This window comes from Allobosea sp. MMO-172, assembly GCF_037147855.1.
Classification (GTDB): domain Bacteria; phylum Pseudomonadota; class Alphaproteobacteria; order Rhizobiales; family Beijerinckiaceae; genus Allobosea.
In genome coordinates this window covers 1-52,871 of record NZ_JBBCUM010000014.1, presented here as the reverse complement: position 1 = coordinate 52,871, position 52,871 = coordinate 1, and the positions used below count along the sequence as shown (strand labels likewise).

Annotated in this window: 62 protein-coding genes (1 of these 62 running past the window's edge); 25 read left to right on the top strand and 37 right to left on the bottom strand. The window is 66.8% G+C overall.

The genetic code is table 11. From position 1 onward, the window contains the following. Positions 1-1,056, top strand: partial view of a methyl-accepting chemotaxis protein gene (locus tag WFK61_RS19580; RefSeq protein ID WP_336813761.1) — the 3' portion only. Its footprint begins 912 nt before the window's first position; only the last 1,056 of its 1,968 coding nucleotides appear in the window; its start codon lies off the left edge, out of view; its stop codon occupies positions 1,054-1,056. Then, entirely contained in the window at positions 1,053-1,412 is a 360-nt protein-coding gene (locus tag WFK61_RS19575) for a tRNA-binding protein (protein WP_336813760.1), read from the top strand. The genes WFK61_RS19580 and WFK61_RS19575 overlap by 4 nt, the downstream gene beginning before the upstream one ends. Here WFK61_RS19575 and WFK61_RS19570 read toward each other — a convergent pair. Next, complete coding sequence (locus WFK61_RS19570) at positions 1,409-2,335, bottom strand: pyridoxamine 5'-phosphate oxidase family protein (protein ID WP_336813759.1); 927 nt, start codon at positions 2,333-2,335, stop codon at positions 1,409-1,411. The genes WFK61_RS19575 and WFK61_RS19570 overlap by 4 nt on opposite strands. After that, positions 2,325-2,963: a glutathione S-transferase gene (locus tag WFK61_RS19565; protein ID WP_336813758.1), complete on the bottom strand. Its 639-nt coding sequence runs from the start codon at positions 2,961-2,963 to the stop codon at positions 2,325-2,327. Before WFK61_RS19565 ends, WFK61_RS19570 begins: the two co-directional genes overlap by 11 nt. A gap of 99 nt (positions 2,964-3,062) precedes the next feature. Here WFK61_RS19565 and WFK61_RS19560 point away from each other — a divergent pair, with 99 nt between their 5' ends. Next, the gene (locus WFK61_RS19560) at positions 3,063-3,989 is read left to right on the top strand and encodes a LysR family transcriptional regulator (RefSeq protein ID WP_336813757.1); all 927 of its coding nucleotides are present in this window, start codon (positions 3,063-3,065) and stop codon (positions 3,987-3,989) included. Here WFK61_RS19560 and WFK61_RS19555 read toward each other — a convergent pair. From WFK61_RS19555 to WFK61_RS19540, 4 genes are all read right to left on the bottom strand, one after another. Further along, positions 3,961-4,659 carry an alpha/beta hydrolase gene (locus WFK61_RS19555; protein WP_336813756.1) on the bottom strand — a complete coding sequence of 233 codons (699 nt, stop codon included), beginning with the start codon at positions 4,657-4,659 and terminating at the stop codon, positions 3,961-3,963. The two genes, WFK61_RS19560 and WFK61_RS19555, sit on opposite strands and share 29 nt — an antisense overlap. Before the next feature lie 72 nt (positions 4,660-4,731). Further along, positions 4,732-6,021 (bottom strand): ATP-binding protein, encoded by a 1,290-nt coding sequence (locus WFK61_RS19550; RefSeq protein WP_442896341.1) that lies wholly within the window; start codon positions 6,019-6,021, stop codon positions 4,732-4,734. Positions 6,022-6,185: 164 nt separating this feature from the next. Then, a complete protein-coding gene (locus tag WFK61_RS19545; RefSeq protein WP_336813755.1) occupies positions 6,186-6,929 on the bottom strand; it encodes a response regulator transcription factor in 744 nt (247 codons plus the stop codon). 94 nt (positions 6,930-7,023) lie between these two features. Next, entirely contained in the window at positions 7,024-7,527 is a 504-nt protein-coding gene (locus tag WFK61_RS19540; protein ID WP_442896334.1) for a MarR family winged helix-turn-helix transcriptional regulator, read from the bottom strand. Between the two features lie 182 nt (positions 7,528-7,709). Between WFK61_RS19540 and WFK61_RS19535 the strand changes: the two genes are divergently transcribed. After that, positions 7,710-8,597 carry a branched-chain amino acid aminotransferase gene (locus WFK61_RS19535; RefSeq protein WP_336813754.1) on the top strand — a complete coding sequence of 296 codons (888 nt, stop codon included), beginning with the start codon at positions 7,710-7,712 and terminating at the stop codon, positions 8,595-8,597. A gap of 154 nt (positions 8,598-8,751) precedes the next feature. On the opposite strand, the gene WFK61_RS19530 is transcribed toward WFK61_RS19535, so the two are convergent. The 5 genes from WFK61_RS19530 to uvrC all read right to left on the bottom strand — a co-directional run bounded on the left by WFK61_RS19530 (position 8,752) and on the right by uvrC (position 13,630). Then, entirely contained in the window at positions 8,752-9,834 is a 1,083-nt protein-coding gene (locus WFK61_RS19530; RefSeq protein WP_336813753.1) for a DUF1176 domain-containing protein, read from the bottom strand. Further along, positions 9,803-10,267, bottom strand: a complete 465-nt coding sequence (locus WFK61_RS19525) for a molybdenum cofactor biosynthesis protein MoaE (RefSeq protein ID WP_336813752.1) — start codon at positions 10,265-10,267, stop codon at positions 9,803-9,805. Before WFK61_RS19525 ends, WFK61_RS19530 begins: the two co-directional genes overlap by 32 nt. Before the next feature lie 163 nt (positions 10,268-10,430). Next, positions 10,431-10,724: a molybdopterin converting factor subunit 1 gene (gene moaD / locus WFK61_RS19520; protein ID WP_336813751.1), complete on the bottom strand. Its 294-nt coding sequence runs from the start codon at positions 10,722-10,724 to the stop codon at positions 10,431-10,433. Continuing rightward, entirely contained in the window at positions 10,721-11,332 is a 612-nt protein-coding gene (gene pgsA / locus WFK61_RS19515; protein ID WP_336813750.1) for a CDP-diacylglycerol--glycerol-3-phosphate 3-phosphatidyltransferase, read from the bottom strand. Before pgsA ends, moaD begins: the two co-directional genes overlap by 4 nt. A 180-nt stretch (positions 11,333-11,512) precedes the next feature. Next, the gene (uvrC, locus tag WFK61_RS19510; RefSeq protein ID WP_336813749.1) at positions 11,513-13,630 is read right to left on the bottom strand and encodes an excinuclease ABC subunit UvrC; all 2,118 of its coding nucleotides are present in this window, start codon (positions 13,628-13,630) and stop codon (positions 11,513-11,515) included. Positions 13,631-14,048: 418 nt separating this feature from the next. On the opposite strand from uvrC, the gene WFK61_RS19505 reads away from it, so the two are divergent. From WFK61_RS19505 to WFK61_RS19460, 10 genes are all read left to right on the top strand, one after another. Then, positions 14,049-14,258: a cold-shock protein gene (locus tag WFK61_RS19505; RefSeq protein ID WP_336813748.1), complete on the top strand. Its 210-nt coding sequence runs from the start codon at positions 14,049-14,051 to the stop codon at positions 14,256-14,258. 138 nt (positions 14,259-14,396) lie between these two features. Beyond that, positions 14,397-14,672 (top strand): 30S ribosomal protein S21, encoded by a 276-nt coding sequence (gene rpsU, locus WFK61_RS19500; RefSeq protein WP_257731338.1) that lies wholly within the window; start codon positions 14,397-14,399, stop codon positions 14,670-14,672. A 41-nt stretch (positions 14,673-14,713) separates the two neighbouring features. Then, positions 14,714-14,974 (top strand): hypothetical protein, encoded by a 261-nt coding sequence (locus WFK61_RS19495; RefSeq protein WP_336813747.1) that lies wholly within the window; start codon positions 14,714-14,716, stop codon positions 14,972-14,974. A gap of 102 nt (positions 14,975-15,076) precedes the next feature. Continuing rightward, a complete protein-coding gene (locus WFK61_RS19490; protein ID WP_336813746.1) occupies positions 15,077-15,655 on the top strand; it encodes a chloramphenicol phosphotransferase CPT family protein in 579 nt (192 codons plus the stop codon). Between the two features lie 135 nt (positions 15,656-15,790). Next, positions 15,791-16,810 (top strand): NADP-dependent oxidoreductase, encoded by a 1,020-nt coding sequence (locus WFK61_RS19485; RefSeq protein WP_336813745.1) that lies wholly within the window; start codon positions 15,791-15,793, stop codon positions 16,808-16,810. A gap of 84 nt (positions 16,811-16,894) precedes the next feature. Further along, on the top strand, positions 16,895-17,749 hold the full coding sequence (lgt, locus tag WFK61_RS19480) for a prolipoprotein diacylglyceryl transferase (protein ID WP_336813744.1): 855 nt from the start codon (positions 16,895-16,897) through the stop codon (positions 17,747-17,749). Beyond that, positions 17,746-18,837 (top strand): class I SAM-dependent methyltransferase, encoded by a 1,092-nt coding sequence (locus WFK61_RS19475; RefSeq protein ID WP_336813743.1) that lies wholly within the window; start codon positions 17,746-17,748, stop codon positions 18,835-18,837. The genes lgt and WFK61_RS19475 overlap by 4 nt, the downstream gene beginning before the upstream one ends. A gap of 44 nt (positions 18,838-18,881) precedes the next feature. Further along, a complete protein-coding gene (pgeF, locus tag WFK61_RS19470) occupies positions 18,882-19,646 on the top strand; it encodes a peptidoglycan editing factor PgeF (RefSeq protein WP_336813742.1) in 765 nt (254 codons plus the stop codon). A 138-nt stretch (positions 19,647-19,784) separates the two neighbouring features. Next, on the top strand, positions 19,785-20,069 hold the full coding sequence (locus WFK61_RS19465; protein ID WP_336813741.1) for a hypothetical protein: 285 nt from the start codon (positions 19,785-19,787) through the stop codon (positions 20,067-20,069). 134 nt (positions 20,070-20,203) lie between these two features. Beyond that, positions 20,204-20,833 (top strand): 2-hydroxychromene-2-carboxylate isomerase, encoded by a 630-nt coding sequence (locus WFK61_RS19460; protein WP_336813740.1) that lies wholly within the window; start codon positions 20,204-20,206, stop codon positions 20,831-20,833. Positions 20,834-20,835: 2 nt separating this feature from the next. On the opposite strand, the gene WFK61_RS19455 is transcribed toward WFK61_RS19460, so the two are convergent. After that, a complete protein-coding gene (locus tag WFK61_RS19455) occupies positions 20,836-21,582 on the bottom strand; it encodes an SDR family oxidoreductase (RefSeq protein WP_336813739.1) in 747 nt (248 codons plus the stop codon). After that, the gene (locus tag WFK61_RS19450) at positions 21,575-22,369 is read right to left on the bottom strand and encodes a glycosyltransferase family 2 protein (protein ID WP_336813738.1); all 795 of its coding nucleotides are present in this window, start codon (positions 22,367-22,369) and stop codon (positions 21,575-21,577) included. Before WFK61_RS19450 ends, WFK61_RS19455 begins: the two co-directional genes overlap by 8 nt. 373 nt (positions 22,370-22,742) lie before the next feature. Between WFK61_RS19450 and WFK61_RS19445 the strand changes: the two genes are divergently transcribed. Further along, on the top strand, positions 22,743-23,420 hold the full coding sequence (locus WFK61_RS19445) for an outer membrane protein (protein WP_336813737.1): 678 nt from the start codon (positions 22,743-22,745) through the stop codon (positions 23,418-23,420). A 159-nt stretch (positions 23,421-23,579) separates the two neighbouring features. Here the strand turns inward: WFK61_RS19445 and WFK61_RS19440 are convergent, their stop codons facing one another. From WFK61_RS19440 to WFK61_RS19425, 4 genes are all read right to left on the bottom strand, one after another. Then, positions 23,580-24,182, bottom strand: coding sequence for a glutathione S-transferase (locus WFK61_RS19440; protein ID WP_336813736.1), 603 nt, complete (start codon positions 24,180-24,182; stop codon positions 23,580-23,582). Between the two features lie 38 nt (positions 24,183-24,220). Beyond that, positions 24,221-25,072: a 23S rRNA (adenine(2030)-N(6))-methyltransferase RlmJ gene (locus tag WFK61_RS19435; protein WP_336813735.1), complete on the bottom strand. Its 852-nt coding sequence runs from the start codon at positions 25,070-25,072 to the stop codon at positions 24,221-24,223. 63 nt (positions 25,073-25,135) lie between these two features. Next, the gene (locus WFK61_RS19430) at positions 25,136-25,798 is read right to left on the bottom strand and encodes a ribonuclease T2 family protein (RefSeq protein ID WP_442896340.1); all 663 of its coding nucleotides are present in this window, start codon (positions 25,796-25,798) and stop codon (positions 25,136-25,138) included. 17 nt (positions 25,799-25,815) lie between these two features. Next, positions 25,816-26,274, bottom strand: coding sequence for a hypothetical protein (locus WFK61_RS19425; RefSeq protein WP_336813733.1), 459 nt, complete (start codon positions 26,272-26,274; stop codon positions 25,816-25,818). Positions 26,275-26,459: 185 nt separating this feature from the next. Between WFK61_RS19425 and WFK61_RS19420 the strand changes: the two genes are divergently transcribed. Next, positions 26,460-27,092: a pyridoxamine 5'-phosphate oxidase family protein gene (locus WFK61_RS19420; protein ID WP_336813732.1), complete on the top strand. Its 633-nt coding sequence runs from the start codon at positions 26,460-26,462 to the stop codon at positions 27,090-27,092. A 24-nt stretch (positions 27,093-27,116) separates the two neighbouring features. On the opposite strand, the gene WFK61_RS19415 is transcribed toward WFK61_RS19420, so the two are convergent. Further along, positions 27,117-28,019 carry a DMT family transporter gene (locus WFK61_RS19415; RefSeq protein ID WP_336813731.1) on the bottom strand — a complete coding sequence of 301 codons (903 nt, stop codon included), beginning with the start codon at positions 28,017-28,019 and terminating at the stop codon, positions 27,117-27,119. Positions 28,020-28,155: 136 nt separating this feature from the next. Here WFK61_RS19415 and WFK61_RS19410 point away from each other — a divergent pair, with 136 nt between their 5' ends. Together WFK61_RS19410 and WFK61_RS19405 are read left to right on the top strand one after the other, a co-directional pair. Further along, positions 28,156-28,479 carry a metalloregulator ArsR/SmtB family transcription factor gene (locus tag WFK61_RS19410; protein ID WP_336813730.1) on the top strand — a complete coding sequence of 108 codons (324 nt, stop codon included), beginning with the start codon at positions 28,156-28,158 and terminating at the stop codon, positions 28,477-28,479. Then, complete coding sequence (locus WFK61_RS19405; protein WP_336813729.1) at positions 28,476-29,030, top strand: SRPBCC family protein; 555 nt, start codon at positions 28,476-28,478, stop codon at positions 29,028-29,030. The genes WFK61_RS19410 and WFK61_RS19405 overlap by 4 nt, the downstream gene beginning before the upstream one ends. On the opposite strand, the gene WFK61_RS19400 is transcribed toward WFK61_RS19405, so the two are convergent. The 4 genes from WFK61_RS19400 to WFK61_RS19385 all read right to left on the bottom strand — a co-directional run bounded on the left by WFK61_RS19400 (position 29,031) and on the right by WFK61_RS19385 (position 32,615). Further along, the gene (locus WFK61_RS19400) at positions 29,031-29,555 is read right to left on the bottom strand and encodes a winged helix DNA-binding protein (RefSeq protein ID WP_336813728.1); all 525 of its coding nucleotides are present in this window, start codon (positions 29,553-29,555) and stop codon (positions 29,031-29,033) included. It abuts the gene before it with no gap. A gap of 165 nt (positions 29,556-29,720) precedes the next feature. Further along, a complete protein-coding gene (locus tag WFK61_RS19395; RefSeq protein WP_336813727.1) occupies positions 29,721-30,716 on the bottom strand; it encodes a TRAP transporter substrate-binding protein in 996 nt (331 codons plus the stop codon). Between the two features lie 35 nt (positions 30,717-30,751). Further along, a complete protein-coding gene (locus WFK61_RS19390; RefSeq protein WP_336813726.1) occupies positions 30,752-32,062 on the bottom strand; it encodes a TRAP transporter large permease in 1,311 nt (436 codons plus the stop codon). Positions 32,063-32,066: 4 nt separating this feature from the next. Further along, on the bottom strand, positions 32,067-32,615 hold the full coding sequence (locus WFK61_RS19385; protein WP_336813725.1) for a TRAP transporter small permease: 549 nt from the start codon (positions 32,613-32,615) through the stop codon (positions 32,067-32,069). A gap of 223 nt (positions 32,616-32,838) precedes the next feature. On the opposite strand from WFK61_RS19385, the gene WFK61_RS19380 reads away from it, so the two are divergent. Beyond that, positions 32,839-36,438 carry a hydantoinase B/oxoprolinase family protein gene (locus WFK61_RS19380; RefSeq protein ID WP_336813724.1) on the top strand — a complete coding sequence of 1,200 codons (3,600 nt, stop codon included), beginning with the start codon at positions 32,839-32,841 and terminating at the stop codon, positions 36,436-36,438. Between the two features lie 33 nt (positions 36,439-36,471). Here the strand turns inward: WFK61_RS19380 and WFK61_RS19375 are convergent, their stop codons facing one another. Together WFK61_RS19375 and WFK61_RS19370 are read right to left on the bottom strand one after the other, a co-directional pair. Next, on the bottom strand, positions 36,472-36,897 hold the full coding sequence (locus WFK61_RS19375) for a type II toxin-antitoxin system VapC family toxin (RefSeq protein WP_336813723.1): 426 nt from the start codon (positions 36,895-36,897) through the stop codon (positions 36,472-36,474). Then, on the bottom strand, positions 36,894-37,139 hold the full coding sequence (locus tag WFK61_RS19370; RefSeq protein ID WP_336813722.1) for a type II toxin-antitoxin system VapB family antitoxin: 246 nt from the start codon (positions 37,137-37,139) through the stop codon (positions 36,894-36,896). The genes WFK61_RS19375 and WFK61_RS19370 overlap by 4 nt, the downstream gene beginning before the upstream one ends. A 189-nt stretch (positions 37,140-37,328) precedes the next feature. On the opposite strand from WFK61_RS19370, the gene WFK61_RS19365 reads away from it, so the two are divergent. Further along, positions 37,329-38,024 (top strand): SDR family oxidoreductase, encoded by a 696-nt coding sequence (locus WFK61_RS19365; protein ID WP_336813721.1) that lies wholly within the window; start codon positions 37,329-37,331, stop codon positions 38,022-38,024. Between the two features lie 12 nt (positions 38,025-38,036). Here the strand turns inward: WFK61_RS19365 and WFK61_RS19360 are convergent, their stop codons facing one another. Then, the gene (locus WFK61_RS19360) at positions 38,037-38,654 is read right to left on the bottom strand and encodes a LysE family translocator (protein WP_336813720.1); all 618 of its coding nucleotides are present in this window, start codon (positions 38,652-38,654) and stop codon (positions 38,037-38,039) included. Between the two features lie 90 nt (positions 38,655-38,744). Between WFK61_RS19360 and WFK61_RS19355 the strand changes: the two genes are divergently transcribed. Further along, positions 38,745-39,329: a GNAT family N-acetyltransferase gene (locus WFK61_RS19355; protein WP_336813719.1), complete on the top strand. Its 585-nt coding sequence runs from the start codon at positions 38,745-38,747 to the stop codon at positions 39,327-39,329. 15 nt (positions 39,330-39,344) lie between these two features. Here the strand turns inward: WFK61_RS19355 and WFK61_RS19350 are convergent, their stop codons facing one another. After that, on the bottom strand, positions 39,345-40,334 hold the full coding sequence (locus WFK61_RS19350; protein WP_336813718.1) for an alpha/beta hydrolase: 990 nt from the start codon (positions 40,332-40,334) through the stop codon (positions 39,345-39,347). Positions 40,335-40,547: 213 nt separating this feature from the next. Here WFK61_RS19350 and WFK61_RS19345 point away from each other — a divergent pair, with 213 nt between their 5' ends. From WFK61_RS19345 to WFK61_RS19335, 3 genes are all read left to right on the top strand, one after another. Then, positions 40,548-42,194, top strand: a complete 1,647-nt coding sequence (locus WFK61_RS19345) for a methyl-accepting chemotaxis protein (RefSeq protein WP_336813717.1) — start codon at positions 40,548-40,550, stop codon at positions 42,192-42,194. An 81-nt stretch (positions 42,195-42,275) separates the two neighbouring features. Further along, positions 42,276-43,367: an ATP-dependent DNA helicase gene (locus WFK61_RS19340; RefSeq protein WP_336813716.1), complete on the top strand. Its 1,092-nt coding sequence runs from the start codon at positions 42,276-42,278 to the stop codon at positions 43,365-43,367. Positions 43,368-43,580: 213 nt separating this feature from the next. Continuing rightward, positions 43,581-43,997: a DUF1801 domain-containing protein gene (locus WFK61_RS19335; RefSeq protein WP_336813715.1), complete on the top strand. Its 417-nt coding sequence runs from the start codon at positions 43,581-43,583 to the stop codon at positions 43,995-43,997. A gap of 90 nt (positions 43,998-44,087) precedes the next feature. Here the strand turns inward: WFK61_RS19335 and leuD are convergent, their stop codons facing one another. From leuD to rplS, 10 genes are all read right to left on the bottom strand, one after another. Beyond that, entirely contained in the window at positions 44,088-44,690 is a 603-nt protein-coding gene (gene leuD / locus WFK61_RS19330) for a 3-isopropylmalate dehydratase small subunit (protein WP_336813714.1), read from the bottom strand. A gap of 30 nt (positions 44,691-44,720) precedes the next feature. Further along, a complete protein-coding gene (locus WFK61_RS19325; RefSeq protein ID WP_336813713.1) occupies positions 44,721-45,491 on the bottom strand; it encodes an RDD family protein in 771 nt (256 codons plus the stop codon). 2 nt (positions 45,492-45,493) lie between these two features. Further along, entirely contained in the window at positions 45,494-45,940 is a 447-nt protein-coding gene (locus tag WFK61_RS19320; RefSeq protein ID WP_336813712.1) for a metallopeptidase family protein, read from the bottom strand. Continuing rightward, positions 45,940-46,185 carry a hypothetical protein gene (locus tag WFK61_RS19315; protein ID WP_336813711.1) on the bottom strand — a complete coding sequence of 82 codons (246 nt, stop codon included), beginning with the start codon at positions 46,183-46,185 and terminating at the stop codon, positions 45,940-45,942. The genes WFK61_RS19320 and WFK61_RS19315 overlap by 1 nt, the downstream gene beginning before the upstream one ends. 23 nt (positions 46,186-46,208) lie before the next feature. Further along, a complete protein-coding gene (gene leuC / locus WFK61_RS19310) occupies positions 46,209-47,627 on the bottom strand; it encodes a 3-isopropylmalate dehydratase large subunit (protein WP_336813710.1) in 1,419 nt (472 codons plus the stop codon). A 109-nt stretch (positions 47,628-47,736) separates the two neighbouring features. Further along, positions 47,737-47,889 carry a hypothetical protein gene (locus tag WFK61_RS19305; protein WP_156134498.1) on the bottom strand — a complete coding sequence of 51 codons (153 nt, stop codon included), beginning with the start codon at positions 47,887-47,889 and terminating at the stop codon, positions 47,737-47,739. A 79-nt stretch (positions 47,890-47,968) separates the two neighbouring features. Then, positions 47,969-49,012, bottom strand: a complete 1,044-nt coding sequence (locus WFK61_RS19300) for an HlyD family secretion protein (RefSeq protein WP_336813709.1) — start codon at positions 49,010-49,012, stop codon at positions 47,969-47,971. A gap of 5 nt (positions 49,013-49,017) precedes the next feature. Further along, on the bottom strand, positions 49,018-50,586 hold the full coding sequence (locus tag WFK61_RS19295; protein ID WP_442896339.1) for an MFS transporter: 1,569 nt from the start codon (positions 50,584-50,586) through the stop codon (positions 49,018-49,020). Between the two features lie 56 nt (positions 50,587-50,642). Beyond that, positions 50,643-51,092: a MarR family winged helix-turn-helix transcriptional regulator gene (locus WFK61_RS19290; protein WP_336813707.1), complete on the bottom strand. Its 450-nt coding sequence runs from the start codon at positions 51,090-51,092 to the stop codon at positions 50,643-50,645. Positions 51,093-51,268: 176 nt separating this feature from the next. After that, positions 51,269-51,664, bottom strand: coding sequence for a 50S ribosomal protein L19 (rplS, locus tag WFK61_RS19285; protein ID WP_047575147.1), 396 nt, complete (start codon positions 51,662-51,664; stop codon positions 51,269-51,271). A gap of 176 nt (positions 51,665-51,840) precedes the next feature. On the opposite strand from rplS, the gene WFK61_RS19280 reads away from it, so the two are divergent. Further along, positions 51,841-52,629 (top strand): SDR family NAD(P)-dependent oxidoreductase, encoded by a 789-nt coding sequence (locus WFK61_RS19280; RefSeq protein ID WP_336813706.1) that lies wholly within the window; start codon positions 51,841-51,843, stop codon positions 52,627-52,629. Positions 52,630-52,650: 21 nt separating this feature from the next. Here the strand turns inward: WFK61_RS19280 and WFK61_RS19275 are convergent. Continuing rightward, positions 52,651-52,871: hypothetical protein (locus WFK61_RS19275; RefSeq protein ID WP_336813705.1), on the bottom strand; the 221-nt coding region annotated here is incomplete at its 5' end.

Below are 52,871 nucleotides of genomic sequence, written 5' to 3'. Positions count from 1 at the left end.
CAGGCCGATGTGGTCCATGCGCTCGGCCAGGGCCTGGAGCGTCTCTCGGACGGCGACCTGACCTATCGGATCGAGGACCATTTCACCGCCGAGTACGTCAAGCTCAAGGACGACTTCAACGGCGCCATCGCCAAGCTGCAGGACGCGATGCGCCAGATCGCGACCAATACCGAGAGCATGAAGGCGGGCTCGACCGAGATCAGCCAGGCGGCCGACGACCTCGCCAGCCGCACCGAGCAGCAGGCCTCCTCCGTCGAGGAGACGGCCACCGCGCTGGACGAGCTCACCGCCACGGTTCGCCAGACCGCCGAGAGCGCGCGCCTCGCCAATCAGGCGACGGAGCAGGTCAAGACCGAGGCCGAACAGTCGACCAGCATCGTCCGCGATGCGGTGACGGCGATGGGCGGCATCGAGAAGTCCGCTCAGGAAATCTCGCAGATCGTCGGCGTCATCGACGAGATCGCCTTCCAGACCAATCTGCTCGCGCTCAACGCCTCGGTCGAGGCGGCGCGGGCCGGCGATGCCGGCAAGGGCTTTGCGGTCGTGGCCTCCGAGGTGCGGGCGCTGGCGCAGCGCTCCGCCTCCGCCGCGAAGGAGATCAAGACCCTGATCGACGCCTCGACCATCGAGGTGGAGAAGGGCGTCACGCTGGTCGGCCAGACCGGCGGCGCGCTGCAGCGCATGGCTTCCGAGATCACCCGCGTCACCACGTTGGTGGCCGAGATCGCCGGCGCCGCGCAGGAGCAGGCTTCGGGCCTCCAGGAGGTCAATTCCGCCGTCGGCGAGATGGACCAGGCGACGCAGCAGAACGCCGCGATGGCCGAGCAGTCGACCGCCGCCGCGCATTCGCTGTCGCAGGAAGCCGACCGGCTCTCCTCGCTGGTCGCGCGCTTCCAGCTCGGCGGCGACGTCGCCCGGCTCAAGGCGATCTCGCAGACGATGCGGGCGGCCGTCGCTACGGCGCCGCGCCCTGCGGTTCCGCGCGCCAAGGCCGTCAACGGCGCTGCTGCGACGCCCAAGGCCGATGCCCGCGACGACGGCTGGGCCGAGTTTTGAGCGAGCCTTCCGCTCCGGTCGCACAGATCGGCTTTGACGATTTCCTGAAGGTCGACATCCGTGTCGGCACGATCGTCGAGGCCGAGCCCTATCCGGAGGCGCGCAAGCCCTCGATCAAGCTCGTGATCGATTTCGGCGGCACGGTCGGCCGCAAGAAATCCTCGGCGCAGATCACCAAGCACTATCGGCCGGAAGAGCTTCCCGGCCGGCAGGTCCTCGCGGTGGTGAATTTCCCGCCGCGCCAGATCGGCAAGTTCATGTCGGAGGTGCTGACCCTCGGCATCCCCGATGCCGACGGTGAAGTCGTCCTGATCGGGCCGGGCCAGTCCGTGCCCGACGGCGGCAGGCTCTTCTAGGCCGCCACCGACCACAGGCCGGTCTGCAAGGTGGTCGGCGCGAATTCCGGCGCCGACCAGCGTAGCGATAGCGTGTTGCCCCGGCGCCAGCCGCGCTTCACATGGAAGCGCCAGAGGCGCTCAGTGCCGTCCAGCCGCGCCAGCTCCGGTCCCTGCCAGACGATCTCCGCTTCGCCCTGCAAGTGCAGCAGGCTGCCCGTCGCGAAATCGACGAAGAGCAGGGCGGCACGCGGCTCCCGCAGCAGATTCCCGAACGTGTTGAAATAGTTGTTGCCGGCGAAGTCCGGCACGGTGAGCGTGTCGCCATCGACCCGGACGAAGCCGGGCCGGCCGCCGCGATGCGAGATGTCGATGCCGCCGGTCTCGGCCTCAAGCGCGGCGGCGCTGGCGATGAACAGCGTGTCGGCTTCGGCGATCAGCGCGCGTGCCGGCGCATCCAGGCCTGAGAATGTGACCGGCGTCGCGGCTGGTTCGTCGCCATCCTGAAGCCGATTGCGCACCTGAATGTACTTCGCGCAATTGCCGAAGCTCTGCGCGATCTCGACCGTGAACGCATTCGCGGCGACGGAGCCGATCCGGCCATTGGCACGGTTGCGGCGGCGGGTCTCCAGTTCGAGGCCGAGCAGGCCGATGGGACTGTCCGGCCGGAACGCGTCGAAGGCCGGATCATCCTCGGAAGGCAGGGCCGCGATCGACAGCATGGTCGGCGTCGGGCTTGTCACGAAGCCGGGTTCGGCGGCCAACGCCGTCGCCAAGGGCCAGCCCTCCCGGTCCAGCACGCCGGCGAAGAGCCAGGGCAGCTGGCCGAAGAAGATGCGGTGCTGATCCGGCATGAACGGGCGGATACCGGCGCCGCGCGAGGCGACGCCGGCCAGCGCCTGCGCTGCTAGCTCGCCGGCATGGAAGGGGCCGTCAGGCAGCATCGTCGTCGAGCTCCGGCGGCAGGGGCGAAGGCGGGATCGGCTTGAAGAAGGGCAGGGCCTCGATGCGGGCAAGCCAGCTGCGCACGGCCGGATAGGGCTTCAGCGAGATGCCGCCTTCAGGGGCGTGAGCCACGTAGGAATAGCAGGCGAGATCGGCGATCGTCGGATGGGCCGCGGCGAGATAGTCGCGCGTCGTCAGATGCTCCTCCATGAATGTCAGCAGCCGGGCGGCGATCCGCTGCGCGCGGGCCTTGTCGTCCTTCAGGCCGAATTGGGTGACGAGGCGGGCGATCGAGGGGCCGTGCATGACCTCGCCTGCGGCGATCGAGAGCCAGCGCTGGACATGGGCGGCGCCGACGGGGTCGAGCGGCAACCAGTCGCTGTCGGGGGCATAGCGCCGGACCAGATAGACCATGATCGCGTTGCTGTCGGCGAGGGCCAGATCGCCATCCTGGAGCACTGGAATCTGGCCGAGTGGGTTGAGCTTGCGGAAGGGCGCGCTCCGGCGGATATCGGCCGGGGCCTCCTCGCTGCGATAGGGCAGGCCGAGGGCCAGTAGCAGCAGTTCGACGCGGTGGGCGTGGCCCGAAAGGGGCGTTCCGTGGAGGATGATCTCTGGTGACGGCATGGCGCTGCTCCTGATTATGCGCAGCATCATGATCGTTTCGCAGAAGCAGCGAAATCTGCTATCGAGTGAACTCAGAATTTCAGTTTTCGGAACGATGAGATGGATCGGATCGAGGAGCTGGCGATCTTCGTCGCGATCGTCGATGCCGGCAGTCTCGCCGGCGCGGCGCGGCGTTTGCGCAAGTCGCGCCCGGCCGTGACGCGGGCGCTGGCCGGGCTGGAGGAGCGGGTCGGGACGCAACTGATCGCGCGGACGACCCGGCGCCTGACCCCGAACGATGCCGGCCGAGAACTCGCCGCGACGGCCCGGCGCCTGCTCGCCGATTACGAGGCGGCGCTCGGCGTCGCCGCGGCCGAGCCGGTCAGTGGTTTGCTGCGGATCACGGCGCCGCTCTCCTTCGGCCGGCGGCATGTCACGCCCCTGGTCAGCGAGTTCCTCGACCGCTATCCGCAGGTTCAGGTCGAGCTCGTCCTCGCCGACCGCAATCTCGACCTGATCGAGGAAGACTTGCAGCTCGCGGTCCGGATCGGCCCTCTGCCGAATTCAGGCCTGCTGATGCGCAAGGTCGGGGAGGTCCGGCGCATCCTGGTCGCGGCTCCTTCCTATCTTACCAGTTGCCCGCCCTTGCGGCGCCCAGTCGATATCGCCGCGCATGAGACGATCGCGAGCGTCGCCGCCAACCAGACGCTGACCTGGCGCTTCGGCGGGCCGCGCTCCGGCAGCGCGGTCGTGCTGACGCCGCGGCTGATCGTCAACGAGGTCGAGTCGGTGCTGATTGCGGCGCGGGCGGGGCGTGGGCTGGCGCGCGTGCTGTCCTATCAGGCGGCGGACGATCTTGCTGCGGGAACGCTGGTGCGGTTGCTGCCGGAATTCGAGCCGCCGCCCTTGCCGGTCCAGCTCGTGATGCCGGGTGGGCGACAGCCGGCGCCGCGCGTGCGCGCCTTCATCGACCATGCGGTGGCGCGCCTGCCGGAGCTTGCGCCGATCGGCGCGCCGGCTAGCGCAGCGCGCCCGCAAAGCCCGTGATGGCGGAGACGACCTGACCCTCGCGGCCGATGAAGCCGTGATAGGCCCGGGCCTGGCAGGGGTCGCCTGTCGAGCTTCCGCCATCGATCCAGATCAGGCGTGCCTTGCCGCCGGTCCACTGCTGGAAGGTGACGGCCGAGTCCGGCAGCGTCAGCCGGCAGCTGTCCTGCCGATGGTGGATGATCAGCGTCGGCGGCAGCCGCCCGGGATCGCCGATCATGCCGCGTGCGCCGTCGAGAATGGAGGAGGCGAAGACGATTCCGTCCGGCCGCGCCGAGAGCGTATCGGCGACCTTGAGGGCGCCCCGGCTCATTGCCACGACGATGACGCGCGGCGCGATGCCACGCATGTATTCCACCGCCTTGGCCGGGTCGGCGCCGGCATCGAGCGTGATGCTGGCGATGCCGCTGCGGGCATAGGCGCCCCGCGTGCGGACGATCCAGTTGCCGCCGCGCGCGACGCTGCCATCGGAGCCGATGCCGATATTGCCGTCACCGCCTGTGAGAAGCACGAGTCCGGCGCGGGCCTTGCCGGCCGGCTTGTTGAGCAGGGCGCGGCCGCCGCCGAAGAAGCCACCGCCGAGATCGACGACCTCTTCGGCCTGCGCTGCCGATGCCGTCAGCAGCAGGGCCGCTGCGAGGAAAGCCAGAGATCGTCTCAGGAACCGCATGCCGGGCCTCCCCTTGCGTCAGCGGGAGACTAGCGCTCGATTTTCTCTGCTGTCGAGCGAAACCGCGCGGTTCTAAACCGGCAACCGGACGGTGGCGCGCAGACCGCCGAGCGGCGAGTCGGCGAGCATGATGTCGCCGCCATGGGCGCGGGCGATGTCGCGGGCGATGGCGAGGCCGAGGCCCGTGCCGCCGCCATCGACATTGCGGGCCTCGTCGAGCCGGAAGAAGGGGCGGAAGACGTCCTCGCGCTGGTCGGGCGGGATGCCGGGGCCATCGTCGTCGACCATGACGATCAGGTAGCGCGCGTCATGGGTCGCGCGGATCGCGATGCGGTCGCCATAGCGGGCGGCGTTGGAGACGAGATTGGTCAGCAGGCGGCGGAAGGCGTCCGGGCGGATCACGACGAGCGGATCGCCGACCACCGTCAGTTCGGTCTGGTGGCCCTGCCGCTCGGCATCGGATTTCAGCTCCTCGAGCAGGGAGCGGATATCGGTCTCGATCGCGGTCTCGCCGGCATCGCCGCGGGCGAAGGCGAGATAGTCCTCGAGCATCCGGCTCATCTCGTCGACGTCCTTTTCCAGCGCCTCGATTTCCGAGGAACGCTCCATCAGGGCGAGCGAGAGCTTGAACCGGGTCAGGATCGTGCGCAGGTCGTGGCTGACGCCGTTCAGCATCGTCGTGCGCTCGCCGATCGAGCGCTCGACGCGGCGCTTCATCTCGATGAAGGCGTTGCCGGCACGGCGGACCTCGCGGGCGCCACGTGGGCGGAAATCGGCGTCGCGGCCCTTGCCGAAGGCCTCCGCCGCATCGGCGAGCTTCAGGATCGGGCGGATCTGGTTGCGCAGGAACAGCACCGCGATGGTGAGCAGGATCAGCGACGTGCCGATCATCCAGAGCAGGAAGATATGGCTGTTCGAGGCATAGGCCGAATTGCGCCGTGTCAGGATGCGCATCACGTCCTTGCCGAGCTTGATGCGGATTTCGATCAGGCTGGAGCGGCCGACCGTGTCGAGCCAGAAGGGGCGGGCGACCTGCTGGCTGAGCTCGGTCGAGAGCGCGTTGTCGAGCAGCGAGAAGAACGGGCGCGGGCCCGGCGCCGGCAGATCCGAATCGGGGATGATGTCGAGGTCCATGCCGAGCCGCTCGGCGGCGATGCGCGACAGCGTCGCGGTATCGGCATCCTGCGGATAGCTCTCATAGACATCGATCAGCATGGCGATGTCGGCGGAGACGGCCGAGGAGAGGCGCTGCGTCACCGTCTGCCAGTGCCGCTCCATGAAGACATAGGCGATGACCGATTGCAGCAGCACGACCGGCGCGATGACGATGACGAGCGCACGCGGATAGAGCCCCTTGGGCATGTAGCGCGCGACGACCTGCAAGGGCCGGCCAACGCGCTTGACGATTGGCCGCACGGCCTTGCCGAGATTGTCGAGCACCTGTTCCAGCCCGGCATGCGCGCGCGCCAGCGCACGCGCGACGGAGCGCAGCGCGGACGGGCCTTTCCTGCCGGGTTGCAGCGACGTCACGTCCGGTCCGTCACCAGCCTGTAGCCGACGCCGCGCACGGTCTGGAGATAGAGCGGGTCGGTCTGGTCGCGCTCGACCTTGCGGCGCAGGCGGTTCATCTGGACGTCGACGGTGCGGTCATTGGCAGCCGAGCCCTGAGCGGCCAGTTCCTCGCGCGGCACGACCTCGCCGGCACGCTCGGCCAGCGCGGTCAGGATCTCGCGCTCGCGCTCGGTCAGACGGATGGTCTCCTCGCCCTTGCGCAGTTCGCCGCGCGCCAGCCCGTAGATGAAGGGGCCGAAGCGGACGAAATCCGGCCGCGTGCCGGATTGCGCGGCTTCGACGACCAGCGTGCGCTTCAGGATATTGCCGAGCCGCAGCAGCAGCTCGCGCGGCTCGAAGGGCTTGGAGAGATAGTCGTCGACGCCGATTTCGAGGCCATTGATGCGGTCCTTACCGTCGGCGCGGGCGGTCAGCATCAGGATCGGCACGGCGGAGCCGCCGCGGAAGCGGCGGGCAAAGTCGAAACCGTTCTCGCCGGGCATCATCACGTCGAGCACGATCGCGTCGAAGACGAGATTGCCGAGTCGCGTATCGGCTTCGGCCGCGTTTGCCGCCGTCGTCACCCGGTAGCCGTTATCGGCGAGGAAGCGGCCCAGCAATTCGCGCAGGCGCCGGTCGTCGTCGACGACGAGGACGTGCGGAGCCTCGTCGGGCAGAGGCTTGCGGGCCGGCTTCGCCAGGGTCTCGGTTGCGATCATCCTCGCGCCTTTCTCCTGCGCCGGCCGGGCCGGCGCGTTGGCGGTGCAGGGCTCCCATAGCACAACGCGCGGAGCCGGTCGCCCGCAAGGAGGCCTAAGGCTTGTCGAGAAGCCGCTCGACCTTCGGCCGTTCGGCCGGATCGATCAGGGCCGCGAGGTAGCGCGCGGCGACGGCGGCAGTGTCAGGGCTCGCTCCTTCCAGCGCGCGGTTGATGCGCTTGGCCTGGAGGCGGACGAGGCGCAGCGCCAGGTCCTGGCCCGAGGGCGTGGTGTGGAGATGGCGCTGGCGCTTGTCCTGCCGGCCGGTGCGCTGCTCGATATAGCCCTTCTCGACCAGCTCCTTGAGCACGCGGTTGAGGCTCTGCTTGGTGATCTGCAGGATGTCGAGCAATTCGGCGATGGTCAGGCCCGGCCGGCGCTGGACGAAATGCAGGACGCGGTGATGCGCCCGGCCGAAACCGTAATCGGCGAGGATGCGGTCGGGGTCGCCGACGAAGTCGCGATAGGCGAAGAACAGGAGCTCGATCAGGTCGTGCGGCACGGCCTCGGAAGAGGGCCTGAGCGGGAGGTCTTCGGCGTCGGAAGGTGATGGGGCCAAAACGCGCTTCCAAAAATTTGGGTCAGCCTTATTGACATATCTCAGACGGAAGATTACCGGTCAAGGGCGCTGAGCGAACGATTATTTCAAAACGTTCCGCTGCAGCGCAGCTTTAGACCCAGGCTTGCGTTCCGAAAACGGCTGTGCCGGAGTTCCGGAAACAAGCACCCAGGAGAAGGTCCATGTCAGTCATTCCTTTCGACCAGCGCGATGGCGTCATCTGGTTCGACGGCAAGCTCGTGCCGTGGAAGGACGCGAAGATTCACGTACTGACCCATGGGCTGCACTATGGCTCGTGCATCTTCGAGGGCGAGCGCTCCTATGACGGCGTGATCTACAAGTGCACCGAGCACTCGCAGCGCCTGCACAAGTCCGCCGAGATCATGGATTTCACGATCCCCTATTCGGTCGCCGAGCTCGACGAGGCCAAGTATCTCTGCCTCAAGGAGAATGGCCTGAAGGACGCCTATATCCGCCCGGTCGCCTGGCGCGGCTCGGAGATGATGGCGGTGTCCGGCCGCAACAACACGATCCATACCGCGATCGCTGTGTGGGAATGGCCGAGCATGTTCGATATGGCGGCGAAGCTGAAGGGCATCCGCCTCGATGTCGCCGACTATCGCCGGCCCGACCCGGCCTGCGCACCGGTCCATGCCAAGGCGGCGGGCCTGTACATGATCTGCTCGCTCTCCAAGCACAAGGCCGAGCGCGGCGGCTATGCCGACGCGATGATGCTCGACTATGAGGGCTATGTCGCCGAAGGCACCGGCGCCAACATCTTCTTCATCAAGGACGGCGTGATCCATACCCCGCTGGCCGACCGCTTCCTGAACGGACTCACCCGCCAGTCGGTGATCGACCTGTGCCGTGAACGCGGCTTCGAGGTGGTGGAGCGGCGCATCCGTCCCGAGGAGCTGGAGAGCTTCAACGAGTGCTTCATCACCGGTTCTGCCGCCGAAGTGACGCTGGTTTCGGAGATCGGCCCGTACAACTTCATCACCGGCAACATGGGCAAGGTGATCATGGAAGACTATTCGGCTGCGGTGCGCCCGCAGACGAAGGCGGCCTGAGCGCTCGATCGCATCATCGTTCGCCGTCATCCCGGGCGTAACGAAGTGAAGACCCGGGATCCATGCCGGAACGGTTCAGGCATGGATCCCGGATCGGCGCCGCCAGAGGCGGCTTGTCCGGGATGACGCGCGTTTCCAGGGGCAACGCCGCTCCCTACTTGATCTCGCTGCGATACAGCGTGATCCAGTCCTCTGAGCCGATGCCGCGGCATTCGCCCATCAGGCTGAGATCGGTCTGGACGAAGGCGCTGCCGGTCCAGGCGTAGCCGCCCGAGGCGCCGCAATCGCCGATGCCGCGTCCCTTGGCGAAGAAATTGATGCGGCCGCTCTTCGGGTCGAACTCGGCATTCACCAGCGTATTCTTCGCGTCGCCATCGCCTTGCGGGAAGACCACGGGCTTGGCTGTCTTCGCGTCGCCACGCTCGATCATCCAGAACGCATGCGAGACATTGTAAGCGCCGCGCGAGCAGGCCAGCGACACGAGGCTGCGCGTGCCGTCGAGCGTCCAGGCCTCGTCGATACTGAGCAGTGTCTCGTCGTCCTCGCAGCCATCGGGGTCGCGCTGCTTGAGCTCCTTGCGCAGCGCGGCAGCGAGCGCCTTGCCGTCCTTCTCCGACAGCGCGGCACTTGCAGGCTTCGCGATGACGACCGGCAGGGCAGGGGCGGCGGGAACGCTCGTGCCGCTGCCCTTGCGGATCAGGGCGGAGGTCGTGTTGAGGCGCCCCTGCTGCTCGTCGATCCAGAGCAGGGCCGCAACCGAGCCCGACAGCGAAACCTCGGCCGATACCTGCGGAGCGGTGATGGCGAGCTTCGTGGCCTTGCGGGCAGCTTCGATGAGAGCCGTGACCTCGGCCGGCTTGAAGGTCAGGGACAGCAGGTCGCCGTCGGTTTCCGCCGGCATCGCCTTGCCGCCGGCAGGGAAGGGCGCGCCATCGAGCCTGAGTTGGACGGACCGGGGCGGGGTCTTCCAGTCGCCACGCAGGCGCAGGGTCAGTTCGGCCGGCATATCGGGCCCGGCAGCACGTTCCAGGCGCAGATAGGCGACCGGGTCGGCCGCCTCAGCCGGGAGCGACAATGCGGCGCAGCTCTTCAGATTGTCGCAGCCGGCCATCCAGTCCCGGAAGGTCTTCGGTTCCGGCTCGGCCGCGAAGGCGAGGGCCGGCACGACAGCAAGGCCGGCGCCGAGCAGCGTCTTCTGCCAGCCGTCAGGAATCCTGTTTCCAGCGTTCCGCCGCATCGTCGTCATCCGCCTTGGCTTCGACCCAGCCGCCGAGCGTGCCGTCGGCACGGTGCTCGCGCTTCCAGAACGGGGCGCGGGTCTTGAGGTAATCCATCATGAAATCGGCGGCCTCGAAGGCGGCACGGCGGTGGGCGGAGGCCGCCAGCACCAGCACGATCTGCTCGCCCGGTTTGACCAACCCGTAGCGATGGATCGCGACGAGGCCGAGCAGCGGCCAGCGCCCGGAGGCTTCAGCCGCGACGCGGGCGATCTCGGCCTCGGCCATACCGGGGTAATGCTCGAGCTCCAGCGCGGCGAGCGTGCCGGCTTCGTCGCGGCAGAGCCCGGTGAAGGAGACGACGGCGCCGATATCGGCGCGGCCGTTCGAAAGCGCGTCGATCTCGTCCTGGAGCGAGAAGTCTTCCCGCTGGATGCGGACGAGGGGCGTCATTCGTCCCCCTTGTCATTCCGGGGTGCGCCGCAGGCGCGAACCCGGAACCCACGACCGGGTGAGCGGCCCGCAACAGATTGCCATTTCAGACACACCCGGTCGTGGGTTCCGGGTTCCGCGCTCTGCGCGGCCCCGGAATGACAAGGGTGTTGCGACATACTCATCAGCCGCCGGTCATCGGCGGGAAGAAAGCGATTTCGCGGGCCTGTCCCAGCCGGGCCTGCGGCTTGGCATGAACCTGATCGAGCGCGGCCCGCACCACGGTCTCGTCGGCGAAGGCGGCTTCGTAACCCTCGCCGCGCGCCTTCAGCCAGCGCACGAGATCGGTGACGGTGGCGAGATCGGCGGGGATGTCGAGCGTTTGCTCGGGCAGGCCGACGCTCTCGCGCACCCAGGCGAAATAGACGATGCGGACGGGGCGCGTGCCCGCCGCTGCGGTCGCTGTCGCGGTGCTCATGGCGTGCGCTCGTCCTCTGCGACGAGATGGCGGATGCCGGCGTTGAAATAATCCCAGCCGGTATAGATCGTCAGGCCGGCGGCGGCCCAGAGCAGGACGATCCCGATCGTCGTGTTGCCGGGCAGGACCTTGTCGCCGGCCGGGCCCGCGATCAGGAAGCCGAGCGCGAAGAGCTGCGCCGTCGTCTTCCACTTGGCGACCTTGCTGACGGGGACACTGACCTTGAGATCGGCCAGGAACTCGCGCAGGCCCGAGACCAGGATTTCGCGGCAGAGGATCACGATCGCGGCCCAGAGCGTCCAGCCCTCGATCTGGCCGGTATAGACCAGCATCAAGAGCAGGGCGGCGACGAGCAGCTTGTCGGCGATCGGATCGAGCATGCGGCCGATCGCGGATTGCTGGCTCCAGGCGCGGGCGATGTAGCCGTCGAGATAATCGGTGATGGCCGCGACGGTGTAGATGCCCAGCGCGAGCCAGCGCATCCAGTCGTCGCGCGGCCAGAACAGGATCGCCACCAGGGCCGGGATCGCCAGGATCCGCCCGTAGGTGAGGAGGTTTGGCAGCGACCAGGGGCCGCGCCGCCTGATGGCGTCTGGGAGAATCGTCACGAGAAGCACCAAAGCAAGCCGGCCGTCGCAGCGTCAACACGCAACCGCGTGAATGTGGCAGAACTTCGCGACCACGTCGCCTTCGGACGGGGCCGTCCGAAGGCGAAAAACGTGCCCGCTTTCGAAATATTGGCGCATTGCTGCTGCGAAAGACCGGTTCCCACTTTTTCGCGCAATGCTCTACGCATCGTGAAAGAAATCATGCACTGCCTTCGCCGTAGCCGCATTCACGCCGGGCGTGCGCATGAGGTCGTCGAGCTTGGCGCGCTGGATCGCTTTCACCGTGCCGAAATGCAGCAGCAGCGCCCGCTTGCGCGACGGGCCGATGCCGGGGATCTCGTCGAGCGGGTTCTTCATCGTTTCGCGCTTGCGCTTGGCGCGGTGCGTGCCGATGGCGAAGCGGTGCGCCTCGTCGCGCAGGCGTTGGATGAAATAGAGCGCGGGATCGCGAGGCTGGAGCTTGAAGGGCTCCTTGCCCTCCATGTGGAAGGTCTCGCGCATGGCGTTGCGGTCTTCCCCCTTGGCGATGGCGACGAGCGGGATGTCGGCCGCGCCGAGCTCTTTCATGATCTTGAGCGCGGCCGTGAACTGACCCTTGCCGCCATCGACGATGACGAGATCGGGGCGGGAGGGAAAGCCGTCCTCGTCCTTGCGCGGCTTCGCTGCCTTGCGGGGCTTCTTCTGCGCGGCTTCGTCCTGAGGAACGCCTTCAGGCGCGTCTCGAAGGATGATCGCGGAGGCTCCGTTGCCCTCTGGAGCATCCTTCGAGACGGTTGCTGAAGCGACCTCCTCAGGATGAGGGCTGAGGATCATCCCTTCTTCCTTCGCCAGCTTCGCGAACCGGCGCGTCAGCACCTCGCGCATCATGCCGAAATCGTCGCCGGCGATGGTGTCGGTCGAGATGTTGAAGGTGCGGTACTGGTTCTTCACGAAGCCGTCCGGCCCGGCGACGATCATGCCGCCGACCGCGTTGGTGCCCATGATATGCGAGTTGTCGTAGACCTCGACGCGGCGCGGGGCGCTCTCCATGCCGAAAGCGGCGCCGAGCGCGGCGAGCAGCGCGCTCTGGCCGGCATTGTCGGCGAGCTTGCGGGAGAGCGCCTCGCGGGCGTTCTTGACGGCATGGGCCATCAGGTCGGCGCGCTCGCCGCGCTTGGGATGGGCGACCTCGACCTTGCGGCCGGCGCGGGCCGAGAGCGCCTGGCCGATCAGTTCGATCTCCTCGACCGTATGCGAGAGCAGCACGAGGCGCGGCGGCGGCTTGTCGTCGTAGAACTGTGCGACCACCGAGGCGAGCACCTCGGCCGGCGTCAAGGAGCGGTCGGCGCGCGGGAAGAGGGCGCGGTTGCCCCAGTTCTGGTGATTGCGGAAGAAGAAGATCTCGACGCAGAACTGCCCGGCCTGCTCGTCGATGGCGAAGACGTCCGCCTCCTCGACGCCCTGCGTGTTGATGTCTTGCCCGGACTGCACGGCCGAGAGCGCGGCGAGGCGGTCGCGATAGCGCGCCGCCTTCTCGAATTCGAGCTCTTCCGCCGCTTCCTGCATCCGGGCGGAGAGCAACTGCTTCACCGCCGAGGAGCGGCCGGAGAGGAAGTCGCGGGCCTGGCCGGCGAGCCCCTGGTATTCGGGAATCGAGATTTCGCCGGTGCAGGGGCCGGCGCAGCGCTTGATCTGGAAGAGCAGGCAGGGGCGGGTGCGGTTCTCGTAGAAGGAATCCGCGCAGGTGCGGATCAGGAAGGCCTTCTGCAGCGCGTCGATGGTGCGCGTTACCGCCCAGACCGAGGCGAAGGGGCCGAAATAGTCGCCCTTGCGATGGCGCGAGCCGCGATGCTTCAGGAGCGCGGGCGCGTCATGGTCGCCGGTCAGCAGGATATAGGGGAACGACTTATCGTCGCGCAGCAGCACATTGTAGCGCGGCCGAAGCTGCTTGATCAGGTTCGACTCGAGCAGCAGCGCCTCGGTCTCGGTCCCGGTGGTGACGAACTCCATGTTCGCCGTCTCGGCGATCATCCGGGCGACGGCGTTGGTATGCGCCATGCCGCGGGCATAGGAGGTCACGCGGTTCTTCAGGCTCTTGGCCTTGCCGACATAGAGCACCTCGCCGGCGCGATCGAACATCCGGTAGACGCCGGGCCGGTTCGGCAGGTGCTTGGCGAATTGCTGGATGACCTCGATGCCGGCCTTGAGCGCGCCGGGCGCGGCCTCCGCTAGGACGAGCGCGGGCTCGGCGCCGGGGAGGGTGTCCTCCTCGTCCTCGAACTCGTCCTGGGGCAGATCGTCCTGGCGTTCGCGACTCATGCGCTTGCGTACTCTATCCGGCGTCGTCTTGCCTGCGCCGTCTCGGGCCTGCGTTGTCTTGGCCTCCATGTAGGATGCCGGAGCCACTTCGTCATGTCAGGAGAGGCGCTGTCCCCGCCATGAATTGGCGGCTGCGCGCCTGCTGATAAAGCCAATGTCAAACCGGTATCTGCGATCGTTTTTCCCACGTTGTTTCCTGTATGATGCGGTGCTCGTTTTCGTTTTCCTGCAGGCGCCTTTTCGTCGTCGATTTGACATCGGGGTGGTCAAGGCCTATCTCTTGGTTTCGATTTAGGCCTGATGACTTGGCCATTCGCGCCGCTTGAGCGCGACATGCTGATGATTTTCTTCCTTTGATCGAATTCGCCGCCGCATGTTTTCCATGGGGCTTGGATAAACATGTCTGCGGGAGGCACTCATGGCTTCTGGTTCGGTTAAGTGGTTCAACGCCACCAAGGGTTTCGGTTTCATTCAGCCTGACGATGGCGGCCAGGACGTTTTCGTCCATATCAGCGCTGTCGAGCGCGCCGGCCTGCGCGATCTGCGCGACGGCCAGAAGATCTCGTACGAGATCGTGCAGGACAAGCGTTCGGGCAAGAGCTCGGCCGACAACCTGCGGGTTGAGTGATCGCCGCGGGAGCGGAACGACGAGGTTTTGAGGCGACCACGGATGTACCGGCGCCACGACACGATGTTCCGCACCGATGGTGGGTGAAGGGTCGGGAGCTACAAGCCCGGCCCTTTGTGCTTTCTGGAAAGGGTGACCATGCAAGTTCTCGTTCGGGACAACAATGTCGAGCAGGCGCTGCGCGTCCTGAAGAAGAAGCTGCAGCGCGAAGGCGTGTTTCGCGAGATGAAGCAGCGCCGCGAATTCGAGAAGCCGTCCGAGCGTCGGGCCCGCGAAAAGGGCGAGGCGGTTCGTCGCGCCAAGAAGGCGGCCCGCAAGCAGGCGCAGCGCGAAGGTCTGCTGCCGGCGCCGAAGCGCAAGCTGCCGGCCGGCAAGGCCCGTCCCGGCGCCCCGCGTCCGCCGTCCGCCGTCTGATCGGCGGAAGGCCGATCCGCGCAGTCGAGTAGGAGTTTCGCATGTCGAGCCGCAGCATGAAGCTGGACGAGATCGCTGCCCGTGCGCAGGAGGCCGTCTCGGCGACCGAGCAGCGCCGCAAGGATGCGCTCGATGCGTGGCAGGCGCTCGAGGACGAGGCCGGCCAGGCCCGCCTCAAGACCGAGAAGCTGCGGGCCCTGCGGCTGGCCAGAGACGCCGAGGAAGCTGCGGCCAAGGCGGCTGCGCCGGTTCGCAAGGTCGCTTCGAAGCGCCCGAGCCGGGCTGCCGCGAAGGCGCTCTGACGTTCTTCCCTTGACGAGGTTTCGGACGGGCGGCCATCAGGATGGGCCGCCCGTTCGCATTTCGGCTGACGCGGCTTGTGTCCGGCCGGGAGAACGCGCGCCATGAACGATTCTGCGCCGGCGCCGGGCCGCGTCATCCTGCTCAACGGCGCGTCGAGCAGCGGCAAGTCCTCGCTCGCTCGTGCCATTCAGGCGCGGATCGAGACGCCGTTCTGGCATATCTCGATCGACCATCTGCGCGATGCCGGCGTATTGCCCACGGCACGGATCAGGAGCGGCGAGTTCGACTGGCGAGCGATGCGCGAGGCCTTCTTCCTCGGCTTCGAGCGCTCGCTGTTGGCCTATGTTGAGGCGGGCAACGATCTGATCGTCGAGCACATCATGGAGAGCGAGGCCTGGCTGCTGCGGCTCGCGGATACGCTCGCCGGCCATGACGTGTTCTTCGTCGGGGTGCATTGCGCGCTGGAGGAGCTGGAACGACGCGAGCGTGAGCGCGGCGACAGGCCGATCGGCGATGCCCGGCGCGATTTCCACCGCATTCATTCCTATTGCCTCTACGATATCGAGGTGGATGCGACGCAGGATCGGGATGGCAATGCCGATGCCGTCATCGCGGCATGGCGGGCGCGGTCGCGACCGTCCGCCTTCGAAAGGTTGCGCGAGCGCCGCGACCGGAGCTGAGCAAAGTCCGGCGTTGTCATGTCGTCGACGCGTTTGCGTCGGCTGCGAATGCAGGGCGAGGGGACTGCCGTTCGCTTCGGGCCGGGCCAATATGAGGGAACTGGCCTGCGCCATTCACTCCGAGGATCGAAACCCATGTCCCAGTCCGACAGCGTTCGCATCGTTCTCGCTTCCCGGCCCGAAGGGCGTCCGAGCCCGCAGAACTTCCGGCTGGAGCATGCCGCGATTCCGGCGCCCGCCGAGGGGCAGGTGCTGCTCAAGATCCTCTATCTCTCGCTCGACCCTTACATGCGCGGGCGGATGAGCGCGGCGAAGTCCTATGCCGCTGCGACCGAGATCGGGCAGCCCATGGAAGGCGGCACCGTCGGCGAGGTGATCGAGAGCCGTGATCCGGGCTTCCAGCCGGGCGATATCGTGCTCTCGCATTCCGGCTGGCAGTCCCATGCGGTGGCCAATGCCGCGCAGCTGCGCAAGCTCGATCCGAACGCCGCGCCGCTGACGACCGCGCTTGGCGTGCTCGGCATGCCCGGCTTCACCGCCTATGCCGGTTTGCTCACCATCGGTCAGCCCAAGCCCGGCGAGACGGTCGTGGTCGCGGCGGCGAGCGGGCCGGTCGGCTCGGCCGTGGGGCAGATCGCCCGGATCAAGGGCGCGCGGGCGGTCGGCATTGCCGGCGGCCCCGAGAAATGCGCCTTCGTGCGCGACACCTTCGGTTTCGATGCGGTGATCGACCATCGCGATCCCGACATGGCGGCCAAGCTGGCGGCGGCTTGTCCTGACGGCATCGACGTTTATTTTGAGAATGTCGGCGGCCATGTCTGGGATGCGGTCTTCCCGCTGCTCAACACCTTCGCGCGCATTCCCGTCTGCGGCCTCGTCGCGCATTACAATGCAAGCGGCGAATTCCCGGGGCCGGACCGCTTGCCGGGCATGATGCGGCAGGTGCTGTCGAAGAGCCTGACCATCCGCGGCTTCATCCAGCGCGAATTCGCGGCGGCGCAGGGGCCGATCTTCCGGGAGGAGATGGCGCGCTGGATCGCGGAGGGCGCGGTCAAGTACAAGGAAGACATCGTCACCGGGCTGGAAAACGCGCCCGAGGCCTTCATCGGCCTGCTGGAGGGCCGGAATTTCGGCAAGCTGATCGTCAAGCTCTAAGCGCAGGCGCCACGCGCCAGCCTTTTTCCTTGACCATTCAGCGGGCGCGCGGCCATCTCGCCGCGCCTGCCACCGGACTTCGCCATGCCCGTCTTCGCCATTCCTTTCCCGATGATCGACCCCGTCGCGGTGCAGCTCGGGCCGCTCGCGATCAAATGGTACGGGCTTGCCTATGTCGTCGGCCTGCTCGGCGGCTGGTGGTATGCGCGCAAGCTCGTCGGCGCCGATGGCCTGTGGGGTGGGCGGGCGCGGCCTCAAGCCATCGAACTCGACGACATGCTGCTCTTCGTCGCCTTCGGCGTCGTGCTCGGCGGGCGCATCGGCTTCGTGCTGTTCTACGATCTCGCTCGCTATCTCGAACGCCCGCAGGACATCTTCGCGATCTGGCAGGGGGGCATGTCCTTCCATGGCGGCCTGATCGGCGCGACGCTCGGCCTGTGGCTCTTCGCCAAGCGGCGCGGCTATCCGGCGCTGTCGGTGTTCGATCTCGCGGCGGCGGTGGTGCCGATCGGGCTCCTGCTCGGGCGCATCGCCAATTTCATCAATGGCGAGCTCTGGGGCCGGCCGGCGCCCGATTTTCCCTATGCCATGGTCTTCCCGAATGGCGGGCCGCTGCCGCGCCATCCGAGCCAGCTCTACGAGGCCTTTGGCGAGGGGCTGCTGCTCTTCATCCTCGTGAACCTGCTGGTCCGCTTCGGCGGCTTCCGGCGGCCGGGCTTCGTCGCCGGCGTCTTCGGCATGGGCTATGCGGTCGCCCGGATCGTCTGCGAATTCTTCCGTGAGCCCGATCCGCAGCTCGGCTTCCTGTTCGGGACGTCGGTCGATGCGCTCTCGGGCGGCATCACCATGGGCATGCTGCTCTCGCTGCCGGTGTTCTTCGCCGGCCTGTGGCTGGTTCTGCGCAGCAGGCGCGAAGTGCCGGGCGAGGCGCGGGCGTGACCACGCTCAAGGCCGAGATCGTCGAGCTGATCCGGCAGGAGGGGCCGATCGGCATCGGCCGTTACATGGCGCTGGCGCTCGGCCACCCTCGCCATGGCTATTACATGACGCGCGATCCGCTGGGGGCCGGCGGCGACTTCACCACGGCGCCCGAGATCAGCCAGATGTTCGGCGAGCTGGTCGGGCTCTGGGCGGCCCATGCCTGGCAGGCGATGGGCGCGCCGGCGCGGTTCCGCCTGATCGAGCTCGGACCCGGACGCGGCACGCTGATGGCCGACATGCTGCGGGCGACGCGGATCGTGCCCGGCTTCCATGCGGCACTCTCCGTTCATCTCGTCGAGACCAGCCCTGTGCTGCGTGGACGGCAGGCTGCGGCGCTGAAAGGCTTCGAGCCGGTCTGGCATGACACGGTTGCCGGCGCGCTCGATGGTCCGGTGATCGCGGTTGCCAACGAGTTCCTCGACGCCCTGCCGCTCGACCAGTTCGTGATGACGCCCGAGGGCTGGCGCGAGCGGCTGGTGGGGCTTGGCGATGACGGCGATCTCGCTTTCGGTCTTGCCGCAGCTGGCGAGGAGATCTTGAGAATCGCGGCTCCGGCCGGTTCCGTGTTCGAGCAGCCTGCCATTGCGCTCGACATCGTCGCACAGCTCGCCGGGCATATCGCTTCGGCTGGCGGGGTGGCGCTGTTCATCGATTACGGCTCGGCGAGCTCGGGCTTCGGCGACACGCTGCAGGCGATGAAGCGGCATGAATTCGTTGCCCCGCTCGCGGAGCCCGGCGAGGCGGATCTCACCGTCCATGTCGATTTCGAGCGAGCGGGGCAGGCTGCCTTGAAAGCCGGCGCTGCGCTGCACGGGCCGACGACGCAGCGTGATTTCCTGCTGGCACTCGGGCTGCCGCAGCGGGCGCAGGCGCTGTCGCTCAAGGCGAGCGCCGACCAGCGCGTCGCGATCTCCGATGCCTTCGATCGCCTGATCGCGCAGGGCGAGACCGGCATGGGCGATTTGTTCAAGGTTCTCGCGTTATCGCAGCGGAACCTGTCGCCCTTGCACGGATTTGACCTTCATCGGCTGCCAGATCGGGGCTGAACCCAGCGGAGCCGCTCGCGGCTGCGCGCAACCGGACCTGCTTCATGTTCATTACCGCCCGCGAACTCGCCGGAGAAGCCGGTATCCGTCACGCCTTCTTCACCCGCGAAGGCGGCGCCTCGACCGGAATCTATGCGTCGCTGAACGGCGGGCTCGGTTCTGCCGACGATCCGGCGGCGATCGCGGAGAATCGGGCACGGATGGCGCGCCATCTCGAAGTCGCGCCGGAGAATCTGATCAGCCTCTATCAGGTCCATTCCGCCGATGTGGAAGTCGTAACCGGCCCCTGGCCGGGCGATCGCCCGAAGGCCGATGCGATGGTGACCACCGCCTCGCATGTCGCGCTCGGCGTCTCCACCGCCGATTGCGGGCCGATTCTCTTCGCCGATGGCGAGGCGCGGGTGATCGGCGCCGCCCATTCCGGTTGGAAAGGCGCCTTCACCGGCATCGTCGGCGCGACGGTGACGGCGATGGAGAAGCTCGGTGCCCGGCGCGAGCGCATCACCGCCGTGCTCGGCCCGACGATCAGCGCCAAGGCCTATGAGGTCGGGCCGGAATTCATCGAGCGCTTCAAGGCCGAGAACCGGACCTATGCGCGCTTCTTCACGCCGTCCGAGCGTGCCGCGCATGCGATGTTCGACCTGCCGGCCTTCATCGGGCTCAAGGCGCAGGAGGCGGGAATCGGCCGCTTCGTCGACATGGGCCTGTGCACCTATGGCGACGAGCAGCGCTTCTTCAGCTATCGGCGCACAACCCATCGCGGCGAGCCCGATTACGGCCGCCTGATCGCGGCGATCGCTCTCGACTGAGCAGATTGCGGTTGACGGAGCGGTGCGGCGGCTTGTCGCACGGCTCCGGCAGGAGCATCGTTCCCCTGGCCGGGGAAACGCATCGCTTCCTTCAGGCACGTGTTCTTCGGGCGATGCATCGAGATGCAGGGGGCCGAGATGGAACAGCTTCTGATGAACCTGATCGCGGGTGCGATCGGCGGCAACGCGGCCGGCAAGGCCAGTCCGAGCTTCGATCTCGGCACGCTCGGCAATACGATTTCCGGTCTCGTCGGTGGTGGCGTGCTCGGGCAGCTGATCCCGATCCTGCTGCCGGCGATCAGCGCGGCGGCGCAGGGCGGCAATCTCAGCGTCGGCGGAATCCTGACCAATCTGATCTCGGGTGGCGCCGGCGGCGCGATTCTCACCGCGATCATCGGGGCGCTGAAGAACAAGGCCGCCTGACCGGCCTCTGGCGGTTTCCGTAAGGTCTCGGCTCCTCGCGGAGCCGGGCTGCATATGGCGCACGGCTGCGGCCTTGCACGAAGGGCCGGGCGGCGGCGATGCTTGCGCTGTCTGCAAAAGCCCGCGAGGCGATCTTGTCCCGTTCGATCACCTATTACTTCTCGCTGCATTCGCCCTGGACCTATCTCGGCAATGCGGCCTTCCATGAGATCGCTCGCCGCCATGGCTGCGGCATCGACTACCGGCCGATGCCATTGCGCTCGGTGTTCGATGAGACCGGCGGCCTGCCGCTGCCGAAGCGGCATCCGGTCAGGCAGCGCTATCGGCTGCTCGATCTCCAGCGCTGGCGCGCGGCGCGGGGCCTGCCTCTGGTGCTGCAGCCGAAGCATTTTCCGTTCGATCCGTCCTTGGCCGATCGCATGACGATCGCGATCCGGGCCAAGGGCGGCGATCCCTTCGCCTTCATCAGCGATGTGATGGCCGGCTTGTGGGCGCGGGACGAGGACATGAGCCATCCAGAGGCGCTGCTCGCCTGCGCGACACGGGCGGGGCTCGACGGGGCGGCTTTGCTCGACGCGGCCGAGGGCGCTTCGGTCAAGCTGCGCTATGAGGAGACATTGGGCCAGGCCGTCGAGGCCGGCGTCTTCGGGGCGCCGAGCTATGTGCTCGATGGCGAGGTGTTCTGGGGGCAGGACCGGCTCGATCTGCTGGATGCGGCGCTGGCCAGCGGCCGCGCGCCTTATCGAGCGGAGGGCGCTGTCTAGGATCAGCCGATGATGTCGGGCGTACGCCAGCCGAGATGCTGGCCGGCATCGACCGCGATCATCTGGCCGGTCACGGAACTGGCCCGCGCGAGATAGAGCACCGCTTCGGCGATCTCCTCGGGCGCGATCCTGCGCCCGAGCAGGGTGCCCGCGGCTTCCTGCTCCAGCCGGTCGGAGCCGTCATAGCTGTTCGGGAAGGTCGGGCCGGGGCCGACGGCATTGACGCGGATGCGCGGGGCCAGCGCCTGGGCCAGGGTCCGGGTCGCGGTGAGCAGCGCGGCCTTGGTCAGGGTGTAGGAGTAATATTGCGGCGTCAGCTTCCAGACGCGCTGGTCGACGATATTGACGACGGCGCCTGTCGCGCCGGCCGGCAGGCGCTCCGCCATGATGCCTACCAGCTGGGACGGGGCGCGCAGGTTGATCGAGAACTGACGGTTCCAGGTGGCGATATCGAGCGAGCGGACATCGTCGGCAACGAAGCTCGCGGCATTGTTGACGAGGAGCGTCACCGGGCCGAGCGCTTTTTCCGCTGCGGGAATCAGGGTTGCTACCGCTGCCGGATCGACGAGATCGGCGCTCAGGAGGCAGGCCTTCGCTCCGCTGGCCTCGAGCGTTCTCAAGAGAGCTTCGGCATCACCGCGGCTGTTGCCGTGGTGGATCGCCACGGCATAGCCGGCGCTCGCCAGCTTCTCGACGATGGCGCGGCCGATTCGGCGGGCGCCGCCCGTGACGAGCGCGACCTCAGCCATTGCGACCGTCGCGATTTGCGGAAGCGCGCCGCTGCAGGCGGCGTTCCCAGTGCTTGGCGACGCGCAGATAACGATAGAAGGCGTAGTTCATCGCGGTCATGAAACCATAGATGCCGCGCAGCGCGTGACGGCGCCCGATATAGGCCTTCAGGAAATTGGCGGGAAACTCCGCGACCAGCCGGAAAACGGAAAGCGTGCCGCCGCGCGCGTCGAGATCGTCGGCCTGCGCATCGCTATAGGCATTGAGCTTGTCCATCTGCTCACCGAGCGAGCGGACGGAGAAATGATGCACCGTGCCACGCAGGCGGCCGACGCGGGCGTCCGGCGCGAGATCGACGCGGTCATGGACGGGGGAGGGCGAGTAGCGGCCCTTGCTCTTGCGATAGAGGCGCACGGGCGCCAGCGCATACGCGAATCGATGCGGCGCGCCCTCGCCGGGAAAGATCTCGGCGATTCTGATCTTGTAGGCGTCCTTCGGCGGGGCGCCGGTGGCGAAGAGCGAGGCAATCTCCGCGGCGAGATCGGGCGGGACGACCTCGTCGGCATCGAGATTGAGCAGCCAGTCGTGGCGGCATTGGTCCTCGGCGAAGCGCTTTTGCTGGCCATAGCCCGGCCAAGCATTGAATATGACGCGCGCACCGAGCGACTCGGCCAGAGCCTGGGTGCCGTCGCTCGATCCGGAATCGACGACGACGATGTCGTCACTGAGCGCTCGCGCGGCTTCGATCGTCCGGCCGATCCGGTCCGCCTCATTCTGGGCAATAATGAAAATCGAGAGGGGCGGCACGGTTCTTCTTCGATTCCTGTCGTCTCAAGGCTTAAGCACGCGCGGGGCGGAGCGGCAAGGCAGGCGAAAAAAGCCGCGAGTGCGGCGGGAACCTTTGGAAAGCCCTCGCGTTTGTAGGCCGGGCCACGTTCCTGAGTCCCTTGGTTGCCGAATTACTGTTAGTATTCGATTTACCATGGTGGCTAGTCGCTGGTTGGTTAACCTGTTTTTACCTATTTGCGTTCAGTTATCGCATTCGTGCCGCATTTCTGCCGCGGTCTGCAAGGCAGATGTGCTTCCGATGCAACAGACAAAGCCGGCTCCCCGTCTTATAACGGGTCCATCGAAATCACCCGCCGGGTTCCCGGCGACAGCGACGACTAAGGAGTTTGTCATGAAGAAGTATCTGCTTGCGAGCGTTGCCGCGCTCGGCCTCGTCGCCGCTGGCGCCGCCTCTGCCGCTGATCTGCCGTCCCGCAAGGGCCCGGTTGCGGCTCCGGTCTACGTTCCCGCCTTCACCTGGACCGGCTTCTACGTCGGCGCCAACGCCGGCTACGCCTGGGGCAACGTGAACACCAGCAACGGCTGGGGCTGGGGTGGCCGTACGACCACGGTCGGCGATCTCGACGGCTTCGTCGGCGGTGGCCAGGTTGGCTACAACTACCAGATGGGCCAGTTCGTCCTCGGCCTCGAGGCTGACCTCCAGGGCGCTGACCTTAACACCGGCCGCAACATCTACGGCGATCGCGTCAAGACCGAGTACTTCGGCACCGTCCGTGCCCGCGTCGGCGTCGCCTTCGACCGGTTCCTGCCCTACGTCACCGCTGGTTGGGCTTACGGCAACGTGAAGACCTCGTTCAGCGACATCGCTGGCAACATCTACTCGAGCGACAACTCGCACACCGCTGGTTACGCCATCGGCGCGGGCATTGAGTACGCTGTCACGAACAACATCGTCGCTGGCGTCGAGTACCTCTACGTCGACCTGGGCGACAAGCGCGTCCTCGGCAGCAACGTGAAGCTCGGCACCGACTTCTCGGTCGTCCGCGCCCGTCTCAGCTACAAGTTCTGATCCTCTCCTTCCGGAGACAGAACGGACCCGGTGGCTTCGGCCACCGGGTTTTTTGTTGCCCGGATGGCGGCCGTGGCCAACAGAACAAGCATGAAAAAGCCGGTGACCAAGGTCACCGGCTTTGCCGTTGGAGCGTTGCTGCTGCGGAGGCTGTTTCGATCAGCCCTTGAAACGGGTCGTCTCGAAGGCGGGAACGCGGGCGGCGAAATCATCGAGCCAGGCGACGAGCTTCGGATGGTCGGCGCGCCATTTACCCTCGAAGCGCAGATCGAGATAGCCGAGTGCGCAGGCAAGCGCGATCTCGCCGACGCGCGGGCGGTCGGGGAAAGTGGGCGGCGCCGCTTCGAGCGCGGCCAGTCCGCGCACGACCTTTCCGTCCTGATGCGCGACCCAGTTGGCGTTGCGCGCTTCCTCCGGGCGGAAGCGTCCCTCATAGACCTTGAGCAAGGCTGCATCGCAGATGCCGTCGGCGAGAGCCTGCAACCGCAACTGGACGAAGCGCGCCTCGCCGCCCGGAATCAGCTTTCCGCCGCTGAGATGGTCGAGATAGTCGAGGATGACGCGCGAATCGAACAGCGTCGTGCCGTCTTCCAGCACCAGCGTCGGGATCTTGCCGAGCGGATTCTGCTGGCGCAGGACCTCGGCCGGGTCGGTAGTATCGGCCGCGACGATCTCGATCTTGTCCATCAGCCCGAATTCGAGGGCCGCCATCTTGACCTTGCGGCCGAACGGGGAGGCGGGTGAGGAGCGCAGGACGAGCATCGACGGGTATCCTTGAGGCAGGGCGGAGAAGCAGTCGATCAGCCGTCGGGGCGGATCGCCTCGCAGTGATAGCGCGGGCGCGGTCCCTGGGCGAGCCGCTCGGTCAAGGCAGGGAGCAGGATTTCAGCCTCCTCGGCCAGCGTCCAGGGCGGGTTCGCGATCAGCAGGCCGGTGGCGCTGAGGCCACCGGCCGCTTCCGGGCGGTCGACATCCATTTCGAGGCGCAGAAGCCGGCCGATCCCGGCATCGAGCACCGCATCCATCAGCGATCCGATGCCACTGCTGCCCTTGATCGGATACCAGAGGGCGTAGATTCCGGTCGGCCATTTGCGATGCGCTGCGATGAACTGGTCGGCGAGCGTCGCGAACTCGTCCTTCTCCTCGAAGGGCGGATCGATCAGGACGAGGCCGCGGCGCTCCTTCGGCGGCACATTGGCCCGCAAGGCCGTCCAGCCGTCGATGGCGAGCGGCTTGCAGCGCCTGTCCTTGCCGATTGCTTCGACGAGCTTCTTGTAGGTCGGCGGATGGAGTTCGGCCGCGACCAGCCGATCGTCCGGCCGCATCGCGTGGCGGCAGAGCCAGGGCGAGCCGGGATAGGCGCCGGCGCCGTAGAGCGCGCGGGCGCCTTCCAGAGCAGCGCGATAGGGCGCGAGCAGGGTCTCGACCGCCGGGGAAAGAGGCGAGCGGTCGATCCGCGCGACGCCGTCCTTCCATTCATGGGTCCGCAGCGCCTCTTCCGAGTCGAGGTCATAGCGGCCGCTGCCGGCATGGGTGTCGATGATGCGGTAGGGCGTCGGCTTGGCGTTGAGATGCAGCAGGATGCGCGTCAGAACGACATGCTTCAGCACATCGGCGAAGTTTCCGGCGTGGAAGCCATGGCGATAGTTCATGAAGCCGTTGGTAGAGGAAGCCGCTCCCGACCGGAAGCGGCAAATTCCAGCCGGATTCGGCTTTCAGCGCGGCGCGACGACGGTGAACTCGCGGGCGCGGCAGCCGGAGCGGTCGACCTGCTGGCAGGAGCGGAAATCGCGGAGGTCGCGGGTGAAGCAGATCTTCACCTCCTGCAGCACGCCGCGCTTGCAGGCGACCGACATCATGTCCGGGCGCAGGCCGGGATTGGCGGCGGCGAAGGCGCGTTCGAGGTCGATCGCGGTCCAGGTCTGGTCGCGGTCCGCCTTGGCCAGGACCGGCGGGATCACGACCTTTTCGCGGGCGCGGCGGACATCGCGGAAATAGTCGCTCGGGCTGGAGCCGGTACAGGTGCCGTGCTTGCGCCACTGGTAGCGGGCGAGGCCCTCGGTCGGGAACAGGCCTTCGGCCTGCTCCATCGCGATCCGCGACGGCGAGCGCCCGGCCGGGCCGCATTCGCTGGGATAGCCGCGCTCGTTCTGCGGCCAGAGGCCGTGCACGACGAAACGCAGGCCGGCGCCCTCACCGCATTGCTCGCGATTGCGCGAACGGTCCCCGTCGAGCTCGCAGAAGCCCGGCGACCAGGACAGGGCCAGCACGTAGAAGTCGAAATCGCCCGGCGTGCCGCCGCGCTGGCCGAAACCCTGCGCGTGGCCGGCTCCGGCCAAGCCGAACAGCGCCAGAGCCGCGACCAACAGCCGCTTCATCATCGGAGAGCCTGCGATCAGGGGCGTGCCATCTTGCAGTCGGGCGCGTGGGTGCGCTGCCGGTCGAGCCCGTTGACGCACCAGTTGACGTTCCAGGTCAGGCCGAAGAGGCCGAGATTCTCGCGCACCGAGTAATCGACGCGGCGGAACTTGCCGTCGTTGAGCAGAACGCGGCCGCTGCAGAAACGCCGCGGGATGAAATCGTCGCCCCAGCTGCGAAAGCCGATCTGCCCGATGCGGTCATAGGAGACAGCCTGGAGCGGACCCCAGAACGTGCTCTCGCGCGAATTGAAGCGGTTGGTGACCTCGCTCAGCACGGCCGGATCGTCGCAGCCGGGAAGATTCCCGTACATCGCGAAGGTGCGGTTCTCCGCCCGGTCCAGCGGATGGACAAGGCGGCCATTCGCTGCGCTGGCCGCGAAGCCCGCGAGGCAGGCGATGGAAACAAGGGCGGTTCGCAGCAGGGCGCGGCGCATCGAATCAGGCCTCGTATGAGAGGGCGAAGATGCGGCGCACGATGGCGATGTGCCGGTCACCGGTCAAGGCGCATGCGCGCGACAAGGTGCCATGCGGACAAAGGCGGGCCGGCAGAAACCTCCCGCGCTGGCGCGGGGGGCCTTAATCGGACAGATTGGCGACAGAAACACGGGGAAACGACACCATGGACTGCTTCGACGATCCGACGGCGCGCATCGAGGACGCGGACGCCCTGCGTGGCCATATCGGCCCCGTGCATCCGCTGGCGACGGGCAAGGTGCTGCGCCGGCTCGACCAGTTCTGCAAGGACTTCATCGCGCTCTCGCCCTTCCTCGTGCTGGCGAGCAGCGATGCGCAGGGCAATGCCGATGCCAGCCCGCGCGGCGACGGGCCGGGCTTCGTGCGCGTGCTCGACGACAAGACCCTGCTGATCCCTGATCGGCGCGGCAACAACCGGGTCGATTCACTGGGCAACATCATGTCGGCGCCGGGCGTCGGGCTCGTTTTCATGGTGCCGGGCATTCCGGAGACCCTGCGGGTTAACGGCAAGGGGCGGGCGACGCGCGATGCGGAGCTTCTGGCTCCCTCCGCGATGCAGGAGCGCGCGCCGGTTACGGGCCTGATCGTCGAGGTCGAGGAAGCCTATTTCCATTGCGGCAAGGCGCTGATCCGCTCGAAGCTGTGGGATCCGGCGACGCAGGTGCCGCGCCACTCCTTCCCGACGCTCGGCCGCATCATTGCCGACCAGACCAAGGCGGTCGATGGCGACGAGGCCGATCGCAATCTCGAGGAAGGCTATCGCACGCGCCTCTATTGAGGCCGTGCGGGGTCGGCGTTCCCGTCAGGGTGCGCCGGCTCCGGTCGCCTCGAGCACGGCGGGCGCCGCGGCAGCCTTGCGTTCGAGGATGAGCAGGATGAGGCCCGCCGCCACGATCAGCGCCGCGCCGCAGAGCATGGCCGGCGTCGGCCAGTCGCCGAAGATGAACCAGCCGAAGACCAGCGCCCAGACGATCAGGGTGTATTGATAGGGCACGACGACCGAGGCTTCCGCGAGCTTGAGCGAGCGGGTGACGCAGATATGCGCGCCCATCGCGACGATGCCGAGCAGGCCGAGCAGGGCAGTATCTTTCAGGCTCGGCGTCACCCAGCCGAAGGGCAGCAGCGCCAGCCCCATCAGCAGGGCGCCGAGCGTCTGCCAGGCGACCAGCGTGACATCGGGCGTGCCGCGCAATTGGCGGCCGGCGATCATCATCGCGGCGAAGAGGAAGCTGCCGAGCAGCGCGATCAGCGCGGGCATCGACAGGCTGGCGCCGCTCGGATTGAGCGAGATCGCGACACCGGCGAAGCCCAGCGCGATGGCGAGCCAGCGCCGGCCGTCGATACGCTCGCCGAGCAGGAGCGCCGCGAGGATCACCACCCAGACCGGCGCGGCGAGCCAGATCGTCATCGTATCGGCGAGCGGCAGGTAGCTGACGGCCAGATAGAACAGCGCGACCTCGCCCGAGCTGAACAACACGCGCAAGGCCTGCAAGCCGGGGCGCTCCGGCCGCAATGTCCGCTGCACGCCCTGCTTGAAGACGAAAGGCAGGATGACGACGAGCGCGGCGAGGCTACGCACCACCAGCAGCTGGCCGACCGTGTAGGTCGCGACCAGCCATTTGCCCATCACGTCGTTGAGCGAGAACAGCAGGATGCCGAGCAGCATCATGGCGATGCCGGCGAGGGATGCGTTGCGGGCGGTCATGGCAGGCGAAAGGGTTCCAAAGGCGCGCCACCTCTGGCGGAGACCGGCGCGCGTGGCAATCCGCGTTTCCGCATGCCCCCATGAACACCAAATATTAAGTATTGACTTAATTAAGTGAATTGCGAAATTATGGACCATGGATCGTTTCGCCGCCCTTGCCGACCCGACACGTCGCAGCATCGTCGAGATGCTGGGCGAGCGGGCGCTGTCGGCGGGAGAGATCGGCGCCCGCTTCAGCGCTAGCGCTCCGGCGATCTCGCAGCATCTCAAGGTGCTGCGCGAGGCGGGGCTGGTCACGGTGGAAGCCCGGGGGCAGCAGCGGATCTACCGGCTCGATCCGGCGGGACTCGAAGCGTTCGACGCCTGGCTCGGCAAGGTCCGGCGCTTCTGGGGCCGCCATCTCGATATCCTCGAACAGGAACTCGCAAAGCCCGAACCGGGCGAGGGAGAGACCCGATGAACGAATATGGCGTCGTATTGGAAAGCGGCGCGGTGCGCTTCGAGCGCCTGCTGCCGGGGCCTGTGGAACGGGTCTGGTCTTACCTCACCGAGTCGGAGAAGCGCGGGCAATGGCTGGCCTCGGGCACCTTCGACCTCAGGGCCGGTGGCCGTACGGAGATGCTGTTCAAGCATTCTGACATCACCGACGAGGCGCCGCCGGAAGCCTATCGCGAGGTGCATGAGAACGGCGTGCGCTCGACCGGCACGATCACCCGCTATGAGCCGCCGCGGATCATCGCCTTCACCTGGGGCGGGGACGGCGAGCCGGAATCGGAGGTCGAGTTCGAGCTCGTGCCGAAGGGCGAGAAGGTCCTGCTGGTGCTGACGCATCGCAAGCTGGCGAACAAGGCGGAGATGACCAGTGTCTCCGGCGGCTGGCACATGCATCTCGGCCTGCTGGAGGATGCGCTCACGGGCGCGCCGCGGCGCGGGTTCTGGTCGCGTTTCGCGGCGCTCGATGCTGAATACGCCGCGCGTTACGCCGACCTGCCCGAGCCGGGCAAAAGCTGATCAGAGGCTCGCCGCCGCGCGCGCCGCCTGGTCGTACTGGCCGGAGAGCGAGCGCATCGCAGCGGCGATCTCGGAGAGGCGGGCCGGGTCGGCGCCGGTGGCGCGAACGGATTTGACCAGGAGCTGCTCACGGATCTGGGCATAGCGCCGGCAGGCTTCCTCGCCGGCCGGCGTGACCTCGACGGTCTTCTCCTTGCCCTTGCGGCCACCCTTGAGCAGCTTCAGCCGTTCCAGCTTCTTCAGCGAATAGTTCACCAGATGCGTGTCCTCGATATTGAGGACGAGGCAGATATCGGCGAGGCGCTTGGCCTTGCCGCGGTGATTGACGTTGTGCAGCACAAGCACGTCGAGCGGCGAGAGATCGGCGATGCCGGCCGCCGCCATGCAGCGGATCATCCAGCGCTGGAAAGCATGCACCGTCATGCTCAGGGCGAACTCGAATTCCGAGAGCGCCGGCAGGGCGCCCGAGGCGAGATGGCCGGAGGAGACGATCGGGCCGAGGTCTTCGGGCGGAGGAGAGGTCATCGAGCTCGATCATCCTGAGTGATAATGCGGGTCATCCCGGACAAGCCGCGTCAGCGGCGCCGATCCGGGATCCATGCCTGAACGGTTCCGGCATGGATCCCGGGTCTCCCTCCGGGCGCCCGGGATGACCGCGCTTTTGATAGAAGCGTGAGGGGGCCGCTCGCCTCACATCTTCTTGTAGGCGTCGACGATGGCCTGGCCTTCGGCGCCGGCCTTCTTCAGCCAGTCGGCGGTGAGCTGCTCGCCGGCCTTCTTGAAGCCGGCGGCGAGCGCGGGCGAGGGGGCCTGCACCTTCATGCCCTTGGCCTTGAGCTGGTCGAGATACCAGCCGGCCTTCTCCTGCCACATCTTCCAGCCGCGCTCCTCGGCGGCGGCCGCAGCCTTCAGGATCGCGTCCTGCGTCGCCTTGTCGAGGCTATTGAAGGCGGCCTTGTTGACGAAGGTTGCGTCCTTCGGGATCCAGGCCTGCGTGTCGTAGAAATGGGTCAGCGATTCCCAAACCTTCGAATCGTAGCCGGTGCCGCCCGACGACATGAAGGAATTGACCACGCCGGTGGCGAGCGCCTGCGGCAGCTCCGCCGCCTGGATCGTGACCGCCTGCATGCCGAGCAGTTCGCCGAGACGGGCGGTGCCGACATTATAGGCGCGCCATTTCAGGCCCTTCATGTCCTCGATCGTGTTGATGTCCTTCTTGGCGTAGACGCCCTGCGGCGCCCACGGAACCATGAAGAGCAGCTTGATGCCCTGCGCGTCGAGCTTCTTCTCGATCGCCGCCTTCGAGGCCGTATAGAGCTTGCGGGAATCGGCGAAGGATGTCGCCAGGAACGGCACGACGTCGATACCGAAGATCGGGTCCTCGTTCTCGTGGTTCGACATCAGAATCTCGCCCATCTGGGCCTGGCCGGTCTGGACGGCGCGCTTGATCTCGGGCGCCTTGAACAGGGCCGCGTTGGCGTGGACGGTGATCTGGAGCTTTCCGCCAGTCGCCGCCTCGACGTCCTTGGCGAAGAGGACGAGGTTTTCCGTGTGCGGGTTATCGGACGGATAGGCGTTGGGCAGGTTCCATTTGGTCTGCGCCGAGGCCGAGGCGGCACCGAGCGTCAGGGCGGCGGCAGCGACGCCGGCGATCAGAAAGCCCTTGATGAAGTCCTTGCGATACATGGTCTTGTCTCCGTTCCCTTGGTTTTGATGCGGTATCATTGAGGCGGAAAGGCCATCTGAGGCAAGACCATCACGATCTGCGGGAAGACCGTGATGATCGCGACGGCTGCGACCAGCAGGAAGAAGAACGGCAGCGCCGCCAGCGCGACCGTGTTCGAGTCCTTGCCGGACATCGTCTGCAGCACGAAGAGATTGAAACCGACCGGCGGCGAAACCTCGGCCATCTCGACGATCAGCACGAGGAAGATGCCGAACCAGACGAGGTCGAAGCCGGCCGCCTTGATCATCGGGATGACGATGGCGGTGGTCAGCACGATCATCGAGATGCCGTCGAGCGCGGCGCCGAGGATGATGTACATCACCGTCAGCGCGGCGATCAGGGCGTAGGGCGACAGGTGCAGCGAGTCGACCCAGGCCGCCAGCGCCGCCGGGATGCCGGTATAGGCCATCGAGGTCGACATGAAGGAGGCGCCGGCCAGGATCAGCATGATCATGCAGGTGATCCGGGTCGTGCCCATCACGCTCTGCCAGAAGGCTTCCTTCGTGAGGGAGCCGGACCACCAGGCGATGCCGAAGGAGCCGAGCACGCCCCAGGCGGCGCATTCGGTCGCCGTCGCCCAGCCCAGCAGGAGCGAGAGGAAGACCAGCAGGATCAGCAGCATGCAGGGGATGAGCTGCGCCGATTCCTTCAGCTTCTCGCGCAGCGGCATCTTGGCCTCGCGCGGCGGCGACTGCTCGGGATGCAGCAGGTGCCAGACGATGATGTAGCCGGAATAGAGCGCCATCACGAGCAGGCCCGGCAGGAAGCCGGCGAGGAAGATCTGGATGATCGAGACGTTGGCCGCCACCGCATAGACCACCATGGTGATCGAGGGCGGGATCAGGATTCCGAGCGTGCCGGCCCCGGCCAGCGAGCCGAGCGAGAGCTTCTCGTTGTAGCCGCGCTTCTTCAGCTCCGGCAGGGCGATCTTGGCGACGGTGGCGCAGGTCGCGGCGGAAGAGCCGGAGACCGAGCCGAAGATGCCGCAGGCCAGCACGTTGACGTGCATCAGGCGCCCCGGCAGCCAGTTGAGCCAGGGGGCGAGGCCGCGGAACATCTCCTCGGAGAGTTTCGTCCGGTACAGGATCTCGCCCATCCAGATGAAGAGCGGCAGCGCGGCCAGCGTCCAGGAGGCGCTGTTGCCCCAGATGGTCGTCGCCAGCACGGAGCCGGCGGGAATGCCGCCGCCGACGAACTGCATCGCCACCCAGCCGCAAGCCATCAGCGAGATCGCGATCCAGACGCCGCCGGCGAGGAAGACGGCGAGCAGGAGCAGGAGAAGCCCGGAGATTTCGATCATGGCCATGGCTTCAGACTCCGCTCGCCATGGCGCGCTCGACGATTTCCTCGTCCGATTTCGCGGGGGGCTTCTCGTAGCGCGGCTCCTGGCCGCGGATCACGACATGGACGAACTCGTCGAGCATCGCGATGAACAGGATGATCAGGCCGCCGGAGTAGCCGAGCTGCGGAATCCAGAGCGGCATCGGCACGACGCCGCCGGCGACATCGTTAAACTGCCAGGACTGCCAGGTCATGATCGCGGCATGCCAGGCGAAGAAGCCGGAGAAGCCGAGGCCGAGGACCAGCGAGAACACCTCGAAGACCCAGCGCTTGCGGCCCTGGAAGCGGTCGATCAGCAGGCCGACGCGGATCATGTCGCCGGACTTGAAGGTGTGGGCGAGGCCGAGGAAAGCCATTGCGGCCATGCACCAGGAGGTGAAATCGTCGCCGGCCGGGATGTTGAGGCCGATCTCGCGGCCGACCGACATGACCATCATCAGCACGAAGATCGCGATTAGGAAAACGCCGGCCGCGTAGCCGGCCCAGAGATAGAGCGCATCGAGCGTGCGGCGGATCATGGGGCGAGGCGCTCCCACAGAATGGGAGCGCAGTCGCGCCCGGTTGCCAGGATTGCTCGCATCGTCGCATCCTCCGCTTTCGCGCCGGCCCGGCCCCTCAGCCATGTTCCAGCCACAATCGGGATCGTAGCCGGCAGAATCGCCTTGTCAACAACTCATCGACGATTTATCGATGATTTGTCGTTGTCGGGCGATCCCGGCTTGTCCAAGGGGGAGAGGGTCTATGTCGGCGGCTCATTGGGACTTCTGGATCGATCGCGGCGGCACCTTCACCGACGTGATCGGCCGCGATCCGGCTGGCAATCTCCATGCCAGAAAGATGCTCTCGGAAAATCCGGGCGCCTATCGCGACGCGGCCGTGCAGGGCATCCGCGAGCATCTCGGGCTGAAGACGGGCGAGCCGATCCCGACCGGGACCATCGGCGAGGTGCGCATGGGCACCACCGTCGCCACCAACGCATTGCTGGAGCGCAAGGGCGACCGCACGCTGCTGGTGACGACCAAGGGTTTCCGTGATGCGCTGCGTATCGGCTATCAGGCCCGGCCGGACATTTTCGCCAAGCAGATCATCCTGCCTGAGGCCCTGTACGAAGCGGTCGAGGAGATCGACGAGCGCGTACTGGCCGACGGCACGGTCGAGCGCGGGCCCGATGAGGCGGCGATCCGCAGCGCCTTGCAGGCGCAGTATGATGCCGGCTTCCGCACCGTGGCGATCGTCTTCATGCATGGCTATCGCTACGCCGCGCATGAACAGGTCGCGGCTCGGATCGCGCGCGATATCGGCTTCCCGCAGGTTTCCGTCAGTCACGAGGTCTCGCCGCTGGTGAAGCTGGTCGGGCGCGGCGACACCGCTGTGGTCGATGCCTATCTCTCGCCCATCCTGCGCCGTTATGTGCAGCAAGTATCGGAAGAACTCGACGTCGCCCGCACCGGCGCGCGCCTGATGTTCATGATGTCCTCGGGCGGGTTGACCGCAGCCGAGCTGTTCCAGGGCAAGGACGCGATCCTGTCCGGCCCGGCCGGCGGCGTCGTCGGCCTCGCCGAGACCGGCCGCTCGGCCGGGTTCGACAAGGTGATCGGCTTCGACATGGGCGGCACCTCGACCGACGTCGCGCATTTCGACGGCGAGTATGAGCGCGCCTTCGAGACCGAGGTTGCCGGCGTGCGCATGCGCGCGCCGATGATGCTGATCCACACGGTCGCGGCCGGCGGCGGCTCGATCCTGCATTTCGATGGCAGGCGCTTCCGGGTCGGGCCGGATTCGGCCGGCGCCAATCCGGGCCCGGCTGCCTATCGCCGCGGCGGGCCGCTCGCGGTGACTGACGCCAATGTCATGGTCGGCAAGCTGATCCCGTCCTATTTCCCGGCGATCTTCGGGCCGAACCAGAACGAGCTGCTCGATGTCGGCATCGTCCGCAACAAGTTCGCGGTGCTGGCGGCCGAGGTCGGCGACGGGCGCAGCCCCGAGGAGGTCGCAGACGGCTTCATCCAGATCGCCGTCGCCAACATGGCCGAGGCGATCAAGAAGATCTCGGTGCAGCGTGGCTACGACATCACGCGTTATGCGCTGAACTCCTTCGGCGGGGCCGGCGGGCAGCATGCCTGCCTCGTGGCGGATGCGCTCGGCATCAAGACCGTGCTGCTGCACCCATTTTCCGGGCTGCTTTCGGCCTATGGCATGGGCCTCGCCGAAATCCGCTCGACGCGGACATCGGCGCTGGATGTCGCGCTCGATGGCGAGGCCAAGGCCGCGATCGAGGCGGTGGCGGCCAAGCTTGCCGCCGATGCCAAGGCTGAGGTCGCAGGGCAGGGCGTCGCAGAGGGCGATATCGCGATCCATGTGCGCGCCCATATCCGCTATTCCGGCACCGATACCGCGATCGCGGTCCCGGCCGGCACGCGGGCGGTGATGCAGGAGGCCTTCCAGACCGCGCACAAGGCGCGCTTCGGTTTCATGGACGAAACCAAGGCGCTGGTCGTCGAGGCGGTCGAGGTCGAGGCTGTCGGCGGCGGCGCGAAGTTCGAGGAGGCTGCCGGGTCCGAGCAGGCGGGCGAGTCGATCGCTGCCAAGCGCACGCGCTTCTTCGCCAAGGGCCAGTGGCATGATGCGGCGATCGTGCGGCGCGAGGCGATGAAGCCCGGCCAGAGCGTTGCCGGCCCCGCCATCATCATCGAGCCGAACCAGACCGTCGTGGTCGAGGAGGGCTGGAGCGCCAAGCTCACGGCCCGAGACCATCTCGTGCTCGTCCGCGTCAAGGCGCTGATCCAGCAGGCCGCGATCGGCACCAAGGCCGATCCGGTGATGCTCGAGATCTTCAACAACCTGTTCATGTCGATCGCCGAGCAGATGGGCGTGACGCTGCAGAACACCGCCTATTCCGTGAACATCAAGGAGCGGCTCGACTTCTCCTGCGCCGTCTTCGACCAGACCGGTGCGCTCGTCGCCAATGCCCCGCATATGCCGGTGCATCTGGGCTCGATGGATCGCTCGGTCGAGACCGTGATCGCCAACAACCCGGTGATCAAGCCGGGCGATGTCTATTGCCTGAACGCCCCCTATAACGGCGGCACGCACCTGCCGGACATCACGGTCTGCACGCCGGTCTTCGACCCCGAGGACAAGGATATCCTGTTCTGGGTGGCGAGCCGCGGCCACCACGCCGATGTCGGCGGCACGGCGCCGGGCTCGATGTCGCCGCTCGCGACCAATATCGAGGAAGAGGGCGTCTATATCGACAATTTCAAGATCGTCGATCAGGGCCGCTTCTGCGAGGAGGAGCTGGTCAAGCGCCTGACCGGCGCGCGCTATCCCGTCCGCAACGTCGTGCAGAACGTCAACGACCTGAAGGCGCAGATCGCCGCCAACGAGAAGGGGCTGGCCGAGCTGAAGAAGATGATCGGCTCTTTCGGCCTCGATGTCGTGCAGGCCTATATGGGCCATGTCCAGGACAACGCGGCCGAGAGCGTGGCGCGGTTGCTCACCAAGCTGCACGATTCCGAGTTCACCTATCCGATGGATCAGGGCTGCGCGATCAAGGTGAAGATCACCATCGATCGCGAGAAGCGCGAGGCGACGGTCGATTTCACCGGCACTTCCGAACAGCGCTCGGACAATTTCAACGCCCCGGCTCCGGTGACGCGAGCCGCGGTGCTCTATGTCTTCCGCGTGATGGTCGACGACGCGATCCCGATGAATGCCGGCTGCCTCAGGCCGATCAGGATCGTGGTGCCGGAGGGCTCGATGCTGGCACCGCGCTATCCGGCGGCGGTCGTCGCGGGCAATGTCGAGGTGTCGCAGGCGGTGACGAACACGCTGTTCGGCGCGCTCAAGGCGATGTCCTGCTCGCAGGGCACGATGAACAACCTGACCTTCGGCAACGACCAGTATCAGTATTACGAGACGATCTGCTCGGGCTCGCCGGCGGGCCCCGGCTTCAACGGCACGTCCGGCGTGCATGTCCACATGACCAATTCGCGCCTGACCGACCCGGAAATCCTGGAGACGCGCTTCCCGGTCGTGCTGGAGGATTTCCACATCCGCAAGGGCTCGGGCGGCAAAGGCGAATGGTCGGCCGGCGACGGCACCTCGCGCACCATCCGCTTCCGCGAGACGATGGATTGCGCGATCCTGGCCTCGCATCGCCGGGTCCGGCCCTTCGGCGTCGATGGCGGCGAGGCGGGCGAGCTTGGCAAGACGCTGGTGCGCCGGCTCTCGGGCGCGGTCGAGGAGCTGAAGCCCTCCGACCAGACCCTGCTCCAGGCCGGCGAGGCGGTGACCGTGATCACGCCGACGGCCGGTGGATACGGCAAGGCGAAGGGCTGACAGGATCCGGCTGATATTGGCGTAGCGCCGGTATCAGCCGAGATCGGTCTCTATGAAGTCGTTGCCCTTGTAGATCAGGGCGGCGCCATGCTCCCTGGTGCAGGCATAGGCGAAGCAGTCGCCGAAGTTCAGCGCGGCTGCACTGCCGACGGCGCGGCTATAGCGTTTGGCGGCTTCCAGAGCGGCCGCGCCGATTGCCGGAGTGATGGCGATTTCGTTGGCGGCAATATCCGCCACGAATTGCTGGACGGCCTGTTGCGCCAAGTCGATGAAGTGCGCGTCCAGCGTCTTTCCGGTTTCGCGAGCCTTTTTAGCGGCCAGCCCCATCGCCGCTTCGAACAGGCCGGTTGGCGAGACCAGAAACGGGCGTTCGGCGGTTTCGATGCGGGCAACGAGCGCATCGGCATCGCTTTCGCGGCCGAGGATCGCGACGATGGCCGAAGCGTCCAGATAGATCATGCATCGCCCCACAAGGCGTCGGTGAAGGATTTCAGGTCGAAATCGCTTGTCCCGCTGCCCATGGCATCGGCGAGGGCCAAGCTCTTGGTGAGCCGCTGACGCAGAGGGCGGGCCGCTTCGAGTCGGTCGAGCTCATGCTCCAGCGCCTGCCGTACCGCCTCGGTCTTCGTGCGCGTCCCGGTGATCCGCTGCAAACGGCCGGCGAGGGCGTCGACATCGTCGTCCCGAATGTAGAGCGGCATCGATGCCTCCATGTGAAACCCATGTGAACAATCACATATGGTAATTTGCATATTCACATGGAGATATTTGCATATTCATGCAAGCCAAAATCCAGATTCTGCAGGAGCCGCAGGATGCACTTGCGCGTCTGGTGGTTCCCCTCAGCCTCTTCGCCCGGCAAGCTCTTCAGCAGGATAAGGAGACCTCTCATGCCCCAGACCTGGATGATCACCGGTGCCAATCGCGGCATCGGACTTGCCATCACCATCGAATTGCTGCGCCGGGGCGACCGCGTGGTCGCGGCGGCGCGCAACCCCTGGGGCGGGGCGCTGGCTGAACTCGCGGCCGAGCATCCGGCGGCGCTGGCCCCGGTCGAACTCGACGTCACCTCCGATGCCAGCGTCGCGGCGGCCAGGGAGGCGCTGGCCGGGCAGCCGATCGACGTGCTCCTGAACAATGCCGGCCTCTATGGGCCGCGTGACCGGCAGAGCGGGCTTGAGGTCGATTTCGACGAATGGCGCGAGGTCTTCGAGGTCAATGTCTACGCGCCGATCCGGGTGGCGCAGGCCTTCCTGCCGAATGTCGAGGCGGGACAGGGCCGCAAGATCGCGACGATCTCGAGCCGCATGGGCTCGATCGCCGCCAATCCCGGCAATGCGCTGATCTACCGCTCGTCCAAGTCGGCGGTGAACATGGCCATGGTCGTCTTCGGCAACAGCGTGCGGGCGCGCGATGTCAGCGTGATGCTGTTCCATCCCGGCTGGGTCCAGACCGATATGGGCGGCAGCGGCGCCGACATCACGCCGGCCGAGAGCGCCAATGGCCTGATCCGCACCATAGACGCCTCGGGCATGGCGGAAACCAACAGCTTCCGCGACTATACCGGCGAAAAGATCGCCTGGTGAGGGCAGACGGCCTCAGTTCGCCCGCGTCGAGGCGAGCCAGAGGCCGCCGCCGACCAGGAAGCCGCCGCTGAGCTTCGATAGCAGCCGGACGCGATTGCGGGACAGCAGATGGCCGGCCTTGCCGGAGAGTAGGGCATAGGCGCCGTCGCTGAGCGCCGCGAAGACCAGCGCGGTCGCGCCCATGATCGCGATCTGGGTGGCATGGTCGCGCGCGGGATCGAGGAACTGCGGGAAGAAGGCGCCGAAGAACAGCAGCGTCTTCGGGTTGCTGAGGGCGACCAGCGCGCCCTGCAGGAAGAAGCCGCCGCGCGGCGGCTTCGCCGGAGCTGTGCCGTCGAGATCGGCGCCGGCCGAGCGGAACATCTTCCAGCCCAGCCAGATCAGGTAGGCGGCGCCGGCCAGCCGCAGCCATTCGAAGCCGTGGCCGAGTGCCGCGACGACCGAACTCAGCCCGATACCGGCGACGAGAACCATGATGCCGAGTCCGAACTGTGTTCCTGCCACGTTGAGGAGGCCGGCGCGGGTACCGTGCTTCAGGCTGTTGGCGACGATCAGCGTAACCGTCGGCCCGGGAACGATGATGATGACGATGCAGGCGAGGAGATAGGCGGCATAGGTTTCGAGCGACATGGCGCTGGCCTCCGACAGTGTCGCGTAGTGATCTGCCGATCTTGATGGCCTGTCCAGATGCTCCGCCTTGCTGCGGATCGGGAGATGGGGATGGACCAGACGGGGTTTGTCGTGGAGCCGCTGACGCCGGACCGCTGGGGCGATCTGGAGGAGCTCTTCGGCCCGCAAGGCCCGCGCTATGGTTGCTGGTGCAACCATTTCCGCATGCCACAGCGCTTGCGCAAGCCGTTGCTCGGTGAGGGCGCGCGGCAGCTCTTCGAGGATCGCGTGAAGAAGGGGCCGCCGCCCGGCGTGCTCGCCTATACCGAGGGCAAGCCCGTCGGCTGGCTGCAGGTTGGCCCGCGCGCCGACATCCCCGAATGGAACAATCCACGCCGCGCCTCGACGCCGCTGCCGGATGCGCCGGCCGAGGATCAAGGCAACTGGGCAGCGTCCTGCTTCTTCGTGCGCCGGGGCTTTCGTGGCAAGGGCGTTACCGGCGCGCTGCTCGACGGGGCGGTGGTCTTCGCCCGGAAGAGCGGCGCGAGGTTGATTGAGGCCGCGGCCATGGACAACGAGGACAAGCGCAGCGCCGAGGGCCTCTATGTCGGGCCGGAAAGCGTTTTCCTGCGCGCGGGCTTCGCCGAGGTCGCCCGGCAGAAGCCGGGTCGGCCGCTGCTCAGGCTGGTATTGTGACCGCGCAGGCGGCGGTCAGCGCGAGAGGCCATTCAGGAAGGCCGTCAGCCGCTCCAGCGCCTGCTTCCCTTCCGGGCGGCCGAGATCGAACTGGTATTCATGCGGCAGCTTCGGCTCGGTCTCGGGCGGGAAGAACAGGGTGTCGACCCTGACGCCGCGATCGCGCAGGGCCTGCGCCATCACCACGGATTGCGGTGCAAGTGCATCGCCGTTGCCGACCGAGATGAAACTCGGGGGGTAGGCTTCCGTGACATAGCGCGGCACCGCGGCTTCCGTGATGCGTTCGCTGTCGAAGGGATTCGAAGTGCCGAAATAGGCCAGGAGCACGGAGCGGACGAAGCCGCCGAAGGGGCCGGTCAAGTCGAAGCCCGTCGGGTCGAAGGCGCCGGAGAACAGGACGGTGCCGCGCAGGCTTGCGGGCGCGACAGCCGGCTTCAGGCCGAGCAGCTCGGCATAGTCCTTCCCCGTCAAGGCAGCGGCGAGCTGGGAGGCGATATGCGCACCGGCCGAATCGCCGGCCAGCACGATGCGCGTGGGGTCGAGGCCGAGGCGCTGGCCTTCGCGCTGCAGGAAGCCGAGCGCGGCGTTCGCCTGGAGCACGGGGCCGGGGTAGGGAGCGGTTGGCGCACGCGTATAGCCGATGGCGACGGTCGCGAAGCCGCGCCCGGCCAGAATCTTGAGATAGGGCGCCACATCCTGCCGGTCGCCGGCTACGAAGGCGCCGCCATGGATCCAGACGACGACCGGGCGGCCCGGCTTGGCGCCGTCAGCCGGAAGATAGATGTCGAGCTTCTCGTCCTCGGCACTGCCGTAAGCGATGTTGCGCTGCTCGCGGATGCCGGCCGGGACATGCGGGGCGAGCGCGGCCGTGGTCTTCGATGCGCCATAGCTGAAGGCGAGGCGCGTCAGCAGGGCCGAGGGCCAGGGCGACAGCACGAAGGCGGCATAGCCGATGAAGGCAAGGCCCAGGCAGAGCAGGAGGATTCGTTTGGCGCGGCGTCTCATGGCGTGAAGCTAGGCCGGCCCGCGATCCCTCGCAATCTCGCCTGAGCAGGCCTCGCGCGGTGGTTCGGGCAATGATTGTGTATCCGGCTAAGATATTGATATCGTTGCGTCATCCTGCTTCGCGTTAACTCCCTGTTCGCTCGCCTCTGTCAAAGGAGCGGGGACTACGAGACCGAGGCTACGATGCGGCGACTGGGACTGACGGCGAAGATCATGATTTTCTTCGCGCTCCTGGGCCTCGCCGGGGCGCTCGGCCTCGCCAGCGCCTTGCGCGGTTTCGACGAGGCGCGGCGTATCGATGCCGGCGCCTTCTCGGATATCCGCCTCGCCGGCAGTGCCTCGCTTCTGTCCAGCCGGATCGCGGCCACCGCGCTGCTCAGCCGGGTCGAGGCGGATAGCGCTCCCCGGGATATCGAGGCGATGCTCGGCAAGCTCGATGCCGCCATCGATCTGGTCGATGCGGCACGCGCTCACCTGATCTCCGCCCTGCCGAAGAACCTGCTTGAGGCCAATCCGACGCTCGATGCGCGGATCAAGACCTTCATCGCCTTCCAGCATGGCATCGTCGATATCGGCCAGCGCGTCTCGGCCAAGGCTGCCCTGCTGGAGGCAGGCGCCGAGGACGCGCGCGCCAATGTCGACGAGATCGTCGCGACGACGGCCGCGCTGCGCGACCAGCTCGCGAAGCGGGCCAGCGATGCGTCCCTGCGCGCCGCCGCACGGGCCGAGGCGGTCCGCTTCCGGACGCTTCTCTTCGCGGTCCTTCTGCCACTGGGAGGCGGGCTTCTCGCGCTCCTGATGCTACGCAGTCAGTTGACGCGTCCCTTGCGCAACCTGATGGGGGCGATCCGGCAGGCCGTGGCGTCGGACCAGGTGATCGACGTGCCGCATCGCGAGCGGGCCGACGAGATCGGCCAACTTGCCCGCGTCGTGCGCCAGCTCAGCGAGATCAGGGCGACGCTGGTGACGCGCGAGAGCGAAGCCGATGACGCGCGGCGTCTCGAACAGCTCCGCAATGCCGAGCTTGCCGGGATCGCCGACGAATTCGAGGCGCGGCTCGGCGTGCTGCTCGGCGAGATCGGCCGGGCGAGCGAGGTGCTGCGCATGGCGCTGCAGGATGCCGCGGTTCGCGTGCACCAGATCTCCCGGAGCACCGAGACGGCGGCGGCTTCCGTCGATGGCGCGGGGATCGATGCGCGGCGCTCCAGCGAGGCGGCGCTGCGGCTGGATTTCGTCCTCGGCCAGATCAATGCCGAGGTCCGGCGCGTGTCGGAAATGGCGACCGACGCGACCCGCGAGGCTGCTGGTACCCATGCGCTGGTGACGCGCTTGACCGAGAACGCCGCGCAGATCCGCGATGTCGTGGGCATCATCGATGCGGTCGCGCGCCAGACCAACCTGCTCGCGCTCAATGCGACGATCGAGGCTGCACGTGCCGGCACCCATGGCCGCGGCTTCGCGGTGGTCGCCGCCGAGGTGAAGACGCTCGCCAATCAGGCGTCGGACGCGGCCGGGCGAATCGTCAGCCGGATCGCGCAGGCCGACGAGGCCTTGTCCCACGCGGCCGACGCGGTGTCCGCGATCGGCGCCAGCGTCGCGGCTGTCGAGCAGACCGGCACCGAGATCGCGAGCATGGTCGGGTCGCATGTCGAGTTGCTGGGCTCGCTCGGCGAGACGGTGGCGCGCATTTCGGACGTGACCGGCACGGCGGCGCTGGCGATGGGCGAGATCGCCGCCGCCAATCTCCAGACCGTCGGCCAGGCCGATACAGGGGCGGAGAGCGCGCGCGAGCTCGATCAGCGGATCAACGCTCTGCAGGCCGAAGCCGAGGCCTTCGTCAGGCGATTGCGCGCCGCCTGAGCGGTTCCGGCATCGCCGGGCTTGCCTCGCGGGCCGACTCGGCCCCATCTGCGCCATGCCCTTTTCGACGATGGTCCCGCGATGAGCTGGTCGCCCCAGCAGGATATGGCTTTGACCGCCGTGGCGCGCTGGCTGCAATCCGGCGAGCCGCAGCTTTTCCGCATGTTCGGCTATGCCGGCACCGGCAAGACGACGCTCGCGCGCCATATCGCCGAGGCGGTCGATGGTGACGTCGTCTTCGCCGCCTATACCGGCAAGGCTGCGCTCGTGCTGCGCAACAAGGGCTGCCATGGCGCGCAGACGATCCATTCGCTGATCTATCGCTCCCGCGGCGTCGACGAGGAAAGCCCGATCTTCGCGCTCAACCGCGACAGCGCCGCAGCCAAGGCGAAGCTGATCATCATCGACGAGTGCTCGATGGTCGACGAGGAGCTGGGTCGCGACCTGCTGTCCTTCGGCACGCCGGTGCTGGTGCTGGGCGACCCCGCGCAGTTGCCTCCGGTCAAGGGCGGCGGCTTCTTCACCGAGCAGGAGCCCGATGTCATGCTGACCGAGGTGCACCGGCAGGCGGCGGACAACCCGATCGTGCGGATGTCGATGATCGTGCGCGAGGGCGGGCAGCTCGAACTCGGCGAATACGGCCCGAGCCGCGTGATCCGGCGCCATGAGATCAATCCCGAGATCGTCATGGGTGCCGATCAGGTGCTGGTCGGCATGAACAAGACGCGGCGCAACTACAATGCCCGCATCCGCCAGCTGATGGGCCGCACCGACAACAGCCCCGTCGCCGGCGAGAAACTGGTCTGCCTGCGCAACGACAAGAGCAAGGGCCTGCTCAATGGCGGCTCCTGGATCGTGCAGGAGATCAAGACCTCGAAGAAGGGGTTGATCACCATGCGCGTCACGCCGGAGGACGATGCCGGCGGCAAGGCGGTGAAGGTCTCCGTGCTGCCGAACTTCTTCGATGGCACCGAGGAGGAGGTGCCGTGGGAGCTGCGCAAGCATACCGACGAGTTCACCTTCGGCTATGCCCTGACCGTGCATAAGTCGCAGGGCTCGCAATGGGACGATGTCGTGCTCTTCGACGAGAGCTTCGCCTTTCGCGAGCATCGGGCACGCTGGCTTTATACCGGCCTGACGCGCGCGGCCGAGGCGATCACGGTCGTGGTTTAGGTTCGGCTGTTGGACTCTGGCGACACGATTGTCATTCCGGGGCTTCGCGTAGCGAAGAACCCGGAACCCACGACTGGGCGAGCGAGCTGAGAAGAGGCATCGGATGTCTCACCCGGTCGTGGCTTCCGGGTTCGCGCCTTCGGCGCGCCCCGGAATGACAAGGTTAGTTCTGCTCACGCTGCCGAAGTGAACATCGGAAGGGGCCCGTATATCATGGCGAAGGACGAGGTTCAGGACCCGGCGGCTTCCGCGCTCATCGACGCGAAGATCGCCGCGCTCATCGACGCGAAGATCGCCGCGCTCACCGACTGGCGTGGTGCGACGCTGGCACGGATGCGCGCGCTGATCCGTGAGGCCGATCCCGACGTGGTCGAGGAGGTGAAGTGGCGCGGCGTGCCGGTCTGGTCCCATGGCGGCATCATCTGCACCGGCGAGACCTACAAGAGCGTGGTCAAGCTGACCTTCATGAAGGGCGCCTTGCTGGCCGATCCGGCCGGCCTGTTCAACGCCAGCCTGGAGGGCAATGCCCGCCGCGCCATCGATATCCGCGAGGGCGAAGTGGTGGACGAGGATGCCTTCAAGGCGCTGATCGAGGCTGCGGTCGCGCTGAACGCATCCCGGCGAGGCTGAGGCGGCCGGTTCCCGGATAGGAAAAAGGGCCGCGGATGCGGCCCTTTTCTGTGTCTGCCGCTTTGCAGAGCGGCGTCCGGGAGGATGCTCTCAAGCCCAGGCGCGCTGCTTCAGCTTTTCCTCGTAAGCGTCGATCTTCGTGCCCTTCTCCATGGTCAGGCCGATATCGTCGAGGCCGTTGAGCAGGCAGTGCTTGCGGAACGGGTCGATCTCGAACTTGATCTCGCCGCCATCCGGGCCCTTGATCGTCTGCTTCTCGAGGTCGATCGTCAGCGTCGCGTTGGAGCCGCGCTCGGCATCGTCGAACAGCATGTCGAGCTGTTCGGGCGTGACCTTGATCGGCAGGATGCCGTTCTTGAAGCAGTTATTGTAGAAGATGTCGGCGAAGCTGGTGGAGATCACGCAGCGGATGCCGAAATCGAGCAGCGCCCAGGGCGCGTGCTCGCGCGACGAGCCACAGCCGAAATTGTCGCCGGCGACGAGGATCTCGGCCTTGCGATAGGCCGGCTGGTTCAGCACGAAATCGGGGTTCTCCGAGCCGTCGTCCTTGTAGCGCATCTCCGAGAACAGCGCGGTGCCGAGGCCCGTGCGCTTGATCGTCTTCAGGTACTGCTTGGGGATGATCATGTCGGTGTCGACATTGACCACCTTCATGGGGGCGGGCGTCGAGGTCAGGGTGGTGAAGGGCTGCATGCTGCGGTTCCTTGTCGATATTGAAAAAATTCAGACGGAAGGCGAGGAGACCCGGATGATGCGGGTTCCGGCCCAGATGTCGTGAAGCGGTGCTCGCGGCAGCGAGAGCTTGAGAGCGAAGGGGCGCCACCAAGACAGATAGAGCGTCAGCGCGATCAGCAGGGCCGGGAACATCAGCCAGGGGCTGTATCCATATGCGATGACCAGCCAGAGAGGCCCTGAAAGCACGGCGATAACCGCAAGGCCGAGCAAGGCGGCGTAGATCAAACGCAAAAGGCTTCGCTTCACGCCTGCGGGTTCGCCGCTATCCGCGACCAGGCGAATCCGAAGCAGGCGCATCGCCGGAGTTGCCTGCCAGCGCGATGCCTGGAAGCAGGCGATGGCAACAACGAAAGCGAGGTAACCGAGCCAATCGAGATAAAAGGGGCTGACGGATCTGCCCCCGTCATCGACCGGCACCGTGACGAAGACCGTGCGTGTGATGTTGTCGGCGCCCTTCTCGACACGAGCGAGACGCACGATCCGATTTGAGGAAATGCCGAAAGCACTGATGTCGCAGAACGCTGCTTGATTCCAGGCAACGCCGCTCATCATGGCGTTGCCCGCATCGAGCACGCTCTGATCCACCTTCCCGGGGCCACAACGCGATACGCTTAAGCCGAAGCCATCCAGACGAACCCTGTCGCTGTTGCTGCCGAAGAACAGTACAGTCAGCAAGACCAGGATCAGCGCGAAGGGCAGGAGATCCAGCCCGATCGCAAGGTGGCGTCGCCAGTACCAGAGTTTCTCCGTTCCCTGCATCGCTACCCGGCTGCCTGTTCGATGGCTTCCATGTCCTCGTCGGAGAAGCCGAAATGGTGGCCGATCTCGTGGACCATGACATGGGTGACGATGGCGCCCAGACTCTCGTCATGCTCGGCCCAGTAGTCGAGGATCGGCCGGCGATAGAGGTGGATGGTGTTGGGCATCTGGCCGGTCTGCGGAGCATAGCCCTGCTGCGGCAGGCCGACACCGCTGAACAGGCCGAGCAGGTCGAACGGGCTCTCCGCCTCCAGCTCCTTCAGCACGTCGTCCTCGGGAAACTCGGTGACGTTGAAGATCACGTCCGAGCAGAGCGCGCGGAATTCCTCCGGCAGGCGGTCGAAGGCGGCCTGCGCCAGAACCTCGAACGCTGCCTGCGACGGCGCCTTAACGCCGTCCCAGTCGAGCTCTGCTGTTGTCGTGACCCTGGCGTCCACGGCCTTGCCCATCACCAGATTTTCAGTTGGTAGCCGAGCCACCAGGCCAGCACGATGACGCCGAGGAGCGAGAGGGAACGGCCGATGCGCCGGCCCCAGAGCTCGACCTTGTCGCCCTCGGGCGCATCGGCGCCCGAGAAGTGATCGGCCGCCCGGCCCATGGAGGAGCCGAGCAGGCTTTCGCTGTCGCGCTTGACCCGGTCCAGCGCCGCCTTGGATTCGGCGGCGCGGCCAGCTTCGCGGGGATCGTTCGACATGGTCAGTTCCCCGCCTGCCCGCGTCAGCCCAGCGTGCGGACGTCGACGAAGCGGCCGGTGAGGGCCGCCGCCGCCGCCATGGCCGGCGAGACGAGGTGGGTGCGGCCGCGATAGCCCTGACGGCCCTCGAAATTGCGGTTCGAGGTCGAGGCGGCGCGCTGGCCGGGCTTGAGCTGGTCGGGGTTCATGCCGAGGCACATCGAGCAGCCGGGCTCGCGCCACTCGAAGCCGGCGGCGATGAAGATCTTGTCGAGACCTTCGGCCTCGGCCTGCTCCTTCACCAGGCCGGAGCCGGGAACGATCATGCCGTAGTCGAGGCTCTCATGGAGCTTCTTGCCCTCGACGATCTTCGCGACGGTGCGCAGGTCCTCGATGCGGCCATTGGTGCAGGAGCCGATCCAGATCACGTCGAGCGGGATGTCGGTGATCTTGGTGCCGGCGGTCAGGCCCATGTATTCGAGCGCACGCTTCTTCGAGGCGCGCTTGACCTCGTCGGCAATCAGCTCCGGATCCGGAACGGCGCCGGTGACCGAGATCACGTCCTCGGGGCTCGTGCCCCAGGAGACGATCGGCGGCAGGTTGGCGGCGTCGAGCCGGACGATGCGGTCGAAATGCGCGCCTTCGTCGCTGCGCAGCGTCTCCCAGTAGCGGACGGCGGCGTCCCAGGCGGCGCCCTGCGGCGCCTTCGGGCGGCCCTTCAGATAGGCGAAGGACTTCTCGTCCGGCGCGACCATGCCGGCGCGGGCGCCGCCCTCGATCGACATGTTGCAGACTGTCATGCGGCCTTCCATGGTCAGGCCGCGGATGGCCTCGCCGGCATATTCGATGACCGAGCCGGTGCCGCCGGCGGTGCCGATCTCGCCGATGATCGCAAGCGTGATGTCCTTGGCGCCGACGCCGGGAGCTGGCGTGCCGTCCACCTGGACGAGCATGTTCATCGCCTTCTTCTGGATCAGCGTCTGGGTGGCGAGCACATGCTCGACCTCCGAGGTACCGATGCCGTGGGCGAGCGCACCGAAGGCGCCATGCGTCGAGGTGTGGCTGTCACCGCAGACGATCGTGGTGCCGGGCAGGGTGAAGCCCTGTTCGGGGCCGACGATGTGGACGATGCCCTGGCGCTTGTCGAGCTCGTTGAAATACTCGACGCCGAAGTCGCGGGCGTTCTTGGCGAGCGCCTCGACCTGGATGCGGCTTTCCTCTTCGGCGATGCCCTTGGTGCGGTCGGTCGTCGGGATGTTGTGGTCGACGACGGCGAGCGTCTTTTCGGGCGCGCGGACCTTGCGGCCGGTCATGCGCAGGCCCTCGAAGGCCTGCGGGCTCGTCACCTCATGGACGAGGTGGCGGTCGATATAGAGCAGGCAGGTGCCGTCATCCTGCCGGTCGACGACATGGTCGTCGAAAATCTTGTCATAAAGCGTCTGGGGACCCTTGGTCGCAGTCATGGCTTGGTCTCGGTCTTCTGAAATCTGCTTGTGAGACTATGCGCCAGTTCGCTGGAGCCGGCGCGCAAAAACGGATCGCCTGTCGCCGGCCGCACGGAGGCGGCCGGTCTCAGGCGCCGGTAAGGCCTGCGGCAATCGAAGCGGTGAAGCGGCCGAAGAAGCGCCAGGGCAAGCGGGCATGGTCATGCAGCGCGGCAAAATCCTGCGTCGTCGGCAGGGGCGGCAGATGGCCCTCTCCCTGCACGGCGCTGAAGCGCTGCAAATGATGCTCACACGGCGACATGGCTACTGTTTAGCAGTTCCAATCAAGCGGGACAATCGATGCCGTTGCAGCCGCGCCATCAGCGCGGCGCAGAGGTGTCGACGCTGACGACAACGGACATGCCGGGCGCCAGCCGCTCGGCGAGGGGCTGGCCGGGATCGACGGCGATGCGCACCGGCACGCGCTGGGCGATCTTGATGAAGTTGCCGGTGGCGTTGTCCGGCCGGATCACGCTGAACTCGGAGCCGGCTGCCGGCGAGAAGCGCTCGATCGTCCCGGTCATGCGGGCATGGCGCAGGGCATCGACGGTGAAGCTCACCGGCTGGCCGGTGCGCATGCCGGCAAGCTGCGTTTCCTTGAAATTGGCGATGACCCAGACCTGGTTCGGCACCAGCGCCATCAATTGCGTGCCGGCCGAGACGTACTGCCCGAGCCGGGCCTGGACCTCGCCCAGCCGCCCGTCCTGCGGGGCGGTGATGCGGGTGTTGCTCAGGTCGATCTCGGCGAGATGGACCGCGGCCTCGGCGCCCTCGACCGCGGCAACCAGCGACTGGCGGTTGACGATCGCGGTCTGGACGTCCTGCCGGGCGACATCGACGGCGGCATTGGTCGCGGTGATGGAGGCGCGGGCCTGGTCGAGCGCCTGCTGGCTCTGATCGGTCGAGGTCTGGCTGACGACGCCGCGCTCGCGCAATGGCTCGATGCGGCCCCAGTTCGCCTCGGCCGTGCGCAAGGCCGCCTCGGCACTGGCGACGTTGGCGACGGCGGCGCGCAGCCGCGCTTCTGCGGCCGCACGCGATTGATCCGAATTGGCGAGCGCGGCGCGCTGGGCGGCGAGGCCGGCGCGGGCCTGCTCCAGCTTCTGGGCGAAGATGCGGTCGTCGATGCGCAGCAGCAGGTCGCCTTTCTTCACCGTGGCGAAATCCTGCACTGGGACCTCGGCGACATAGCCGGCGAGCTGCGGCGCGATGATCGTGACCTGCCCGCGCACATAGGCGTTCTCGGTTATCTCGACGGCGCTGGCGAAGGGCGGCAGCCGCCAGGCGTAGAGGATGATGCCGAGGCCGACGAGGCCGATGGCGAGCGCGACATAGGTCGAGACGGAGCGGAGGATGCGGGACATGGCGGTCAGGGAGCGGGTTGGGCGACGGGGGCTGCGGGCTTGCGCAATTGCAGATAGGCGAGGTGCGCGAGCAGGCCGGCAAGCGCGAGGCCGGCGATCGCGGAAATCAGCATGAAGGCGTCGTTATAGGCGAGGACGATGGCCTCCTGAGAGGCTCGCTGGGTGAGCAGCGTTACGCCTTCCGCCCGCAGCAGCGTCGGGTCGGTCAGGACATGGCTATAGATTCCGCCAAACTGGTTGACGCGCTGGGCGAAGAACGGGTCGGACAGGACGAAATGCTCGGCCAGCACGTTGAAGTGGAACGTGGTGCGCAAGGTGATGAAGGTTCCGAAGATGGCCGAGCCGAGCAGGCCGCCGATGCTCTGCGTGAACAGGAACACCGTGATGAAGCTGAGGATGTAGAGCGGGCCGCGCGCGATGGCGCTGCCCATGCCTTGCGCCATGGCGGCGGGCAGGAAGAGCCCGGAGCCATAGGCGACCAGCGCCTGGCTCAGCCAGATATCGTGCGGCCTCGTTTGGCTGGTGGCGCCGCTGTCGAGCCAGGCGCCGAGCGCGACGCAGGCGAGGGCCGTGCCGTAGAACCAGTTTTCCCGGCCCGGCCGCAGCAGCAGCGCGCAGGTGACGCCGCCGGCGAGAATCGCGCAGAGAATCACGCCGTAGAGCGACAGGGTCTGCTCGTTCTGGATGCCGAGCGCCTGGAAGAAATTGGAGGCGCCGACGGTCTGCTCGGCCAGCACGATGCGCATCAGCAGCAGGGCGCCGGCGAAATGCAGCGTCGTTGGGCTGGTCAGCCAGCGGATGTCGATGAGCGGACTGTCGCGGTGGAGTTCGGCGATCACCGCCAGCGTCAGGCAGATGACGGCGCAGGCGAGGAGCCAGCCCAGCCAGGGCGCCTCGAACCACCAGTAGATGCGGCCGAGGCTGAGCGCGACGGCGATCGAGCCGAAGCCGATCGCGATCAGGATGTAGCTGACGATATCGCGCGGGCCGATGCATTTGACGCGCGGCGGCGTGGTCAGGGGCAGCGCATAGACGAAGCCGAAGGCGACCATGGCGAGGCCCATCTCGAACAGGGTCAGGCCGTGGAAGCCGCCGAGATCGAGCAGCCAGGGCGAGATCAGGCGCGTCACGGGGATGCCGAGCGTCGTGTTGGTCAGCGCCAGCGAGAGGCCGACGGTGAGCTTCTTTTGCGGCGGCAACGGCTCGATCATGTAGAAGAAGGCCAGCGAGGACATCGGCGCCGCCGCCATGCCGCTCATGAACCGCACGATTACGGCCGAGGGCAGGTCGTGCACGACGGTGAGGTTCAGGAACGCGGCGAGCACGAAGCCGGCGAGGCTCATCTCGGCGAAATTGCGCAGGCCGTACTGCATCCGGATCTTGATCAGGGCGATCGAGAGCGAGACGTTCGGCGCCATATAGGCGGCGATCAGCCAGTTGGTCTCGGCGATGGTGGCGCCGAGCTCGCCCTGAATCTGGTAGACATTGGTGTTGACGAGGTTCGCGCCGATCTGCTGCGTCATCGCCAGCGTCACCGAGGCCAGCATATAGGCCAGCGCGCGCGAGCGCGGCATCGTCAGCCCGGCCGGGGGAGGCGGTGCGACAGGCGCGGCGGATGGTTCGGACGTGCTCACGGGGCGGCGCTCCGGCCTGCCGCGATATTGCGCGAGGTGCGGCGCAGGACGTCAAGCGCCGTTTCCAGCTCTTCCGGCGATATGCCCTGCAGGATGCCGGCGCGCAGTTCGGCGAGGAAATCGAGGATGTCCTGCGCCTGGGCGCGAGCGGTCTCGGTCAGGAAGACGCGGCGGGCGCGCCGGTCGCCCTCGACGGCGCGGCGTTCGATCATGCCGTTGCGCTCCAGCCCGTCGAGGAGCCGGACCAGCGTTGGCTGTTCGATGTCGAGCAGGCCGGCGAGATCGGACTGGATTGGGCCGTCCGCCTTGGCGAGTTCCATCAGCAGGCGCGCCCGCGACAGGGTCAGGCCCATGTCGCGCGCACGGTCGTCGACGAGCGTTCTCAGCTTGCGGTTGACGGCGGCAAGCTCGCCGGTGAACGCGGCCTGAAGCTGAATGAGGTCCATAGCACCAACATAGATAGCATGCTAATGATTGGCATACTTACATGTGCCTTGATTGCATATCAAGGTATGAATTGCTTATTTGATATGCGTTTTTGGAATGAAATCGCTCGGCTGACGGCACAAAAAACGCGGCCCCGAAGGACCGCGTTTCAAACTTCTCGTGCTGAGGGTTCGGCTTACTTGCCGGCGCCCTTCTGGCCCTTGGCGGGCTTGGCATCGACGCGCTCGGCGATACGGGCCGACTTGCCGCGACGATCGCGCAGGTAATAGAGCTTGGCGCGACGCACCTTGCCCTTGCGGATGACCTTGATCGAGTCGAGGTTCGGCGAGAACAGCGGGAAGACGCGCTCGACGCCCTCGCCATAGGAAATCTTGCGGACGGTGAAGCTCTGGTTGAGGCCGCCGCCGTTGCGGGCGATCACGACGCCTTCATAGGCCTGGACGCGGCTGCGCTCGCCTTCCTTGACCTTGACGTTGACCTGCACGGTGTCGCCGGGCTGGAAAGCGGGAATGGCCTTGCCTTCGCTCAGTTTGGCAATCTGCTCGGCATCGAGCTGTTCGATGATGTTCATGGGTCTCTCCATGGCCGTATTCGCGCGGAAGCGCGGGCTTTCGGCTCGCTGTTTTCAGTTGAGTGCGGGGCCATACAGGAGCGCGGCGGGTTTGTCGAGCGGCAATCCCGGCTTGTTGGCCACGCTGCCGGCATGCATAGCCTGTGCGGAAGCGACATGCCACCGGACGAGATGCCATGACCGATCCCGTTATCAAGACCGCCCTCGTGACCGGCGCCGCGCGCGGCATCGGTCTTGCCACCGCCAAGCGCTTCCTGGCCGAGGGCTGGCAGGTCGGCCTGCTCGATATCGACGGGGCCGGGCTCCAGCGGGCGGCGGCCGAGATCGCGACGCCGGAGCGCACGCTGGTGCTGACCTGCGACGTGGCGATGCCGGCGCAGCTCGAATCGGCCTTCGCCGGCATGGCCAAGCGCTTCGGGCGGCTCGATGCCCTCGTTAACAATGCCGGCACGGCGGTGTTCAAACCGCTGCTGGAAACCAGCCATGACGAGTGGCAGCGGGTGATGGCGGTGAATCTCACCGGTCCGTTCCTCGCGACGCAGCTTGCGGCGCGTGCGATGGCCGACAATGGCGGCGGCGCCGTCGTCAACATCACCTCGATCTCGGGCCTGCGCGCCTCGACGCTTCGGGTCGCCTACGGCACCTCGAAGGCGGCGCTGGCGCATCTCACCAAGCAGCAGGCGGTCGAGCTCGCGGGCCTTGGCATCCGCGTCAACGCGGTTGCGCCAGGGCCGGTCGAGACCGCGATGGCCAAGGCGGTGCACAGCCCGGAAATCCGGGCGGATTATCGCGATGCCGTGCCGCTCGGCCGCTACGGGCTGGAGGAGGAGCTGGCCGAGGCGATCTTCTTCCTCTGCTCGGATCGGTCGACCTATATCACCGGCCAGGTGCTGGCCGTCGATGGCGGCTTCGATGCGGCCGGGATCGGGCTTGCGACGCTCCGCGGCGAGCGGCGCAATCTTTGAACGTACTGCGCAAACCCGTTGTCATTCCGGGGCTTCGCGCAGCGAAGAACCCGGAACCCACGACTGGGTGAGATATTCGACGTCGGGTTGCGAACCGCTCGCCCAGTCGTGGGTTCCGGGTTCTTCGCTCTGCGAAGCCCCGGAATTGTCTGTTTGAGTTTTGGTATTGTTGTGTGGTTCCGCGGAAGCGGTATGCCTGGTCCGGCTGGCCGGCCGGACCAGGCGCGGCCCGCCGACCGTCC

What these genes read in the sequence shown, in the direction of transcription:
- WFK61_RS19570 (WP_336813759.1), bottom strand. Translation starts at nt 2,335, where the DNA reads ATGCTGCCTGACGGCCCCTTCCATGCCGGCGAGCTAGCAGCGCAGGCG.
- WFK61_RS19565 (WP_336813758.1), bottom strand. Translation starts at nt 2,963, where the DNA reads ATGCCGTCACCAGAGATCATCCTCCACGGAACGCCCCTTTCGGGCCAC.
- WFK61_RS19560 (WP_336813757.1), top strand. Translation starts at nt 3,063, where the DNA reads ATGGATCGGATCGAGGAGCTGGCGATCTTCGTCGCGATCGTCGATGCC.
- WFK61_RS19555 (WP_336813756.1), bottom strand. Translation starts at nt 4,659, where the DNA reads ATGCGGTTCCTGAGACGATCTCTGGCTTTCCTCGCAGCGGCCCTGCTG.
- WFK61_RS19550 (WP_442896341.1), bottom strand. Translation starts at nt 6,021, where the DNA reads ATGCCCAAGGGGCTCTATCCGCGTGCGCTCGTCATCGTCATCGCGCCG.
- WFK61_RS19545 (WP_336813755.1), bottom strand. Translation starts at nt 6,929, where the DNA reads ATGATCGCAACCGAGACCCTGGCGAAGCCGGCCCGCAAGCCTCTGCCC.
- WFK61_RS19535 (WP_336813754.1), top strand. Translation starts at nt 7,710, where the DNA reads ATGTCAGTCATTCCTTTCGACCAGCGCGATGGCGTCATCTGGTTCGAC.
- WFK61_RS19530 (WP_336813753.1), bottom strand. Translation starts at nt 9,834, where the DNA reads ATGCGGCGGAACGCTGGAAACAGGATTCCTGACGGCTGGCAGAAGACG.
- WFK61_RS19525 (WP_336813752.1), bottom strand. Translation starts at nt 10,267, where the DNA reads ATGACGCCCCTCGTCCGCATCCAGCGGGAAGACTTCTCGCTCCAGGAC.
- moaD (WP_336813751.1), bottom strand. Translation starts at nt 10,724, where the DNA reads ATGAGCACCGCGACAGCGACCGCAGCGGCGGGCACGCGCCCCGTCCGC.
- uvrC (WP_336813749.1), bottom strand. Translation starts at nt 13,630, where the DNA reads ATGAGTCGCGAACGCCAGGACGATCTGCCCCAGGACGAGTTCGAGGAC.
- WFK61_RS19505 (WP_336813748.1), top strand. Translation starts at nt 14,049, where the DNA reads ATGGCTTCTGGTTCGGTTAAGTGGTTCAACGCCACCAAGGGTTTCGGT.
- rpsU (WP_257731338.1), top strand. Translation starts at nt 14,397, where the DNA reads ATGCAAGTTCTCGTTCGGGACAACAATGTCGAGCAGGCGCTGCGCGTC.
- WFK61_RS19495 (WP_336813747.1), top strand. Translation starts at nt 14,714, where the DNA reads ATGTCGAGCCGCAGCATGAAGCTGGACGAGATCGCTGCCCGTGCGCAG.
- WFK61_RS19490 (WP_336813746.1), top strand. Translation starts at nt 15,077, where the DNA reads ATGAACGATTCTGCGCCGGCGCCGGGCCGCGTCATCCTGCTCAACGGC.
- WFK61_RS19485 (WP_336813745.1), top strand. Translation starts at nt 15,791, where the DNA reads ATGTCCCAGTCCGACAGCGTTCGCATCGTTCTCGCTTCCCGGCCCGAA.
- lgt (WP_336813744.1), top strand. Translation starts at nt 16,895, where the DNA reads ATGCCCGTCTTCGCCATTCCTTTCCCGATGATCGACCCCGTCGCGGTG.
- pgeF (WP_336813742.1), top strand. Translation starts at nt 18,882, where the DNA reads ATGTTCATTACCGCCCGCGAACTCGCCGGAGAAGCCGGTATCCGTCAC.
- WFK61_RS19465 (WP_336813741.1), top strand. Translation starts at nt 19,785, where the DNA reads ATGGAACAGCTTCTGATGAACCTGATCGCGGGTGCGATCGGCGGCAAC.
- WFK61_RS19455 (WP_336813739.1), bottom strand. Translation starts at nt 21,582, where the DNA reads ATGGCTGAGGTCGCGCTCGTCACGGGCGGCGCCCGCCGAATCGGCCGC.
- WFK61_RS19445 (WP_336813737.1), top strand. Translation starts at nt 22,743, where the DNA reads ATGAAGAAGTATCTGCTTGCGAGCGTTGCCGCGCTCGGCCTCGTCGCC.
- WFK61_RS19440 (WP_336813736.1), bottom strand. Translation starts at nt 24,182, where the DNA reads ATGCTCGTCCTGCGCTCCTCACCCGCCTCCCCGTTCGGCCGCAAGGTC.
- WFK61_RS19435 (WP_336813735.1), bottom strand. Translation starts at nt 25,072, where the DNA reads ATGAACTATCGCCATGGCTTCCACGCCGGAAACTTCGCCGATGTGCTG.
- WFK61_RS19430 (WP_442896340.1), bottom strand. Translation starts at nt 25,798, where the DNA reads ATGAAGCGGCTGTTGGTCGCGGCTCTGGCGCTGTTCGGCTTGGCCGGA.
- WFK61_RS19425 (WP_336813733.1), bottom strand. Translation starts at nt 26,274, where the DNA reads ATGCGCCGCGCCCTGCTGCGAACCGCCCTTGTTTCCATCGCCTGCCTC.
- WFK61_RS19420 (WP_336813732.1), top strand. Translation starts at nt 26,460, where the DNA reads ATGGACTGCTTCGACGATCCGACGGCGCGCATCGAGGACGCGGACGCC.
- WFK61_RS19415 (WP_336813731.1), bottom strand. Translation starts at nt 28,019, where the DNA reads ATGACCGCCCGCAACGCATCCCTCGCCGGCATCGCCATGATGCTGCTC.
- WFK61_RS19410 (WP_336813730.1), top strand. Translation starts at nt 28,156, where the DNA reads ATGGATCGTTTCGCCGCCCTTGCCGACCCGACACGTCGCAGCATCGTC.
- WFK61_RS19405 (WP_336813729.1), top strand. Translation starts at nt 28,476, where the DNA reads ATGAACGAATATGGCGTCGTATTGGAAAGCGGCGCGGTGCGCTTCGAG.
- WFK61_RS19400 (WP_336813728.1), bottom strand. Translation starts at nt 29,555, where the DNA reads ATGACCTCTCCTCCGCCCGAAGACCTCGGCCCGATCGTCTCCTCCGGC.
- WFK61_RS19395 (WP_336813727.1), bottom strand. Translation starts at nt 30,716, where the DNA reads ATGTATCGCAAGGACTTCATCAAGGGCTTTCTGATCGCCGGCGTCGCT.
- WFK61_RS19390 (WP_336813726.1), bottom strand. Translation starts at nt 32,062, where the DNA reads ATGGCCATGATCGAAATCTCCGGGCTTCTCCTGCTCCTGCTCGCCGTC.
- WFK61_RS19385 (WP_336813725.1), bottom strand. Translation starts at nt 32,615, where the DNA reads ATGATCCGCCGCACGCTCGATGCGCTCTATCTCTGGGCCGGCTACGCG.
- WFK61_RS19380 (WP_336813724.1), top strand. Translation starts at nt 32,839, where the DNA reads ATGTCGGCGGCTCATTGGGACTTCTGGATCGATCGCGGCGGCACCTTC.
- WFK61_RS19375 (WP_336813723.1), bottom strand. Translation starts at nt 36,897, where the DNA reads ATGATCTATCTGGACGCTTCGGCCATCGTCGCGATCCTCGGCCGCGAA.
- WFK61_RS19370 (WP_336813722.1), bottom strand. Translation starts at nt 37,139, where the DNA reads ATGCCGCTCTACATTCGGGACGACGATGTCGACGCCCTCGCCGGCCGT.
- WFK61_RS19365 (WP_336813721.1), top strand. Translation starts at nt 37,329, where the DNA reads ATGCCCCAGACCTGGATGATCACCGGTGCCAATCGCGGCATCGGACTT.
- WFK61_RS19360 (WP_336813720.1), bottom strand. Translation starts at nt 38,654, where the DNA reads ATGTCGCTCGAAACCTATGCCGCCTATCTCCTCGCCTGCATCGTCATC.
- WFK61_RS19355 (WP_336813719.1), top strand. Translation starts at nt 38,745, where the DNA reads ATGGACCAGACGGGGTTTGTCGTGGAGCCGCTGACGCCGGACCGCTGG.
- WFK61_RS19350 (WP_336813718.1), bottom strand. Translation starts at nt 40,334, where the DNA reads ATGAGACGCCGCGCCAAACGAATCCTCCTGCTCTGCCTGGGCCTTGCC.
- WFK61_RS19345 (WP_336813717.1), top strand. Translation starts at nt 40,548, where the DNA reads ATGATTTTCTTCGCGCTCCTGGGCCTCGCCGGGGCGCTCGGCCTCGCC.
- WFK61_RS19340 (WP_336813716.1), top strand. Translation starts at nt 42,276, where the DNA reads ATGAGCTGGTCGCCCCAGCAGGATATGGCTTTGACCGCCGTGGCGCGC.
- WFK61_RS19335 (WP_336813715.1), top strand. Translation starts at nt 43,581, where the DNA reads ATGGCGAAGGACGAGGTTCAGGACCCGGCGGCTTCCGCGCTCATCGAC.
- leuD (WP_336813714.1), bottom strand. Translation starts at nt 44,690, where the DNA reads ATGCAGCCCTTCACCACCCTGACCTCGACGCCCGCCCCCATGAAGGTG.
- WFK61_RS19325 (WP_336813713.1), bottom strand. Translation starts at nt 45,491, where the DNA reads ATGCAGGGAACGGAGAAACTCTGGTACTGGCGACGCCACCTTGCGATC.
- WFK61_RS19320 (WP_336813712.1), bottom strand. Translation starts at nt 45,940, where the DNA reads ATGGGCAAGGCCGTGGACGCCAGGGTCACGACAACAGCAGAGCTCGAC.
- WFK61_RS19315 (WP_336813711.1), bottom strand. Translation starts at nt 46,185, where the DNA reads ATGTCGAACGATCCCCGCGAAGCTGGCCGCGCCGCCGAATCCAAGGCG.
- leuC (WP_336813710.1), bottom strand. Translation starts at nt 47,627, where the DNA reads ATGACTGCGACCAAGGGTCCCCAGACGCTTTATGACAAGATTTTCGAC.
- WFK61_RS19300 (WP_336813709.1), bottom strand. Translation starts at nt 49,012, where the DNA reads ATGTCCCGCATCCTCCGCTCCGTCTCGACCTATGTCGCGCTCGCCATC.
- WFK61_RS19295 (WP_442896339.1), bottom strand. Translation starts at nt 50,586, where the DNA reads ATGCCGCGCTCGCGCGCGCTGGCCTATATGCTGGCCTCGGTGACGCTG.
- WFK61_RS19290 (WP_336813707.1), bottom strand. Translation starts at nt 51,092, where the DNA reads ATGGACCTCATTCAGCTTCAGGCCGCGTTCACCGGCGAGCTTGCCGCC.
- rplS (WP_047575147.1), bottom strand. Translation starts at nt 51,664, where the DNA reads ATGAACATCATCGAACAGCTCGATGCCGAGCAGATTGCCAAACTGAGC.
- WFK61_RS19280 (WP_336813706.1), top strand. Translation starts at nt 51,841, where the DNA reads ATGACCGATCCCGTTATCAAGACCGCCCTCGTGACCGGCGCCGCGCGC.